Below are 56,857 nucleotides of genomic sequence, written 5' to 3' on the forward strand. Positions count from 1 at the left end.
TTCGTCATAAAGGCATCGTCAACGTTGTCGCCCTCGACAATGCCGTCCTCACCCTGATCGGCCACCTTCAGCTGCGCCTTAAACCGTCGCGCGTCGCCGGACAGCGCGATCGGTTTCAGGTGCTTATAGGCTTCCAGCAGATAATACACGGCGTCACCGTTGTTCAGCAGGCTGTCAATGTCTCCGCACGGCACAATCACCGCATCGACGGTCAGCGATGGCGCCCCGGCAAAGGTCGCCGCCACCGGCAGCACGGAGCCGTCATCGGCGGTCACTTCCCCCATGCGGGAATAAAGCAGTTTCGCATGCACGCCCTGGGTCTTCAGCGCCTGCATAATCCCCAGCACGTCGCTGGCGCGGGTTTTGTCGTTCAGCAGGATGGCGACCACGCGGCCTTTAATCGAGCCACCCGGCACGGCATACAGGCTCAGCGACGGATCTTTCTTCACGCCGTTAACCTCTTTAGGCGGGGCAAGGTTGCGCTGCTCGTCGGTCAGCGTAATGCCCAGGTTATCCGCAACGCTCTGGGCGAGCTGAATATCAATGCGCGCCAGCTGATCGACGACCCGCTCGCGGATGTAGGTACGCACCACTTTGCTCAGCTCAAAGCTGAAGCCGCCGATAATGTGCTGCTGCTCAATCGGCGTCTGGCTGTTCCAGAACAGGCGAGGGTGGGCGTAATATTCGCCGAACGACGGGCTGCGCTCGCGAATTTTGTTGCCGTCGATACGCTCCTGGTACGATTCGAATCCACCGCGTTTCGGCGCCGGAGGCGTTTCACGCGGCCAGTTATCGTTGATGGAGTTCGGCTCATAGTTCGCCGGATTGGTATCAATATCCTGACGGTGCATCCCGTCGCGCTGGAAATTGTGGTACGGGCAGGTTGGGCGGTTAATCGGAATTTCGTGGAAGTTCGGCCCGCCCAGACGGCTGATCTGCGTATCGGTATACGAGAACAAACGTCCCTGCAGGAGCGGATCGTTGGTGAAGTCCAGCCCCGGCACGATATGCCCCGGGTGGAACGCGGCCTGTTCGTTTTCGGCAAAGAAGTTATCCGGGTTGCGGTTGAGCACCATTTTACCCACCAGCTGAACCGGCACCAGCTCTTCCGGGATCAGCTTCGTCGGGTCAAGCAGGTCGAAATCGAACTTAAATTCGTCCTCTTCCGGAATGAGCTGCAGGCCCAGCTCGTACTCCGGGAAGTCGCCCACTTCGATGGACTCCCACAGCTCGCGGCGATGGAAGTCCGGATCGCGACCGGTCAGCTTCTGCGCCTCATCCCACACCAGGGAGGCTTTACCCGCCACCGGCTTCCAGTGGAAACGGACGAACGTGGCTTTACCCTCGGCGTTGATCAGACGGAAGGTGTGGATGCCAAAGCCTTCCATGGTGCGATAGCTGCGCGGAATGCCGCGGTCTGACATCGCCCACATCACGTTGTGTAAGGTTTCAGGCTGCAGGGAGACATAGTCCCAGAAGGTGTCGTGCGCGCTTTGTCCCTGCGGTATGGCCCAGTGGGGCTCCGGTTTTACCGCATGGACAAAGTCAGGAAATTTATGCGCGTCCTGAATGAAGAACACCGGGGTGTTATTGCCCACCAGATCGAAAATACCCTCTTCGGTATAAAACTTGGTGGCAAAGCCGCGGATATCCCGGACGGTATCTGCCGAACCCGCGCCGCCCTGTACGGTGGAGAAGCGCACAAATACCGGAGTGATTTTGTCCGGATCGGAGAGGAAATCCGCTTTGGTGATCGCTTTCAGGCTCTTATAGGGCTGGAAGTAGCCGTGCGCAGCGGAACCGCGCGCGTGGACGATGCGTTCCGGAATTCGCTCATGGTCGAAATGGGTGATTTTTTCCCGCAGGATAAAATCTTCCAGCAGGGTTGGCCCGCGCGCGCCTGCGCGAAGGGAGTTCTGATCGTCAGCAATGCGCACGCCCTGATTGGTGGTCAGCGCAAAACCTTCGCCGCCTTTGCGGTGCGGCTCAAGCGATTTCAGCTTCTCGTTTCCCGTCTCCGGCGATTTCATGCTTCCCGGTGCGGTAGGCTGTTCGCCCGGTGCAGAGGGGCCAGGGGAGGGGCGGTGAGAGCCGTCAGCAGGGGCGAGAGAGTCCATACCCGGTTGAGATTCCTCAGTGCCATGAATCGGTGATTGATGTGTTTTATCTTTGTTCGACATTGCACGCTTCTCCTTTATCCATTGCTAAAAACCCTATTAAGGATAGAACAATGTCGCGAGATGGCTCGCGAACTAAGAGTTTTCACATGCCGTCATTGACGAAAGGAGCCTTCTCGCCCACTCGGGGCGCGACGGAAGGCTGCAGGATCGGCTATCATAGAATTTTCCTGCTTCAAGAATTTGCTTTAGTGAACCAGTCGCTTATGAAACCTCTTCGTCAACAAAACCGCCAGGTTATTAGCTATGTGCCCCGCGTTGAGCCCGCGCCGCCTGACCATGCCCTGAAAGTGGAGGGTTTTCGCGATGTCTGGCAGCTGCGGGGAAAATACGTGGCCTTCGTGCTGATCGGCGAACACTTCCGCCGCTCGCCCACGTTTACCGTGCCGGAGTCAGCGCAACGGTGGGCGATGCAGATCCGCCAGGATGAAGAGGTTGAGGAATAACAGCCATAAAAAAACCGCCATCAGGCGGTTTTTTTATTTCTACCGTGATTAACGGTGCGCCAGCTCGGCGTCGTCTTCACTTTCCAGAATCGCTTTGTCGGTCTGCTTCAGCCACTGGCTGGTCAGCGTACCGGCGGTCATGGAGCCGCTCACGTTCAGCGCGGTACGGCCCATGTCGATCAGCGGTTCAACGGAGATCAGCAGCGCGACCAGCGTCACGGGCAGACCCAGCGCAGGCAGCACAATCAGCGCGGCGAAGGTTGCGCCACCGCCAACGCCCGCAACGCCTGCGGAGCTGACGGTAACAATCCCGACCAGCGTGGCGATCCAGACCGGATCCAGCGGGTTAATCCCAACGGTAGGGGCAACCATCACCGCCAGCATCGCCGGGTACAGACCCGCACAGCCGTTCTGACCAATGGTGGCACCAAAGGAGGCAGAGAAGCTGGCGATGGATTCAGGCACGCCCAGACGACGGGTTTGCGCTTCAACGTTCAGCGGAATAGACGCGGCGCTGGAACGGCTGGTGAAGGCAAAGGTCAGTACCGGCCAGACTTTACGGAAGTATTTCAGCGGGCTGACGCCGTTTACGCCCAGCAGGATGCCGTGCACCACGAACATAATGCCCAGACCCAGATAAGAGGCGACAACGAAGCTGCCCAGCTTGATGATGTCCTGCAGGTTAGAGCCGGCAACCACTTTGGTCATCAGCGCCAGCACGCCGTAAGGCGTCAGCTGCATCACCAGACGCACCAGCTTCATCACCCAGCTTTGCAGGGTATCAATCGCGGTCAGCACGCGTTCGCCTTTAGGCGCGTCGTCTTTCAGAAGCTTCAGCGCCGCTACGCCCAGGAACGCGGCGAAAATAACCACGCTGATGATCGAGGTTGGGCTCGCACCGGTCAGGTCAGCAAACGGGTTCTTCGGAATGAAGGAGAGCACCATCTGCGGCACGGTCAGGTCAGCCACTTTACCAACGTAGTTGGTTTGAATCGCGGTAAGACGCGCCGTTTCAGCGGTACCCTGAACCAGACCTTCTGCGGTCAGGCCAAACAGGTTGGTGACCAGCACACCCACCAGCGCGGCAATCAGCGTGGTGAACAGCAGCGTACCAATGGTCAGGAAGCTGATTTTTCCCAGCTGGGTCGCGTTATGCAGGCGGGCAACGGCGCTCAGAATAGAGGCGAATACCAGCGGCATAACGATCATCTGCAGCAGCTGAACATAGCCGTTACCGACGATGTTGAACCACTGAATAGAGTCTTTCAGAACTGGATTATCGGAGCCATAAATTGCCTGTAATGCCAGACCAAATACGACACCCATGGCCAGACCAACCAGCACTTTTTTCGCCAGGCTCCACTGTTTGTGGCGCGCCTGCGCGAGAAGCAATAGCAATACAACGAACACAACGACGTTCGCGATGAGTGGAAAATTCATCCCCGTTCTCCTGATTTATTATTGGGTCGGTTTTTACCGATCCTGTTGGCGGAAGGTTAGCAGAAGTGTGATGTAGCGCTTATATCCAAATGGAATGGGTTATGACAAATGGGATGATTTTGTCGGTTTACTGTTCAATCTGGTGATGAATAAAGCGATTGAACTGAAATTGCAGCGAATTAATCATCTGGGATGACCAGCGAACTGCACTGTTTTCGGGCAAGGTTTGCGGCATCCAGACGGCATAAGCAAAAAGCGCCATGCACAATACGCGCTCAAGCTGGTTCCCTTTCTGCGGTGCGAGGATCGGAAAACGGAAACGCCAGCGGCAGGGCCAAAGCAGCGGCACGCCCGCAGGCGTCAGCATATCGGCGAGAATATGGCTTAAATAGCCCAGCACCATCCCCTGGATGGCATCGGCGGGGACTATCCAGCTTTCGGGCACCTTCAAATAGAAAAGCGTCAGCAGGCCAAACACGGCCAGCAGGCTGTGCGTGAACCCCCGGTGGCCGAACGCGCGGGCGATGGGTTTCGACACCCACTTAAGGCGTTGTCCGAGGAAAGATTTGGGGTGGTCAATGTCGGGCAGCAGACAGGTCAATACGGCGGAAGGGACAATATGCCACCAGTCCCCCTGTGCCAGCACGGGAGTGAGTTCAGCGTTTTTGGCAAATACTGCGCACGCAATAGAAAAAAGCAGGTGGCCTTCCGCCGTCATGATAAAACCCACAAAACTGTCAATTCATACAGTATAGGGTTTTTATACAGTAGGCGGAAGAGGTGACGGTGTAACTGTTTGTCACAAACCGGAGAAGGGCGTTAACCGCCCTGCAGGTGATGCGCCGTGAGTTCTGCCAGCGAGTTAAGCTTCACGTCGGCGAGGGCAAACCGGAGGTCGTGACGGCCTTCTTCAGCGGGCACCACAATGGAGCGCATCCGTGCAGCCTTCGACGCCACCATACCGTTAACGGAATCTTCCAGCGCAACGCAGTTGAGGGGATCCAGGCCCAGCTTTGCGGCGCAGTCCAGATAGACCTGCGGGTGCGGCTTGCTGTAAGGCAATTTTTCAGCGGACGCCAGCGCGTCGAAACTGTCGCGCAGTTCAAACATCGTGAGCACTTTTTCCAGCATATGCAGCGGTGAAGCCGAGGCCAGTCCGACCTTTAGCCCCTGGGCTTTACACAGCGCGACGGCCTCACGTACGCCGGGCAGCAGCGGCCTGTTCTCTTCCACCAGAGAAATGGCGCGGCTAATAATGCGTGCGGTCACCTCATCGCGACCGGGACCCACCCACGGCTGTTGGGCAAACCACAGGTCAACCACCATATCGATGCGCAGGCCCAGCGTATCGGGAAGTTCATTACGGCGGCTGATATCCACGCCCAGGCTGGCCATAACGTCCAGTTCGGCGCGATCCCACAGCGGTTCGGAATCGATCAGTAATCCATCCATGTCAAAAATTGCGGCAAGAATTTGGCGCGGTGTCGACATCACAACGTCTCCTTATCCAGGGTGTTCGACAGACGATACGTGCTAAGCACACTCTGCAATTTAGCATATTGCTTTTAAAGAGCGGGCGAAATTGATGACCAGCAGGTAGACTTAGGCACAAATAACGCGTCTTTATGAAGAGGAACTGATGACGTATCAACAAGCTGGACGCATTGCGGTCTTAAAACGTATTGCTGGCTGGGTGATTTTTATTCCTGCCGTCATTTCTACGCTGATTTCTGTACTCAAATTTATGTACGACCACAGCGAAAAACAGCCGGGTATCAATGCGGTAATGCTTGATTTCGCTCATGTCATGATTGAGATGATGCGTTTTAATACGCCATTTTTGAATGTCTTCTGGTTTAACTCACCAACCCCGGATTTTCATCAACAGCTGAATATCGGCTTTTGGGTGATATACGCCCTGATCTTTGTCGCCCTGGCACTGCAGGCTTCTGGCGCGAGAATGAGTCGCCAGACGCGCTTTTTACGCGAAGGCGTTGAGGATCAGTTGATTCTGGAGCAGGCCAAAGGCCCGGAAGGAATGAGTCGGGAACAGATTGAATCCCGCATCGTTGTGCCGCGTCACACCATTTTCCTGCAAATTTTCCCGCTCTATATCCTTCCCGTGATTATCATTGTGGCGGGATACTTCTTCTTCTCACTGCTCGGTTTTCTGTAATCGATAAGGGTGGCGGCAAGGCCACCCGTTATCTTCTCAGGCGGCAAGCATACGCTCGAGTGCCCGCTGCGCGTTAACAAGGTGTTCTCCGCCAAAAAGAATGGCCCGGTTCATCAGCGTATAAAGCTGATACACCGGCTGGCGGTCGAGGAAACCGGGCGGGAGGGGGGAAACAGACTGGTATCCGTCGTATATTTGCGGCGGCTGCTCAGGATGAAGCGGCAGCATGGCAAGATCGCACTCTCTGTCACCCCAGTAGCAGGCCGGGTCAAAGATGTACGGGCCGTTGGGACCCAGCGCGCAGTTATTGGACCACAAATCGCCGTGAAGCAGCGACGCCTGAGGCTGGTGGGATGCCAGACGCTGTTGAACGTGCTCGACGATGGCGTCGATATTGCCAAATTCCAGCCCTTTCTCGGCGGCTAGCTCTAGCTGCCAGCCAATGCGCTGCTCGGCAAAAAATGTCGACCAGCGACGCTGCCAGGCATTGGGCTGTGGCGTGGTGGAGAGATCGTTGTCAAAGTCGAGACCAAACTGCGGCTGGTCGCTCCATTGATGCAGGCGCGCCAACTGTTGGCCAAGGATGAACGCATTATGGGCATCCAGCGGGCGGGCGGGGAGATATTCCATCACCAGGAAGCTGTAGTCGCGGTCGCTCCCCACGGCCAGAACCTGCGGGACCGTGACCGTTTTACTGCGGGACAACAGTTCCAGCTGGTCGGCTTCGGCGGTAAATATTGGAAGCAGCTCTCGTTCATCGCATTTAACGAAGAGATCGCGCCCTGCGTAGCGTAAATGCCACGCGGCGTGGATCTCACCGCCTGGCAGTTCGTTACGCAGTTCAATTTCACCTTCACCCAGTTGCTCACGTAAAAGATGACTGATAGCCTGCCACATGTTGTCTCTCCCATGTTGTCTGCCAGATCATAAAGTTAGCGCATAACTGCGGTAAAAAAATACGAACTAACGCACACCTGAGCGGTTTAAATTCATACAGCGCACTTATTGTTCTTTTTTCCGCCATCTTTCCCAGGTATCCACGTCAATTTCGGCAGGCTTGTCGGTCACGCTCTCCACCAGACTGGCGGCCAGCGCATGAACCTCTTCCTGACTCAGGGCGCCGATCAGACCAAATGTCAGGGTGCCTAAATCATGAATGTTGCCCTCGTCATCCGTCAGCGTGAGGAGAAAATTAGCGCGGGTGAAAGCATTGTTGAGCTCATTCAGCTCGGTCAGCGATGCTTCATGAAGGTTGATGGTCACGACGTAGCGTGTGATGTCACCACTGCTCATAATTCACCTCATTGTTATCATGGAAGTTTTCTTAGCATAGTCGATAGTTTGCGTTTGGCGACTCAGAGACGACATTCCCCTCCGTTAAAGACGAAGGGGAAGAGGGGTTAATTTCGGGACAGGTAATCGACGATTTTTTGCGTATCGGCGAGCGAACAGAGACGCGTGCCCTGGTTGATGGTTGCGGCACTACCCGCCGCCACGCCGTAGCGTGTCATCTCGAGCAGAGACGCGCCCTGCGCCAGTTTTAGCGTCATCGCACCCACCATGCTATCGCCCGCGCCAACCGTGCTCTGGCTCTTCATCGGCGGTGGGACAACCTGAACGGACGACGATTCATCGACTGCCAGCGCCCCCTGAGGGCCAAGGGAGACGACTACGCGCCGCGCTTTGCCGCTTCGCACCAGCTCCTGCGCTGCGGTGCGCACATCATCAGGCTGCGTCAGTTCGCGGTTGACCAGCGCGCTTAACTCTTTCTGGTTGGGTTTGACCAGCTCAAGATTGCCCGGCACCAGGGCCGCCTGCAGGGCCTCGCCGCTGCTGTCGACTATGCAGCGGATACCGCGCTGCTGCGAGGCCTGAATCAGCGCCGTCAATTTTTCCGTGCTTACGCCGGGCGGCAGGCTGCCGCTTACCACCAGCAGCGCGCCGCTTTCTATCGTCAGCACTTTTTCTTCAAGCTGACGAAACTCGTCATCGCTGAGTTTCGCGCCCGGCATGACAAAACGGTACTGCTCGCCGCTGGATTCTACGTGGACATGCAGGTTTTGCCGCGTCCAGTCTTTGGCCTCAACGGTTTCAACGGCCACCTGTTCATCGGCCAGCAGGGAGACCAGGTGTTCACCGGTGGCACCGCCTGAGGGAAAAATGGCCGTGGCTTTGCCGCCGAGGTGTGTAATGGCGCGCGCCACGTTGATCCCGCCGCCGCCGGGCTCAAAGACCGGGGCGCTGCAGCGCAATTTACCTTCCGGGTAAATCTGCGGCGTCAGGGTGGCGGAATCCAGGGTAGGGGAGAGCGTCAGAGTATAAATAGAAACCATCATTACCTCCTTTTAGCATGGGTTCTTATTAGCCTGGCACCATTTGTCAGGAAGGCAATGTAAATAACAGTATGATTTTAAATATGAATACTGACGAAAAGTGAGGCGGGGGATATATAAAATAAAACGCTTTTTGAGATCGTTCTTATTCAAAAAATGAAATAAGAAAACATTGCTATGTTATTTGCGGCTTTTTATAATTTGTTACCTTTCTCTGGACGCCTTGTCATTGATCCTCAAGAAAGATTCCGGGACCGTGTGGTCTCTTTTTTTGTTGTACGGACTCCTTAATAAAATGAAGCTTTTAAAGACAGTGCCCGCTGCACTGATGCTGGCGGGTGGCGTGTTTGCGGCTATGAACGCGACCGCTGATGATACCGTTTTTACTGTCATGGACGATCCTTCCACCGCGAAAAAACCGTTTGAAGGTAACCTGAACGCCGGATACCTGGCACAATCCGGTAACACGAAAAGCTCTTCTCTGACGGCGGACAGTACGCTCACCTGGTACGGTAATACCACCGCCTGGTCTCTATGGGGTAATGCCAGCAACACTTCCGCTAACGACGAACGTTCTTCCGAGAAGTATGCGGTAGGCGGACGTAGCCGTTACAACATGACCGACTATGACTACCTGTTTGGTCAGGCAAGCTGGTTAACCGACCGTTACAACGGTTATCGCCAGCGCGATGTATTCACCGCCGGTTATGGTCGCCAGTTCCTGAACGGTCCGGTACACAGCTTCCGTTTTGAATTCGGTCCGGGTGTGCGTTACGACGAGTACACCAATGGCGATACCAAAACCCAACCGCTCGGTTACGCTTCCGGTACCTATGCCTGGCAGATGACTGACAACACCAAATTTACCCAGGGTGTTTCTGTATTTGGTGCCGACGATACGACGCTGAACTCTGAGACGGCGCTGAACGTGGCTATCAACGAACACTTTGGCCTGAAAGTCGCCTACAACGTGACCTGGAACTCTTCACCACCAGAATCTGCGCCGGATCATACCGACCGCAGAACCACGGTTTCACTGGGTTATAGAATGTAATAAAAGCGGGCCGATGATGATGTCGGCCCGTTTATTGTCTGCGGTCTTTTGACGTCCCTTCTGATGACTTGTCTTCGCCCCTAGCCCCAAATCATTGCCGCCCAACGGAGTAGCAGCATTGCGCCGCAGATGGCAATCAGCACCAGCACCATTTTCCAGTGTTTTACGGCAAATCGTTTAGTTGGCATAACCTAATCCTTGTTGGTTGATATCCCCAGTCTACCAAACAGGGCCGAAATATGCCCCTTCTCAGGAACGATTGGGTTATGCCAGCGTAGGGTTCGGCTCAGAACCAGTGGAATCGTTCGGCGAGAATCAACAATAAACCTGTGGCGGAAAGGATGTTCAATATCACAACCGTTCTACTGGATACGTTCATGGTATGCACCTTTGGGTTTATAGACCTGTTCAAGAGTAGCCCAGCATCTTTGAAATGCGAGCGCAGGGGAGAAGCAACCTGCAAATTCGTACGAAAGCGCCAGCCCATCAATCTGGCCGCAGAGGGTGCAATCTCCTTGCCGTTAGTGTTAACATTACGTCGCTTGCCGTAAATCCACATTAATCTGAATTCGGCTGGTGAATGATGACGAACCAATTTGACGATTGTTGGTCAGATGGTGTCGTAATCTATTGTCAAATCACGATTATTTTCTTTGTATATGCTCTTATGTGTGGGGCATCACTGCAAATAAGGATATAAAATGCCTGTAATTACTCTTCCTGATGGCAGTCAACGCCATTTTGACCGTGCTGTTAGCCCAATGGATGTTGCCCTGGACATTGGTCCTGGTCTCGCGAAAGCGACTATCGCTGGCCGCGTTAACGGTGAGCTGGTGGATGCTTCCGATCTGATCGAAAACGATGCGACGCTTGCAATCATCACCGCGAAAGACGAAGAAGGTCTGGAGATCATTCGTCACTCCTGCGCGCACCTGTTAGGCCATGCCATCAAACAGCTGTGGCCAAACACCAAAATGGCGATCGGTCCGGTTATCGACAATGGTTTCTACTACGACGTTGACCTTGACCACACCCTGACTCAGGAAGATATCGACGCGCTCGAAAAACGCATGCACGAGCTCGCCGAAACGAACTATGACGTCATCAAGAAGAAAGTCAGCTGGCACGAAGCGCGTGAAACCTTCGTGAAGCGCGGCGAGAGCTACAAGGTCTCTATTCTTGACGAAAACATTTCGCATGATGACAAGCCTGGCTTGTACCATCACGAAGAATACGTCGACATGTGCCGTGGACCGCACGTGCCGAACATGCGCTTCTGTCATCACTTTAAGCTGATGAAGATCGCAGGCGCCTACTGGCGTGGCGACAGCAACAACAAGATGTTGCAGCGTATCTATGGTACCGCGTGGGCCGATAAAAAAGCCCTGAACGCGTACCTGCTGCGCCTGGAAGAGGCGGCGAAGCGTGACCACCGTAAAATCGGTAAGCAGCTTGACCTGTACCACATGCAGGAAGAAGCGCCGGGCATGGTGTTCTGGCATAACGACGGCTGGACTATCTTCCGTGAACTGGAAACTTTCGTACGCTCCAAGCTGAAAGAGTACCAGTATCAGGAAGTGAAAGGCCCGTTCATGATGGACCGTGTGCTGTGGGAAAAAACCGGCCACTGGGACAACTACAAAGATGCGATGTTCACCACCTCGTCTGAGAACCGTGAATACTGCATCAAGCCAATGAACTGCCCAGGCCACGTTCAGATCTTCAACCAGGGTCTGAAATCCTACCGCGACCTGCCGCTGCGTATGGCGGAGTTCGGTAGCTGCCACCGTAACGAACCATCAGGTGCGCTGCACGGTCTGATGCGTGTTCGTGGCTTTACTCAGGATGATGCGCATATCTTCTGTACTGAAGATCAGGTCCGTGACGAAGTTAACGCCTGTATTCGTATGGTCTACGATATGTACAGCACCTTTGGCTTCGAGAAGATCGTGGTCAAACTCTCAACGCGTCCGGAAAAACGTATCGGTAGCGATGAGACATGGGATCGCGCAGAAGCGGATCTCGCCGTGGCGCTGGAAGAGAACGGTATTCCGTTCGAATACCAGCTGGGCGAGGGCGCATTCTACGGTCCGAAAATTGAATTTACCCTGTATGACTGCCTCGATCGCGCATGGCAGTGCGGTACTGTACAGCTGGACTTCTCCCTGCCGCAGCGTTTAAGCGCCTCTTATGTTGGCGAAGACAACGAGCGTCAGGTACCGGTAATGATTCACCGTGCAATTCTCGGTTCTCTGGAGCGCTTCATCGGCATCCTGACCGAAGAGTTCGCTGGCTTCTTCCCAACCTGGCTTGCGCCAGTGCAGGTCGTGGTGATGAACATTACCGATTCTCAGGCGGATTACGTTAAAGAATTGACGCAGAAACTACAAAATGCGGGCATTCGCGTAAAAGCAGACTTGAGAAATGAGAAGATTGGCTTTAAAATCCGCGAGCACACTTTACGTCGTGTCCCGTATATGTTGGTCTGTGGTGATAAAGAGGTGGAAGCAGGCAAAGTTGCCGTTCGCACCCGCCGTGGTAAAGACCTGGGCAGCCTGGACGTAAGTGAAGTGATTGAGAAGCTGCAACAAGAGATTCGCAGCCGCAGTCTTCAACAACTGGAGGAATAAGGTATTAAAGGCGGAAAACGAGTTCAAACGGCACGTCCGAATCGTATCAATGGCGAGATTCGCGCCCAGGAAGTTCGCTTAACAGATCTTGAAGGTGAACCACTGGGGATTGTGAGTCTGAGAGAAGCGATCGAAAAAGCTGAAGAAGCTGGAGTAGATTTAGTTGAAATCAGCCCTAACGCCGAACCGCCAGTTTGTCGTATCATGGACTACGGCAAGTTCCTTTATGAAAAGAGTAAGTCTTCTAAGGAACAGAAGAAGAAGCAAAAAGTTATCCAGGTTAAGGAAATCAAATTCCGTCCTGGTACCGACGATGGCGATTATCAGGTAAAACTCCGCAGCCTGATTCGCTTTCTGGAAGATGGCGATAAGGCCAAGATCACACTGCGTTTCCGCGGTCGTGAGATGGCCCACCAACAGATTGGTATGGAAGTGCTTAACCGCGTCCGTGACGATCTGAGTGAACTGGCAGTAGTCGAATCCTTCCCTACGAAGATCGAAGGCCGCCAGATGATAATGGTGCTCGCTCCTAAGAAGAAACAGTAAGGCCTTCAAGCAGCAAAATCTGTGGAGCCTTCGGGTTTCATAGGTTTTGTTCGCCTATGTTTCGTTTATTTAACAATGCGAAGTGGAAGTTATTAAGATGCCAAAAATTAAGACCGTACGCGGTGCTGCTAAGCGCTTCAAAAAAACCGGTGGTGGTGGATTTAAGCGTAAGCACGCAAACCTGCGTCATATTCTGACCAAAAAATCTACTAAGCGTAAACGTCACCTGCGTCCAAAAGGCCTCGTTTCTAAAGGCGATCTGGGTCTGGTTATCGCGTGCCTGCCGTACGCATAAGCCGTTAACGTTTAATTTTTTACTAAGAATATAGATACAGGAGAGCACATATGGCTCGCGTAAAACGTGGTGTAATTGCACGTGCACGTCACAAGAAAATTTTGAAACAAGCTAAAGGCTACTACGGTGCGCGTTCACGCGTATACCGCGTTGCCTTCCAGGCTGTTATCAAAGCAGGTCAGTACGCTTACCGTGACCGTCGTCAGCGTAAGCGTCAGTTCCGTCAACTGTGGATTGCGCGTATCAACGCAGCAGCACGTCAGAACGGTATTTCTTACAGCAAATTCATCAACGGCCTGAAAAAAGCCTCTGTTGAAATCGACCGTAAGATCCTGGCTGACATCGCAGTATTCGACAAAGTAGCGTTCACCGCTCTGGTCGAAAAAGCGAAAGCAGCACTGGCATAAGCCAGTTGAGAGAGGGGGCTTTGCTCCCTCTTTTCATTTAACACCATCAGAAGATTGACATTTATCCGTCCAGGCTTTTCAATAAGGTCTCAACGGTTTTTACCAGACAAGGTAACGCAAGCATGAATGCTGCTATTTTCCGCTTCTTCTTTTACTTTAGCACCTGATTTCAGGAGGCTAGCGCGTGAAAGATGAAACGAAAAACAGCGCCAGATAAGCCTCCCGATGGAGGCTTTTTTTGTGCCTGAATTTGAGAGAATAACTCCACCAAATCGGTGTCTGCACCGACATAATGAGGAAAATCATGTCACATCTCGCAGAGCTGGTTGCCAGTGCAACAGCCGCCATTAATCAGGCCTCAGATGTTGCCGCGTTAGACAATGTCCGCGTCGAATATCTTGGGAAGAAAGGGCACCTGACCCTTCAGATGACAACCCTGCGTGAGCTGCCGCCAGAAGAACGCCCGGCAGCGGGTGCGGTGATTAACGAAGCTAAAGAGCAGGTTCAGCAGGCGCTGAACGCGCGCAAAGCCGAGCTGGAAAGCGCGGTGCTGAATGCGCGTCTGGCCGCAGAGACGATCGACGTTTCTCTGCCGGGTCGCCGCATCGAAAACGGTGGTCTGCACCCGGTTACTCGCACCATCGATCGCATTGAAAGTTTCTTCGGTGAGCTCGGCTTTACCGTGGCGACTGGCCCGGAAATCGAAGATGATTACCATAACTTCGACGCACTGAACATTCCTGGCCATCATCCGGCACGCGCTGACCACGACACTTTCTGGTTCGACGCTACGCGTCTGCTGCGTACTCAGACCTCCGGCGTTCAGATCCGTACCATGAAGGATCAGGCGCCGCCAATCCGCATTATCGCGCCGGGCCGCGTCTATCGTAACGACTACGATCAGACCCACACTCCAATGTTCCACCAGATGGAAGGTCTGATTGTTGATAAAAACATCAGCTTCACCAACCTGAAGGGCACGCTGCACGATTTCCTGAACAACTTCTTTGAGGAAGATCTGCAGGTTCGTTTCCGCCCGTCCTACTTCCCGTTCACCGAACCGTCTGCGGAAGTTGACGTGATGGGTAAAAACGGCAAATGGCTGGAAGTGCTGGGCTGCGGCATGGTGCATCCAAACGTGCTGCGCAACGTGGGTATCGATCCGGAAGTTTACTCCGGCTTTGCTTTCGGCATGGGCATGGAGCGTCTGACTATGCTGCGCTACGGCGTGACCGACTTACGTGCATTCTTCGAAAACGATCTGCGTTTCCTCAAACAGTTTAAATAAGGGCAGGACAGAACAATGAAATTCAGTGAACTGTGGTTACGCGAGTGGGTGAACACCACGCTGGACAGCGACGCGCTTTCTAACCAGATCACCATGGCAGGTCTGGAAGTCGACGGCGTTGAGCCGGTTTCCGGTGCCTTCAACGGCGTGGTTGTCGGCGAAGTGGTCGAGTGCGGCCAGCACCCCAACGCTGACAAACTGCGCGTAACAAAAGTAAACGTGGGCGGTGACCGTCTGCTGGATATCGTCTGCGGTGCGCCAAACTGCCGTCAGGGCCTGAAGGTGGCCGTGGCGACCGTCGGTGCGGTGCTGCCGGGTGATTTCAAAATTAAAGCGGCTAAGCTGCGCGGTGAGCCGTCTGAAGGCATGCTGTGCTCCTTCTCCGAGCTGGGTATTTCCGACGATCATAACGGCATTATTGAGCTGCCGCTGGATGCGCCAGTCGGCACCGATATCCGTGAATACCTGAAGCTTGACGACAACACCATTGAAATCAGCGTCACGCCAAACCGCGCCGACTGCTTAGGTATCATCGGCGTGGCGCGCGACGTGGCCGTGCTGAACCAGACTGAGCTGAACGCGCCGGAAATCGCGCCGGTTGAAGCGACTATCAGTGACGTGCTGCCTATTCAGGTTGACGCTGCGGATGCTTGCCCGCGCTACCTCGGTCGCGTGGTGAAAGGCATCAACGTGAAAGCGCCAACTCCGCTGTGGATGAAAGAGAAGCTGCGCCGCTGCGGTATCCGCTCTATCGACGCCGTGGTTGACGTGACCAACTACGTTCTGCTGGAGCTGGGCCAACCAATGCACGCGTTCGATAAAGATCGTATCGACGGCGGCATCGTTGTGCGCATGGCGAAAGAGGGCGAAACCCTGGTTCTGCTGGACGGCAGCGAAGCGAAACTGAACGCCGACACCCTGGTGATTGCTGACCACGGCAAAGCGCTGGCAATGGGCGGTATCTTCGGTGGCGAGCACTCAGGCGTCAACGACGAGACGCAAAACGTCCTGCTGGAATGCGCGTTCTTCAGCCCGCTCTCCATCACCGGTCGCGCACGCCGTCACGGCCTGCATACCGATGCCTCTCACCGCTACGAGCGCGGCGTTGACCCGGCGCTGCAGTACAAAGCGATGGAACGTGCGACCCGCCTGCTGATCGACATCTGCGGCGGTGAAGCGGGCCCGGTTATCGACGTCACCAACGAAGCGACCCTGCCGAAGCGCGCAACCATCACCCTGCGCCGCAGCAAGCTGGATCGCCTGATTGGCCACCACGTTGCCGATGCGCAGGTAACCGACATCCTGAAACGTCTGGGCTGTGAAGTAACCGAAGGCCAGGACGAGTGGAAAGCCGTTGCGCCATCATGGCGTTTCGACATGGAAATTGAAGAAGATCTGGTGGAAGAAGTGGCCCGCGTTTACGGCTACAACAACATCCCTGACGAGCCTGTCCAGGCAGGTCTGGTGATGGGCACCCACCGCGAAGCCGACCTGTCCCTGAAGCGTGTGAAAACCATGCTGAACGACAAAGGCTACCAGGAAGTGATCACCTACAGCTTCGTTGATCCAAAGCTGCAGCAGCTGATCCACCCGGGTCAGGAGGCGCTGATCCTGCCAAGCCCAATTTCCAGCGAAATGTCCGCGATGCGTCTGTCTCTGTGGACGGGCCTGCTGGGTACTGTCGTTTATAACCAGAATCGCCAGCAAAACCGCGTGCGAATTTTCGAAAGCGGTTTGCGCTTTGTACCGGATAATCAGGCAAATTTAGGCATCCGTCAGGATCTCATGCTGGCTGGCGCCATCAGCGGCAACCGCTATGAAGAGCACTGGGACCTGGCAAAAGGCACGGTTGATTTCTACGATATGAAGGGCGATCTGGAAGCGATTCTGGATCTGACCGGTAAATTATCTGAAATTGAATTCCGCGCAGAAGCTATCCCGGCTCTGCATCCGGGCCAGAGCGCAGCGATCTATTTAGACGGCAAACGCGTTGGTTTTATTGGGGTTGTTCACCCTGAGCTGGAGCGTAAGCTGGACCTGAACGGCCGTACCATCGTGTTCGAGCTGGAATGGAACCCGGTGGCTGACCGCGTTATTCCTCAGGCTCAGGACGTCTCCCGCTTCCCGGCAAACCGCCGTGATATCGCGGTTGTGGTCGCGGAAAATGTGCCTGCAGCAGATATTTTGGCCGAATGTAAGAAAGTTGGCGTAAATCAGGTAGTTGGCGTAAACTTATTTGACGTGTACCGCGGCAAGGGCGTAGCAGAAGGTTTCAAGAGCCTCGCTATTAGCCTTATCCTTCAGGATACCAGCCGTACACTCGAAGAAGAGGAGATTGCCGCTACCGTCGCCAAATGTGTAGAGGCATTAAAAGAGCGATTCCAGGCATCATTGAGGGATTGAACCTATGGCGCTTACAAAAGCTGAAATGTCAGAATATCTGTTTGATAAGCTTGGGCTTAGCAAACGGGATGCCAAAGAGCTGGTAGAGCTGTTTTTCGAAGAGATCCGTCGTGCTCTGGAAAATGGTGAGCAGGTAAAACTCTCCGGTTTTGGCAATTTTGATTTGCGAGACAAAAACCAACGTCCGGGCCGCAACCCGAAGACGGGGGAAGATATTCCCATTACAGCCCGCCGCGTGGTGACCTTCAGACCCGGCCAGAAGTTGAAAAGCCGTGTCGAAAACGCAACGCCCAAAGCAGAGTAATATGAACTAACTAAAAAGGCCGCCCACGCGGCCTTTTTTCTTTGCGCTCTCCGGCAAACCCGCCGTAAAATCAATTACATCTCTCGCTACTAAAACCGTACACATGCTTGATTATGCCCATCGCCAGCACCGTTCCGATAAGCGTCACCTGCTTTTGCTGGTGCTGTTGCTCATTGTCGCCGCGGGCGTGAGCCTCTGCGCGGGCGACAGATGGATCGGGCCTGAAAGCTGGTGGGGGCCGGACGGGCAGCTCTTCGTCTGGCAAATTCGCCTGCCGCGCACCGTCGCGGTGGTTCTGGTCGGCGCCGCGCTGGCGCTGTGCGGTACCATAATGCAGGCGTTGTTTGATAACCCTCTGGCGGAGCCCGGGCTGCTCGGCGTGTCGAACGGCGCAGGCGTAGGCCTGATTGCGGCGGTGATGCTGGGTGGGGGAGAACTCTCCGGATGGAGTATTAGCCTGAGCGCTATCCTCGGCGCGCTGCTAATCACCGCGATCCTTCTTCGTTTCGCCAGACGGCACTTATCGACCAGCCGTCTGCTGCTTGCCGGCGTGGCGCTGGGGATCATCTGCAGCGCGCTGATGACCTGGGCGGTCTACTTCTCAACATCCTTTGACTTGCGTCAGCTGATGTACTGGATGATGGGCGGTTTTGGCGGCGTTGACTGGCACCAGGGCTGGCTGATGGCGCTGCTGGTGCCGGTCATCGTCTGGGCGGCCCTGCAGGCGCAGCCGCTGAATATGCTCGCGCTGGGTGAAACCTCTGCCCGCCAGCTCGGCATGCCGATTGGGTTCTGGCGTAATGTGCTGGTAATAGCCATTGGCTGGCTGGTCGGCGTCAGCGTAGCTCTGGCGGGCGCGATCGGCTTCATCGGGCTGGTGATTCCGCACATGCTGCGCCTGTGTGGCCTCACGGACCATCGGACCCTGCTTCCGGCCTCGGCGGTTGCCGGGGCCGTCACGCTGCTGGTGGCCGATGTCATCGCCCGGCTTGCCCTGACGGCCGCAGAGCTGCCGATTGGCGTGGTGACCGCCACGCTGGGCGCGCCGGTGTTTATCTGGCTACTATTAAAAGCTGGACGTTAAATCAACAAGCCGTAAGACAACCTGAGGGAATGCTATGCAGTCAGACATCCTGAATACTGAAGTGACCACCATTGATGGCGATAACACCACGCTGGAAGGCTACAAAGGCAACGTGCTGCTTATCGTCAACGTGGCATCCAAATGTGGCCTGACGCCGCAGTACGAACAGCTGGAGAACATTCAGAAGGCCTGGGAGAAAGACGGTTTCACCGTGCTGGGCTTCCCGTGCAACCAGTTCCTGGGCCAGGAGCCGGGCAGCGAAGAGGAGATTAAAACCTTCTGCAGCACCACCTATGGCGTGACGTTCCCGATGTTCAGCAAAATCGATGTCAACGGTGAAGACCGCCATCCTCTGTATGCGAAGCTGATCGCTGCCGCGCCGAAGGCCGTTGCGCCAGAAGGAAGCGGTTTTTATGAACGCATGGCCAGCAAAGGCCGCGCGCCGCTTTACCCGGACGATATCCTGTGGAATTTTGAAAAATTCCTGATTGGCCGCGACGGCCAGGTCGTTCAGCGTTTTTCGCCGGATATGACCCCTGAAGATCCGATCGTCATGGAATCGATCAAGCTGGCGCTGGCGAAATAATGTCGTTGCTGATGCAGCTCACGGACGTTGCCGAGCGGGGACGTCTGGAGCCGATAACCGATATCGTCAATGCGGGCGAAATCCTGCATCTTGTCGGGCCAAACGGTGCGGGGAAGAGCACGCTGCTGGCGCGGATGGCAGGCATGACCGGCGGAGAAGGGCAGATAACGCTGCTGGAGCATACGCTCGCGGACTGGACGCCGGTCTCGCTGGCGCATCGGCGCAGCTATCTCGTACAGCAGCAGATGCCGCCCTTTGCGATGCCGGTCTGGCACTATCTGATGCTGCATTTGCACGACAAACAACAGACGGCACTGCTGACGGACGTTGCATCGGCCCTGGGACTGGAAGATAAACTGTCCCGGCATGCCAGCCAGCTTTCCGGCGGAGAGTGGCAGCGGGTGCGCCTGGCGGCGGTCATTCTTCAGATCCACCCGGCAGGTAATCCTCACGGGCGAATGCTGCTCCTCGATGAACCCATGAGCGGTCTGGACGTGGCGCAGCAGGCGGCACTGGATACGCTGTTAAGCACCCTGAGCCGAAAAGGTATCGCCGTGGTGATGAGCAGTCATGACCTCAACCACACCCTGCGTCATGCCCACCGGGTGTGGCTGCTGTCGCAGGGAAAGATGATCGCCAGCGGCGCGCGGGATCGGGTTCTTACGCCGCCCCATCTTGCCCGCGCGTACAACATGTCGTTCCGCAGGCTGGATATTGAGGGACATAAGATGCTGATTTCTACCGGGCAGACGTAACCGTTTCTTGCCTCTTAGCACAATTGCACGCTAAATTACGAAAAGAACAAAAAAAGCAGAGGATTCGTCTGAAAATGCGATTCTGGTTTCTCCTGATGGCCGCACTTTTTCTTGCGGGATGCAGTAGCCATCGTGCGCCGCCGCCTAACCCACGGCTTTCAGATTCGATCACCGTCATTGCCAGCCTTAACGATCAGCTGAGCAACTGGCGCGGTACGCCTTATCGCTACGGCGGAATGAGCCGCGGCGGCGTAGATTGTTCCGGCTTCGTTCTGATGACGTTCCGCGACAAGTTTGATTTACAGCTTCCGCGTGAAACGCGCAAGCAGGCCGAAATTGGCACTGAAATTGATAAAGACGATCTTCTGCCCGGGGACCTGGTTTTCTTCAAAACCGGCTCGGGTGAAAGCGGTCTGCACGTGGGGATATATGATACAGACAATCAGTTCATTCACGCCTCGACAAGCCGCGGGGTGATGCGCTCTTCTCTTGATAATGTTTACTGGCGTAAAAATTTCTGGCAGGCACGACGTATATAGTCTTTGTCAGACACTTCTCTTATGACGGCATGGTATCTAATAAATCATGCCGTTTTTTCTCAAATAAGATGCTTAAAGTTAAATTTATCTAAAATTAGCGAATCCTGCATGTGTCTGTTTTATCTAAAACTGGCTATTATTCGGCAACCAGGATAAAATTATTTTAGATTCAGGGATAAATCTGAAAATAAAAACGGAACTAATGAAATTAATCTTATTAAAATCAAGACAGTGGAATTGTGTCGGCAATTGCTCCAGGATGTCCTCTCTCATCTTTAATGCGGAGCGAGTGCAATGATTATTACGCTAGATAATGCTTACCAGTCTGAACTGCTGCTTCTGCCTGCTCGTAATAGCGCAGGGGAGCTTAAAGGTTTAGAGGTTCTGGTTAACTTTACTGGCGTCGGCAGCGATGTGCGGATCCCCACTGAGCTCGTTATCCCTCGGCTTTCAGCAGCTGAAGAGTTAGTGCTGTTTAACGAAAAATTGCAATTGCTTGATACCTGTAAACTGTTTTTTATTCAGCATCAGTTAATTGCATGGATCAATATTACACCTGCAATAGTTGAATTTTTATTAAGTAATGGAAACGCTGTTTCAATCCTTGAGCGTTACCCGTTTCTTGAGTTTACTGTTAATGAGAATTATCCAGGTTTAAATAACGGAAAGGACGATCTGCAGCTGGCGAGAATGGCAATCCATTTCCCGTTGGTCCTGGCAAACTTTGGCGCAGGCGCCGCATCGCTCAAAGCGGTCTACGATGGATTATTTAAACGGGTTATTCTCGACAAAGGCTTCATTCAGCAGCGTGCCCCGGAGCTCTCTTTCGAGCCTTTTATGCGCGCCATCCTCTGGCAAATCACGCCGCACTGCCAGTCAGTGATCGTCTCGGGCATTGACGACCACGGCCTGTTGCAACGCGTTTTGTCCTTCAATTTTGGCGCCATGCAGGGCGCACTCTGGCCAGCCGTCTCTGCGGAGCACGTTACATCGCTGGTTCAGCAGCGATAACCCTTGCTTTCGCCCGTGTTTAAGTCCGGGTAAACCCTCTACACTAAAAGCAGGAGGACCTATGACCCTGTCTTTTACTGCTCACTGGCATGACGAGTTGCCTGGCTTTTACACCGCACTCAAACCAACACCGTTACAAAATTCACGCCTTATCTGGCATAACGATTTGCTGGCAGAAGAGCTGGCCATTCCGCCTAAGCTGTTTCAGCCTTCAGAAGGCGCAGGCGTCTGGGGCGGGGAAACGCTTATCGCCGGGATGCAACCTCTGGCTCAGGTCTATAGCGGACATCAGTTTGGCGTCTGGGCGGGACAGCTTGGCGACGGCAGGGGGATCCTGCTCGGCGAACAACGGCTTCCCAACGGGGAGACGGTTGACTGGCACCTGAAAGGGGCGGGTCTTACTCCCTATTCGCGAATGGGCGACGGGCGCGCGGTGCTGCGTTCAACGATTCGCGAGTGCCTGGCGTCCGAAGCGATGCACGCCCTGGGGATTCCCACTACGCGCGCGCTGTCGATTGTCACCAGCGATACGACGGTAGCGCGCGAAACGGTGGAAAAAGGGGCAATGCTGATGCGTATTGCGCAAAGCCATTTGCGCTTTGGTCATTTCGAGCACTTTTACTATCGCCGCGAGCCGGACAAGGTTCGCCAGCTGGCTGACTTTGCCATTCGTCACCACTGGGCGCATTTGCAGGACGAGGCGGATAAATACGTTCTCTGGTTCAGGGATGTGGTTGCGCGTACCGCAAGCCTGATTGCCCGCTGGCAAACGGTGGGCTTTGCGCATGGCGTCATGAATACGGACAACATGTCGATCCTCGGGCTGACCTTTGATTACGGTCCGTTTGGTTTCCTGGACGATTATCAGCCTGGCTATATCTGCAACCACTCCGACTATCAGGGACGTTACAGCTTTGATAATCAGCCAGCGGTTGGCCTGTGGAACCTGCAGCGGCTTGCGCAAACCCTGTCGCCGTTCATCGACGTAGATGCCCTCAATGATGCGCTCGACAGCTATCAGGATATATTGCTGCGAGAATACGGCACGCTGATGCGCAACAAGCTGGGGCTGATGACGCAGGAGAGGGGCGATAACGACATTCTCAACGGTCTGTTTGCCCTGATGGCGCGCGAGGGCAGCGATTATACCCGTACCTTCCGGATGCTGGGCCAGACGGAGCAGCACAGTGCGGCCTCACCGCTGCGCGACGAGTTTATTGACAGACAGGCGTTTGACGACTGGTTTGCCACTTACCGCGCGCGGCTGCAGCAGGAGCGGGTGGATGACGCTACCCGCCTGACGCAGATGAACGCGACAAATCCCGCGATGGTGTTGCGCAACTGGCTGGCGCAGCGGGCGATTGAGCAGGCAGAGCAGGGGGAATACGACGAGCTACACCGCCTGCATCTGGCGTTGCGCACGCCGTTTGCCGAGCGGGATGATGACTACGTCAGCCGCCCGCCTGACTGGGGCAAGCGGCTGGAGGTCAGCTGTTCAAGCTAGCGATTTTGCCGGGTGGCGGCGTCGCCTTACCCGGCAAAAATTACTGCGCAACCCAGCCGCCATCCATATTCCACGCGGCGCCGCGAACGTTCACGGCGCCCTCGCTGCACAAAAACAGCGCCAGTTCACCCAGCTGCTCCGGGGTAACAAACTCGCCCGAAGGCTGTTTCTCCGCGAGAAGCCGATCGCGAGCCTGCTCCGGCGGGACGCCTTCAGCGATGCGCTGGTCGATTTGCTGTTGCACCAGCGGCGTCAGTACCCAGCCGGGGCAGATGGTATTGGCGGTAATACCGGTGCGGGCGGTTTCCAGCGCCAGCGATTTCGTAAAGCCCACTACGCCATGCTTGGCGGCAACGTAGGCTGACTTCTCTTTTGAGGCCACCAGCCCGTGAACGGAGGCGATATTAATGATGCGCCCCCAGTTTTTCTCGCGCATGGCGGGCAGCGCCAGCCGGCTGGTGTGAAATACCGAGGAGAGATTAATGGCGATAATGTCGTTCCATTTCTCCACCGGAAACGCGTCAACCGGGGCGACATGCTGTATCCCGGCGTTGTTGACAAGAATGTCCACGCCGCCAAACTGCGATTCGGCGTAGCGCATCATGGCTTCAATTTGCAGCACGTCACGCAGGTCCGCATCGTGATAGCCCGGCTTTTTGCCCAGCTGCGCAATCTCTTCTCTTGCTGATTCGCTGTCGCCGAAACCGTTGAGGATCAGCTGCGCCCCGGCCTTCGCCAGTACGCGGGCGATCCCAAGTCCAATGCCGCTGGTCGAGCCCGTCACCAGCGCGGTCTTACCGTTCAGATTCATCTTTCTCTCCTTACACAATGCCGGTCAGATAGAACACGGCAATGACAAAAAGCACTGCCAGACTTTTAATGAGGGTGATAGCAAAAATGCCGCCGTAGGCCTGACGATGGCTCAGGCCGGTAATCGCCAGCAGGGTAATCACCGCGCCGTTATGGGGAAGGGTATCCATCCCCCCGCTCGCCATCGAGGCCACGCGGTGCAGCACCTCAAGCGGGATATTGGCTGCGTGGGCGGCGGCGACAAACGAGTCTGACATGGCGGCGAGGGCAATACTCATCCCGCCGGACGCCGAGCCGGTGATCCCCGCAAGCACCGTCACGCTGATGGCCTCATTCAGCAGCGGATTCGGGATGGCCGCCAGCGCTTTGGATAACACCAGGAACCCGGGCAGGGCGGCGATCACCGCGCCGAAACCGTATTCCGAGGCGGTATTCATCGCCGCCAGAATGGCACCGCTCACCGCGGTCCGGCTGCCTTCAGCCAGACGCCCCCGAATATTGCGAAAGCCAAAAATCAGCACCAGCACGATACCGGAGATCAGCGCCGCTTCCACGGCCCAGATGGCGGTGATCTTGCCCACCTCGGTCACAATCGGTTTCGCCAGGCCTGGCAGAGTAAGCTCGTGGGTCGTGCCGTACCAGCCGGGGATCCAGCGGGTAAACAGCAGGTTCAGTATGCCCACCACCAGCAGCGGGGAGATAGCAATCAGCGGGTGCGGGAGGTTAATGTTATCCGGCGTTTCGGGTTCATTTTTCAGATCCGTGCCGTAGCCTTCGTTGTTATTGAACGCCTTACGACGCTGGCGCTCCAGCCAGAGCAGGCCAAAGACGATAATAAACAGAGAGCCAATAAGCCCAAGCCACGGCGCGGCCCAGGCGTTCGTGCCAAAGAAGCTGGTGGGGATGATATTCTGGATCTGCGGCGTGCCGGGCAGGGCGTCCATGGTAAACGAAAATGCCCCCAGCGCCACGGTGGCCGGGATCAGCCGCTTAGGGATGCCGCTCTGGCGGAACAGTTCCGCGGCAAACGGATACACTGCAAACGCCACCACGAACAGCGACACGCCGCCGTAGGTTAACAGCGCACACACCAGGACAATCACCGGAATGGCGTGGCGACGGCCGAGGATCTGAATCGCGGCCGCGACGATGGATCGTGAGAAACCGGAAAGCTCAATCAGCTTGCCGAAAACGGCCCCCAGCAGGAACACCGGGAAGTAGAGCTTGACGAAGCCCACCATTTTTTCCATAAACAGGCCGGTAAACGTCGGGCCGACGGCACCCGGATCGGTCAGCAGCACGGCGCCGAGCGCCGCAATCGGCGCAAACAAAATAACGCTGTATCCGCGATAGGCCGCCAGCATCAGCAGCGCCAGCGCCGCCAGGGCAATTAACACGCTCATTACGACTCCTCACTTTAGTTATTATTCGGGTACCAACGAGATGCTTACCGCTCGACGGTCAGAGCAATGCCTTGCCCGCCGCCCACGCACAGGGTGACGAGCCCTTTTTTGACGTCACGGCGCTGCATTTCGTACAGCAGCGTCACGAGGATGCGGCAGCCGGAGGCGCCAATCGGATGACCCAGGGCGATAGCGCCGCCGTTAACGTTCACCCTGCGCTCATCCCAGCCGAGCTGCTTGCCCACCGCCAGCGCCTGGGCGGCAAAGGCTTCATTGGCTTCAATGAGGTCCACGTCATCGAGCGTCCAGCCCGCCCGCGCCAGCGCCGTCCGGCAGGCACTGACCGGTCCGATGCCCATTACCGACGGGTCAACGCCCGTCACGGCGTAGCTCACGATGCGACCGAGGATCGGCAAACCGCTCTCCCGCGCCTTTTCGCCGCTTATCAGCAGCACCGCAGCGGCACCGTCGTTGAGCGTTGACGCATTTCCAGCCGTCACCGTGCCTTCCGCCTGCAAAAAGGCGGGGCGCAGCTGCGCCAGCTGCTCAGCGGTAGTGCCAGGCCGGGGCTGTTCGTCACGGCTGACGATAAGCGGCGTTTTTTTGCCCTGTTTTACCGTCACCGGCGCAATCTCGGCGTCAAACCGACCCGCTTCGATGGCAAAGGCCGCTTTTTGCTGCGACCGGGCGGCGAAGGCGTCCTGCTGCTCGCGGGAAATGGCATTCTCCCGGGCGACGTTTTCAGCGGTGATCCCCATGTGGTAATCGTTGAACGCGTCCCACAGCCCGTCGGTAATCATGCTGTCCTGCAGGCCCGTATGGCCAAAACGCAGCCCTGAACGCGCGCCGTCCAGCAGATAGGGGGCGTTGCTCATGCTCTCCTGACCGCCAGCGATAGCCACGTCCGCGTCGCCGCAGCGGATCGCCTGCGCGGCGAGCTGCACCGCTTTTAGGCCCGCGCCGCACACCAGGTTGACCGTTGTCGCCGGCGTGCTGACGGGTAATCCGGCGGCGATGGCCGTCTGACGCGCCGGGTTTTGCCCGCATCCCGCCGTCAGCACCTGTCCGAAAATCAGTTCATCTACCTGTTCTTCGCGAAGATCGCTGTTCTCCAGCAGGTGCCGCACCGCGACGGCCCCCAGCTCAACCGCTGAAAGGGACGATAGCGAGCCGCGAAAACTGCCAATGGGGGTTCGCGTTGCCCCGACAATTATGACTTCTTTCATCGTGAGTCCTCAGTTGAAGCGCATCTCGCGAACGTTGTCCGCCACAATCATTTTCCCGGCTGTCTTAGCCGCAATTTCGTCGATGCTGACGCCGGGGGCGTATTCCCGCAGGATGAACGCGCCGTCCTCGATCTCCAGCAACGCGAGGTCGGTCAAGACCCGACGGATACAGCCCGCGCCCGTGAGCGGCAGCGTGCAGCGCGGCAGCAGCTTTGACTCACCGCTTTTCGAGGCGTGGGTCATCACCACAATGATGTTCTGCGCCCCGGCGACGAGATCCATCGCGCCGCCCATGCCCTTGACCATCTTTCCGGGGATCATCCACGAGGCGATATTGCCCTCGACGTCCACTTCAAACGCGCCCAGTACGGTCAGATCCACATGACCGCCGCGGATCATGGCAAACGACTGGGCCGAGTCGAAAATGGCCGCGCCGGTGCGCGCGGTCACGGTCTGTTTACCGGCGTTGATCATGTCGGCGTCAAGGCTCTGCTCGTCAGGAAAAGCCCCCATCCCCAGCAGCCCGTTTTCCGACTGGAGCATCACGTCCATTCCGTCCGGAATGTAGTTCGCCACCAGGGTAGGGATGCCGATCCCCAGGTTGACGTAATACCCGTCGCGCAGCTCGCGGGCGACGCGCATGGCCATCTGTTCACGGGTTAACATCGTCAGACTCCTTCCGCGCGCAGGGTGCGCTGTTCAATGCGTTTTTCAAACTGGCCGACAATCAGCCTGTCGACGTAAATTCCCGGGGTATGAATGGCCGACGGGGGCAGCTCGCCCGGGGGAACTATCTCTTCCACCTCGACGACCGTTATCCGGCCCGCCGTTGCCATCAGCGGATTAAAATTTTGCGCGGTATGCCGATAGACAACGTTGCCGTACCAGTCCGCTTTCCAGCCCTTAATGAGCGCGAAATCGCCGGTAATGGCCTCTTCAAGGATGTAGTGCTTCCCCGCAAACTGGCGCACGTCTTTGCCGGTAGCCACGGGCGTGCCGTAGCCGGTGGCCGTGTAAAATGCCGGAATGCCCGCGCCGCCCGCGCGCACCTTTTCCGCCAGCGTGCCCTGAGGCGTGAGTTCAATCTCCAGTTCGCCGCTCAGCACCTGCTGTTCGAACAGGGCGTTCTCGCCGACGTAAGAGGCCACCACTTTGCGAACCTGCCGCGTTTCGAGCAGTATCCCGAGACCGAAACCGTCCACGCCGCAGTTGTTTGATACCACCGTCAGATCTTTCACCTGACGGCGTCTGACCTCTGCAATCAGGTTCTCCGGAATCCCGCACAGGCCGAAGCCGCCCGCCAGCAAGGTCATTCCGTCCGTCAGCCCATCCAGCGCCCGCGCATAGCTGCCGACGCGCTTATCCAGTCCCGCCATAGTCATCCCTCCCGTTATCCGTGCCGGTATCATTAGGGGCGGCGACTCATTTGTTAATTTTGAATTTGTGACCCACTCATTTGGTTTTTTTATTAATTTCCTGTTAACTAAATTTTTTCAATTAGTTAACAGGATGAAAAATGAGAATGAGTGTCAAACAGTTACGCGCGTTTTTAGCGGTAGCTCACACTCTCAATTTCGCGCACGCCAGCGAACGGCTGAATCTTTCCCAGCCGGCCCTGAGCCTGACGATTAAAGCGCTGGAGGATGCGCTCGGCGGACCGCTGCTGCAGCGGAGCACGCGCAAGGTCGCGCTGACGCAGGAGGGAGAGACGTTTTTGCCGATGGCGCGCCAGCTGCTTGCCGACTGGGATAACGTCGAAGAGGCGATGCACCAGTGCTTTACCCTGCAGCGCGGTAAAATTTCGGTTGCGGCCATGCCGTCGTTTGCCGCGAATGTCCTGCCCGAGGTGCTAAAAGCGTTTCGCGATCGCCATGCCGGGATCAACGTCACCGTGCATGATGTCATTAACGAGCAGGTGATAGAGATGGTGCGGGAAGGGCGGGTCGAGATGGGCATCGCCTTTGAGCCCGCGCCAACGCACAACCTGCTGTTTACCCCGCTGGGCCTCGACAGGTTTGTGGCCATTGTGCCAAAAGATTCCTCGCTGGCAGGCAAGAAGCGCCTGTCATGGGAAGAGCTGCTGACGCTGGATTTCATCACCCTGCAGCGCCCTTCGGCGGTACGTCTGATGATGGAGGAGGAGCTGGCGCGAAGCGGCAGAAAGCTGGACGTGGCGCTGGAGAGTCATCAGCTGGTGACGGTCGGGCGAATGGTCGCGAGCGGGCTGGGCGGCAGCGCCGTCCCGGCGCTCTGCGAGGCGCAGATGACGGCGCTGGGCGCGGTCTGTATTCCGCTGGATAACCCGCCGATAGAAAAGTGCATTGGAGCGATCCATCCAGGACACACGCAGCTCTCTAAAGCGGCGCATGCCCTGCTGGAAACGCTGAAAGATTTTTACCAGCCCAATCAGGGGGCGAGAAACACCTGCGGCGCGGCGTGAGCCGGATGCCTGCCGACGATAACCTGCGCGCCGTACCAGCGCGCGAGCGCGTCGGCCTGCAAAACGGTTTCCGGTGCTCCCTGGGCCACGATTCTGCCGTCATGCAGCAGCAGGATGCGGTCCGCCCACAGCGCCGCCAGATTAAGGTCGTGCAGCACCGCGCACACGTGCAGATGACCCCGACTAGTCAGGGATTTCAGCAGGCGCAGCAGATGCTGCTGGTGATAGAGATCCAGCGCAGACGTCGGTTCATCAAGGAACAGCCAGCCGCGCGGCGCGCCGTCGCACCAGAGCTGAGCCAGCGCGCGGGCGAGCTGGATGCGCTGCTGCTCGCCGCCGGAGAGTGCGGCAAACTGCCTGCCCGCCAGCGGTAAACAGCCGGTGACGGCCATGACCTCCTCAATAACCGTCGCTTCAGGCGTGCGGGTCCAGGGCGCTCGCCCCATACCGACGACCGCCTCAACCGGCCAGTCAAATCCGAGCTGCGTGTTCTGGCGCATTACCGCCCGGTAGCGGGAAAGCCTGTTCGGCTGCCAGGCCGCAAGCGGTGTGCCCGCCAGGCTGCACCGTCCGCCCGCAGGTTTAAGGTAGCCGGTCAGCAGCCGCAACAGCGTTGATTTCCCGGCGCCGTTGGGGCCAATCAGCGCCACCAGCTCGCCCTGAGATAAGGTCAGCGACACGTCGTCAATCAGCGTGCGTTGTCCGGCGCGAAAAACAAGGTTTTCAGCACAATAGCGTTCAGCCATGCGCACCTCCGCGACGAAAGATAAGCCACAGAAACCACGGCGCGCCGAGAAGGCTGGTCAGTAAGCCGACCGGCATTTCCGCCGGTGCGACCAGGCTGCGCGCCAGCGTATCGGCAACCAGCAGAAGCAACGCGCCGGCCAGCACCGAGCCGGGGAGCACGGCCCGGTGGTCGGCTCCCAGCCACATGCGCACCAGGTGCGGCACCACCAGGCCGACAAAGCCGATCACGCCGCTGACCGCAACGGCGGCGGCCACCAGCAGGGCGCTGCACAACAGCAGGATCCGCTGCACGGCGGCAACCTCCACGCCGAGGTAATGTGCCTCTTCGTCGCCCAGCTGCAGCAGGTTGAGGGCGCCTGCCAGACGCCAGATCGCGAGCACGGTGGGAACCATCAGCGACGCGACGGCCAGCAGCGTTGACCACTGCGCCTGGCCGAGGCTGCCCATTCCCCAGAGCGAAAGCTGGCGAAGCTGGGAATCATTGCTGAGCCATGACAGCACCCCGACGGCCGCGCCGCACAGGGCGTTGATAGCAATTCCCACCAGCAGCAGGCGCGACAGGGAAGCGTCACGCTGACGGCTGAGCAGGAAAATCACGAAGGTGGCGGCCAGCGCGCCGAGAAACGCCGCCAGCATCGGGGCATACAGCATCACCAGTGCAGGCAGCGAAAGTGGAAGAACCACCCACAGCGCAACGGCGAGCGCTGCGCCGCTGCTGATGCCGAGCAGTCCCGGGTCTGCCAGCGGATTTCGAAACAGCCCCTGCATCACGCAACCCGCCAGCGCCAGTGAACCGCCGATCGCCAGCGCCAGCAGCACGCGAGGCAGGCGGATTGTCAGCCAGATTTGACGCAGCGCCTCGTCGGTCCCGTTCCACATCAGGCTGATCGGCAGGTGTAATGCCCCAACCCCGGTCGCTGCGAGCGTCATGATGGTCAGGATCGCGGTCAGCATCCATAACGATAAGGCGATCCGCCGGGACATCAGGGCAGCAGCTCCGCTTTGGCACGCAGCTGCTGGATGGCTTCCGGCGTTCGCACGCTGAAGCCCAGCAGCGCCATATCGTCAATCGCCAGCACCTGCTTGTTCCGTCCCGCCGGGGTTTGCGCCAGGCCGGGCAGCGTCCACAGATTCGCTTCACCGCCCAGGGCGTTGAGACCGTCCTGAGAAATCACCACCAGATCGGGTTGGCTGGCTATCGTGCCTTCCTGAGACAGCGGCTGATAGCGGGTAAACCCCTGCATCGCGTTCTGCAGCCCCGCCGCACGAATGGCAGCATCCGCGCCGGTCTGTTGTCCGGCGGCCATGGCGGTCATCCCGCCGTGGTTGAGAATAAACAGTACCCGCTTATTGAGCGGCGACGCGGGAAGCGCCGACAGTGCCTGGCGCAGCGTGCTGCGCAGGACCTCCCCCTCGACCTCGCGGTGCGTCGCTTCAGCGACGATCCGCACCTTTTCGTCAATGACGTTCAGGTCGTTACTGGCAGGAACAGCGATCACCCTGACGTGGCTTTGCTCAACCTGCTTTAGCGCCAGAGACGGCTGCGCCTGAGCGCTGGCCAGCACCAGCGTGGGGCGCATGGATAAGATCCCTTCCGCATTGAGCTGGCGCAGATAGCCCACGTCAGGCAGCGAATTCGCCGCCTGCGGCCACTGGCTGGTGCTGTCGCGGGCCACCAGCGAGGGCGCCGCGCCGAGAGCGTAGACAATCTCGGTGACGTCGCCGCCGAGGGTAACGATTTTCTCCTGCGGCGCCGCAGACGCCAGCAGGGGCAGGGCGCTAAGCAGGGCAAGCCACCGTTTCATGCGGCCAGCCCTTTCGCCGTTAAAGCGTCAATCTGGCTGCGCCACTGGCTCTGCTCCGGTTCGCCTTCCGTACGCTGGCCGTACAGCTGGGCGATTTGCGTTCCATCGGCGGCAAACAGCTCCAGGCTGGTGACATGCCCGTCAGCCGTCGGCTTGCGCGTGACCCACGTTTCCGCAATGGATCCTTCAAGCAGATGCAGGGTAAAGGTTGGATTAAAGACGTTCAGCCAGCCTTTCATTGGCACCAGCTTTTCCACCGCGCCGGTGAAGATCTGCACGCAGCCGCGGTTGCCCACGAAGACCATGATTTCGTTACCGTCCCGGCGCGCCGTTCCCAGGAGCTGCGCCAGCGCGCTGTTTTCTACCCGGCAGGCCAGATCGTCACCCACCAGGCGAAACGCCTGCTGGCGGCTGAGGTTATGGCGCTTGAGCAGGCTGAAGAACTGATGAACGTCGGTCATGGCGCGCCACTCGTTATCCACGAGAGCAGCATTTGCGTTTTCTGCATGAGCCGGAGCATCGGCTATCCTCAACGCCAGCGGCGGGTTGTCGGCAAAGATAAAGCGGGTCAGCACGTCGCCCCAGGCGGAAACGTCGGTGTTGTCCGTGGCGTAGACCTTCAGCAGGGCATCGCCCTGGTGATCGAAGAACTGAATGCTCTGCCGCTCGCCGCGTGCGGTGGCTTCACTGATGTGAAACACGCTCGACCACTGGTTGAGGAACAGGCGCAGATCCAGCGCGCGCGGGTTCAGCACCAGCCCGGCGTGGCCGTTCAGGTGCTGGTTGGTAAATCTCCCGACCTGCTCGTGTACGGCGTATTCGTTGCGGCAGATACATTTGGTTTCGCCCACCGCCTCCAGCGCGCCCAGGATCTCGCGGATTTCACCGCGCAGTCGCCAGGCGTCGTGACCTACGCGGGCAAAGGTCAGCTCTGCTTCACTGATGTTCATTAACCCCGCGACGTCGCGCGCGTACATACCCGGATTGGCTTCTTTTAGCTCAAGCCAGCGCGTGTAGTGATTCATTGTCTCTTCCTTCTGAATAGTTGCCCCGAAGGGAATTACCACTGATAGCTTACGAAAATCTTACCGTTACGACCGTCCTGCGGAATGCCCTGAGGTGACCAGTACGCTTTGTCAAAGGCGTTGCCCAGCACCAGCGTGGTGGTCACGCCTTTGAGCCGCTCCTGGCCTTTGTAGCTCACGTAGAAATCGTTGACCGCATAGCCCGGCTGCTTGCTGTAGCTGCTGCTGATATGCGTTGAGCGATCGACAAAAGTACCGATCCAGCCGACGGAGAACCCGCTTTGCGCCACCGGGATATCCAGCTTGCTGGTGACGGTGTCCGGGTTAATGCTGGAGATGTACTCGCCCGTATCGGTGTCTTTCCCGCGCGTGCGGTTGTAGGCCAGATCGAGGCTGAAGAGATCGGCCGAGTATTTTGCCATCATATCCCAACCCCAGATTTTGGCGTTCGGAACGTTGTACGACATGGTGGTCGCGGCGGCAAAATCGACGGTGGTGGAGATATAGTCTTTGGCTTTGGTGTCGAAATAGCTGGCTTTAAACTCCAGCGCATCGTTGGCAAGCAACAGATCGTCAAAGCGCAGGCCAAAACCAAACTCCTGCGTTTCGTTGGTTTCCGGGCGCAGGTTCGGGTTTGGCACCCAGTAGTTGGTATAGAAGCGGCCAATGGAGAAGTGTTTGGCGTCGTTATACATTTCGCCCATGGTCGGCGCGCGGAAGGCCTGCGCGTAAGAGCCAAACAGCATCAGCCAGTCGGTTGGGCTGATGGTTAACCCGGCGCGGGATGACCACTTGTCTGCATCCACATCTTTGTAGCCGTCGCTGCTGCCGCGGTAGCTGTCATAGCGCGTGCCGCCCAGCAGGGTAACAGGCAGATCGCGCAGGGTGATCTCATCCTGCAGCCAGCCGGAGCTGAAGTCGATTTTCGCGTCCGGGAAGCCGGTGGTTGCCCCGCCCGGATGCTGCTCCTGACGATAGTATTCCCCACCGTAGGTCAGAAGGTGTGCTGCAAAGGTGTCTCTGAACAGACGGGTGCGGTTTTCCACCTTACCGCCTTTGGTGGTCTGCTTGCGGAACTCACCGCTACCGTCGACGTTCTGGGCATTAATGCGCGCTTCGGACCAGTAGACCTTCGCGTCGGCGTCCAGCCAGTCGTACCCTTCCGGTGAAATGTGGTAGCCAACCTGCGCATCGCGCTGGATGGTGGAGCGGTCGGTCATCGGGTTACTGCTGTCCGCCCCGGTGGTTTGCGGGTTTTTCGGCTCCTGAGCGGCGTTGTTGTAGTAGCGCAGGGAGCCGCTCAGGGTCTGGGCGGGGTCGATTTTCCAGCTGCCTTTCGCCAGCATGTTGTTGATGGATTCGTCGTTAGGCGCGGTTGCACCGTCGCTCTGGCGGACATCACCGCGATCCCGGCTGGACCAGGAGACCAGACCGTCAAGCGTATCGGTGCGGCCGTAGGCGCTGGCCCCCATCCCGAGGCTATGATCGCCCGTTGCGCCCGTTCCAAACACGCGGTAGCCGCTGTTTTTACCCGGTTCGAGCAGATCGTTGGCATCGGCGGTGTCATAAGAGATCACGCCGCCCAGCGCGCCGCTGCCGTACAGCAGGGCCGACGGGCCGCGGACCACCTCGATACGTTTGATTAGCGCGGGATCGAGAAAGGTGCTGTTCAGGTGACCGGTGTCGGTGCCCTGACGCACGCCGTCAACCAGCACCAGCACGCCGCGACGGTCATAGCCGCGCAGGTTGACGTCCTGCCCGTTAGTGCGCCCAGTGCCGTCCAGCGTCAGACCGGGGACGTTACGCAGCAGGTCGGCCGCCGAGCTTGCGGTTTGTTTCTCCGGCGCGCTGGCGTCAATTACGCTTACCATCATGGGCGCTTCAAAGGTGCTGCGGGCGTTGCCCGTGGCGGTGACGGTAATGTCGTCTGTGGCGGCGAACGCGACGCCCGGTAGGGTACTGGCAATCGCCAGCGCCAGAAGTGACGGACGTAAAGATGCGGAAGGCAGGTGTGGCATAGCAACTCTCCATAAGAAGTGAAAAGCGCTGGCTGCCTGGGGATAACCTGGGTGGCTGGCGTATTTTTAGGTGTTGTTTATTTTGTGAGGATCAGTTTTCCGGCATGGGTCTGGCGCAGAAGATAGCGCTGTCCGTCATGCTCGATAATGACCCGTCCCTCATCGCCGAGGAGGGTTTTGCTGTCAATGCGACGCTCGGCGGGGGCTGGCGCTGTGTGTGTTTTTGCTGGCGTTGCCGCGCTGTTATCCGTACGTGACATAATGTTTATAAATAACAATCAATGTAACAATGATAATCATTATCAATAAAGTACAAATTGACGGCAAGCATTTTTGTGAAAAAAGGGTGAGGGGATCAAATTTGGGGGTGAGGTGCGGTCTGATGCCCTCACTCCGACCCTCTCCCACAGGGAGAGGGAGAAGGGCACAATCGTAGGTCGGGTAAGCGCAGCGCCACCCGACAATAACATCAGAAGCGAGAATCTACCGCAGCTGCCAGCTTTTCCAGCAGCAGTTCGCTGTCTTCCCAGCTCAGGCACGGGTCGGTGATCGACTGGCCGTAAACCATCTGCTGTCCGGCAACGATTTTCTGCGTGCCTTCTTTGATAAAGCTCTCAGCCATAATCCCTGCAACGGCGGTCGAGCCGCTGCGGATCTGCTGACAGATCTCATCGCAGACGTCCAGCTGGCGGCGATGCTGCTTCTGGCAGTTGCCGTGGCTGAAATCCACCACCAGATGTTCCGGCAGGTCGAATTCGGCCAGCGTTTCACAGGCCGCCGCAATATCCTGGGCATGGTAATTGGGTTTCTTCCCGCCGCGCATGATGATATGCCCGTAAGGGTTACCGCTGGTCTGGTAGATGGTCATATGACCGCTCTTGTCCGGCGACAGGAACATGTGGCTGGCACGGGCTGCTCGGATGGCATCAACCGCGATACGGGTGTTGCCATCGGTCCCGTTTTTGAAGCCGACCGGGCAGGAGAGGGCAGAGGCCATCTCACGGTGGATCTGGCTTTCGGTGGTGCGCGCGCCAATCGCGCCCCAGCTGATCAGATCGGCGATAAACTGCCCGGTCACCATATCGAGAAACTCGGTCGCCGTCGGAACGCCCAGCTCGTTGACCTGTAAAAGCAGCTTCCGCGCCAGCTCGATACCGTGGTTAACGCGATAGCTGCCGTTGAGGTCAGGGTCGGAAATCAGGCCTTTCCAGCCCACCACGGTGCGCGGTTTTTCAAAGTAGGTGCGCATCACGATCTCAAGGCGATGCTGGTACTTATCCCGCAGTCCCTGGAGTCGTTTTGCATAATCCATCGCGGCATCCAGATCGTGGATGGAGCAAGGCCCAATCACCACCAGAAGACGTTTGTCTTCACCGTTCAGGATTTTTTCAATGCGGCGGCGGGAGGCCGTCACATGTTCCGCGACGGCGGCGGAAACGGGATGCCGCTGTGCCAGTTCAGCCGGCGTGACCAGGCTGTCAATGCGCGCAGTGCGGAGTTCATCGGTTTTATTCATGGAATGTCTCAGAAAATTTTTGCTTCATCGGCAGACTACCGGGAAGTGATGGGCATCACCTTAAACCAATCCCTGCTGATTTCAAGTTCGGGGCGACACCGCCCCGTGGTTGCAGGTGATGATACCTGAACCTGAGCTAATGTACTAGCATATTAGTACATGCGGCGATTAAGCCCCATGATGTCGAGAATTTTGGTGGCAATTTCTTCAACCGAATAGTTGGTGCTGTTCAGCCACGGGATCTGATTTTTGCGGTACAGCGCTTCCACTTCGGAGACCTCCATCCGGCACTGGCGCATGGAGGCGTAGCGGCTGTTCTCGCGACGCTCCTCGCGGATGGCCGCAAGGCGTTCAGGGTTGATCGTCAGGCCGAACAGCTTGTGCTGCAGCGGCTTAAGGGCGGCGGGCAGCACCAGGTTATCCATATCGTCGGCGATAAACGGGTAGTTTGCGGCGCGAATGCCAAACTGCATCGCCAGATAAAGGCTGGTCGGGGTTTTGCCGCAGCGCGACACGCCAAGCAGGATCACCTGCGCCTGGTCGAGATTTCGCAGCGAAATACCGTCGTCGTGGGCCAGGGTGTAGTCGATAGCGGCGATACGCGCGTCGTACTTGGTCAGGTTGCCGGGGTTCAGCCCGTGGGTACGGTGGGCAATGGGGGTCGGGTCGAGCTTCAGCTCGCTCTGCAGCGGAGCCACCAGCGCCTGCACGATATCCTGACAGAAGCCTTCACTTTGCAGAATGATGGAGCGAATCTCCGGGATCACGATAGAGTAGAACACCAGCGGGCGGACGCCGGTCTGCTGGTAGATGGCGTCTATCTGGTCCTTCACCGCTTTAGCGCGGCTCTCGTTTTCAACAAACGGCAGCGTGATGCTGTTAATCGAAACGGGAAACTGCGACATCACCGCGTGGCCCAGGACCTCGGCGGTGATCGCCGTACCATCAGAAATATAAAAAACGTGGCGATCGACAGCACTATCCATTTTACTCACCCTGAATATCAGACCTAATTGTCTGAAAGCATAAATTAAAAAAGTAAATTACACAGCAAAGAACTTATCCTAATTATGAATGAAACGCTGTTTTTGATTTTCCTGAAAAGTGGATTTCATTTTTCAAATAGCGACTTTATTTTTGGGGTTTCTGGCTGAATATAGAGGAATCATCGGGTTAATCGTTGATGGGAAAGTATCCGAAAAGTTGAAATTTTAAATTGCTTACACGATTCACCGTTTTTTTAGCGGAAATAAATATGCCAGTATAAATACGTAGTCAGGTGTTACTTACTCCGATCAAATATCACAAAAGGATTGTTTCGATGTCCAACAATGGCTCGTCACCGCTGGTGCTTTGGTATAACCAACTCGGCATGAATGATGTAGACAGAGTTGGGGGCAAAAATGCCTCCCTGGGTGAAATGATTACAAATCTGTCGGGTATGGGTGTCTCCGTACCGAACGGGTTTGCCACCACCGCCGATGCCTTTAACCTGTTTTTAGACCAGAGCGGTGTTAACCAGCGCATTTACGACCTGCTGGATAAAACGGATATTGATGACGTTACCGAGCTTGCCAAAGCCGGGGCGCAGATCCGCCAGTGGATCATCGACACACCTTTCCAGCCGGAACTGGAAAAAGCCATTCACGACGCGTACAACCAGCTCTCAGCTGACGATGCGCAGGCCTCCTTTGCCGTACGTTCCTCTGCGACCGCAGAAGATATGCCGGACGCCTCGTTTGCCGGGCAGCAGGAAACCTTCCTGAACGTCCAGGGTTACGATGCGGTGCTGGTGGCGGTGAAGCACGTGTTTGCTTCCCTGTTCAACGATCGCGCCATCTCCTATCGCGTGCACCAGGGCTACGACCATCGCGGCGTGGCGCTCTCCGCTGGCGTGCAGCGCATGGTGCGCTCGGACGTGGGCTCATCCGGCGTGATGTTCTCCATTGATACCGAATCCGGCTTCGACCAGGTGGTGTTTATCACCTCCGCGTGGGGTCTGGGTGAGATGGTGGTGCAGGGCGCGGTAAACCCTGACGAATTTTACGTCCACAAGCCAACGCTGGCCGCTGGCCGTCCGGCGGTGGTGCGCCGCACCATGGGCTCGAAAAAAATCCGCATGATCTATGCCCCGACCCAGGAGCATGGCAAGCAGGTTAAAATTGAAGATGTACCGCAGGAGCAGCGCGACCGCTTCTCCCTGACCGACGCCGAAGTGCAGGAACTGGCGAAGCAGGCGGTGCAGATCGAAAAACACTACGGCCGTCCGATGGACATCGAATGGGCAAAAGACGGTAACACCGGCAAGCTGTTTATCGTGCAGGCGCGTCCGGAAACCGTTCGCTCACGCGGTCAGGTGATGGAGCGTTATACGCTGCACGCGCAGGGTAAAATCGTGGCGGAAGGCCGCGCCATCGGTCACCGCATCGGTGCCGGTCCGGTCAAAGTGATCCACGACATCAGCGAGATGAACCGTATTGAGCCAGGCGACGTGCTGGTGACCGACATGACCGACCCGGACTGGGAACCGATCATGAAGAAAGCGGCGGCTATCGTCACCAACCGCGGCGGTCGTACCTGCCACGCGGCGATCATTGCCCGCGAGCTGGGCATTCCCGCGGTTGTCGGCTGCGGTGACGCCACCGAACGCATGAAGGACGGGCAGAACGTGACCGTCTCCTGTGCCGAAGGCGATACCGGCTACGTCTACGCCGATATCCTCGACTTCAGCGTGAAGAGCTCCAGTGTGGATACCATGCCGGACCTGCCGCTGAAGATCATGATGAACGTCGGCAACCCGGACCGCGCGTTTGACTTCGCCTGCCTGCCGAACGAAGGCGTTGGCCTGGCGCGTCTGGAATTTATCATCAACCGTATGATCGGCGTTCACCCGCGCGCGCTGCTGGAGTTTGACGACCAGGATCCGAAGCTGCAGAACGAAATCCGCGAGATGATGAAAGGCTACGACTCACCAAAAGAGTTCTACGTCGGCCGTCTGACCGAAGGGATCGCGACGCTGGGCGCCGCCTTCTATCCGAAACGCGTGATCGTGCGTCTGTCTGACTTTAAGTCTAACGAATACGCCAACCTGGTAGGCGGCGAGCGCTACGAGCCGGAAGAAGAGAACCCTATGCTGGGCTTCCGCGGGGCCGGACGCTACGTGTCCGACAGCTTCCGCGACTGCTTCGCGCTGGAGTGTGAGGCGGTGAAACGCGTGCGCAACGACATGGGGCTGACCAACGTCGAAATCATGATCCCGTTCGTGCGTACCGTGGATCAGGCGAAAGCGGTGGTGGACGAGCTGGCGCGTCAGGGTCTGAAGCGCGGCGAGAACGGGCTGAAGATCATCATGATGTGCGAAATCCCGTCCAACGCCCTGCTGGCCGAGCAGTTCCTGGAGCACTTCGACGGCTTCTCTATCGGCTCGAACGACATGACGCAGCTGACGCTGGGTCTGGACCGCGACTCCGGCGTGGTCTCCGAGCTGTTCGACGAGCGCAACGAGGCGGTGAAAGCGCTGCTCTCCATGTCCATCCGCGCGGCGAAGAAGCAGGGTAAATACGTCGGGATCTGCGGTCAGGGCCCATCCGACCATGAAGACTTTGCCGCATGGCTGATGGAAGAGGGGATCGATAGCCTGTCCCTGAACCCGGACACCGTGGTGCAAACCTGGCTGAGCCTGGCGGAACTGAACAAGTAACGCAACGCTGACCCGAAAAGGCGAGGATATTATTCCTCGCCTTTTTTATTTCATTTCTTATTTGCTCCCCATCACAAATAAAGTAAAAAACCAAATATCATAATTTGTCTGTCAATTTAGACAATTGTTAGCGCGCAAACCGTTGCTAATACTTGAGCCTTACTGCGCATTTCCCTTAAGAAGATGCGCAACTGGTTGAAATACGTTTTAACCTGATAAAAAGGCAAATAACAATGACTCTCTCCTCTGTATTGCGTACCAAAGATAAAATAGGTTATGGCTTAGGCGATATGGCCAGCGCGCTGGTCTGGCAAACGGCTACCTTATTTCTCGCTTATTTTTATACAGACGTATTTGGGCTGCCCGCCGCGATTATGGGCACCATGTTTTTAGTGGTGCGCGTGGTCGATGCGTTTGTCGACCCGTGCATTGGCGCACTGGTTGACCGCACCCGGACGCGTCACGGACGTTTCCGTCCCTGGCTGCTGTGGTTTGCCATCCCGTTTGGCGTGAGCTGCCTCATTACCTTCTATGTGCCGGACGTTGGGCCGACGGCGAAAATCGTTTACGCCTGCGTGACCTACGCGATTTTAAGCCTGATTTACTCCGCGATTAACGTGCCTTACTGCGCTATGCCCGGCGCGCTGACGCTGGACCCGCGCGAGCGTCATTCTCTGCAGTCGTGGCGCTTTGGCCTGTCGTTTATCGGCGGGCTGATCGTGACGGTTATTGCCCTGCCGCTGGTCTCACTGTTAGGCCAGGGCAACGTGCAGAAAGGCTATTTCTATGCCATGAGCCTGATGGGTCTGCTGGGAATTGTGCTGTTCTTCTGCTGTTTCCTGATGACCCGCGAGCGTTATTCTCCGCGCAATGATGCCTCCGGCTCCATGCTCACCGATTTAAAACTGCTGGCCGGGAACAGCCAGTGGCGTATTGTGTTCCTGTTTAATATTTTGCTGTTAACGGCGGTGGTGACGCGCGGTTCCGCCACCATGTATTACGTGAACTATGTGCTGCTGCGCCCGGATCTGGTTTTTGCCTTTATTGTTTCCGGCATGGTGGCCTCCTTAAGCGGCGCATTATTATCTGAACGGCTGCTGGGGAAATTTGACCGCGTGCGCGCCTACCAGTGGACGATTATCTCCTTCGTTATCTTCGGCGCGCTGATTTTCTTCCTGCCTCCTTCACAGGTGTGGCTAATCTTTGGCCTTAACATCGTCTTTAGCTTTATTCAAAACCTCACCACGCCGCTCCAGTGGACCATGTTCTCCGATGTGGTCGACTACGAAGAGCACCGCAGCGGCCGTCGTCTGGACGGGCTGGTCTTCTCCACCGCGCTGTTTGCCATCAAGTTTGGCCTGGCGCTGGGCGGGGCGGTCGTCGGCTGGGTGCTTGGCATGGTGGATTACGCCCCGGGCCAGGCAACCCAGGCGCCAGGCGTTCTCTCGACCATTAACGCGCTGTTCACCCTTATCCCTTGCGCGCTGTTCCTCTGCATGGTCGCGCTGCTTGCCATCTACAAACTCAACAGCCGGCTGGTGGATTCCATCGCCCTGGAGCTGGCCAGCAAGCGTGAAGTCAGACCCGAAGCGGGGCAGCTCAGCCCGGCAACCCCTTCCGCACTACAGGAGTAAAACATGACAGCTATCTATAAGGACGCTGGACGTCCCGTGCACGAGCGCGTCGCCGATTTACTGGCGCGTATGACCCCTGAAGAGAAGTTCGCCCAGATGCACGCGTACTGGCTGATCCTCGATGAAAACGGTAACCATCGCGAGCGCAGCGATCTGAGTGACGAATTCGCCGGCGTGAGCGAGCAGGCTGCGCTCAGCGAGCGGCTCAAGCTGGGCGTCGGGCAGATCACGCGGCCGCTGGGCACCCACATCGTTGACGCGAAGACCGGCGTGCGCGCCGCGAACCGCCTGCAGCGCATGATGATGGAAGAGACGCGGCTCGGCATTCCGGCGCTATTCCACGAGGAGTGTCTGGTGGGGCTGCTGTGCAAAGACGCCACCCTGTTCCCGTCGTCATTGAACTACGGTTCGACCTGGGATCCGGAGCTGGTGCAGCGGGCGGCAGAGCAGATTGGCAAAGAGGCGCGCTCCGTCGGCTGCCAGCAGGGGCTGGCGCCGGTGCTGGACGTGTCACGCGACGTGCGCTGGGGGCGAACGGAAGAGACCTTCGGGGAAGATCCCTGGCTGGTGGGCGTAATGGCGACCGCCTACGTGAAGGGCTTACAGGGCGATAAGCGCGATCTGCTGGCGACGCTCAAGCATTACGTGGGGCATTCGTTCAGCGAAGGAGCGCGCAACCATGCGCCGGTCCACCTGGGGTTCAGCGAGCTGAACGACACCTTCCTGCTGCCGTTCGAAATGGCGGTCAAGCTGGCAAACGCCGGTTCGGTTATGCCCGCGTACCACGATATTGATAACCAGCCGGGACACAGCGACAGCTTCCTGCTGACCACCGTCCTGCGAGAGCAGTGGGGATTCGACGGGATTATCGTTGCGGACTACGGCGGCGTCAGCCTGCTGCACCAGCACCACGGGATTTCCCACGACGCGGCCGAATCTGCTGCGCTGGCGTTCAACGCCGGGCTGGACGTTGAGCTGCCGAAAGACGACTGCGCGCGGCATCTGGCGGAAGCGGTAGAGCGCGGGCTGATCTCTATGGCGAAGGTCGATGAGATTGTGGCGCGCGTGCTGACGGAAAAATTCCGTCTGGGGCTGTTTGAAAAGCCGTACGCGGATGAAAACGGTATTGAACTGCAAAACGATATGACCCGCCAGGTGGCGCGGGAGGTGGCGACAAAATCGGTCACGCTGCTGGAAAACAACGGCATTTTACCGCTCGGCGGCAAACCCCGCGTGGCGGTAGTGGGGCCGACGGCAGACGATCCGCTGGCATTACTCAGCGGCTACAGCTTCCCGGTGCATTTGATCATCAGCGATATGGTGGAAGAGACCTCGCAGGTCACGACCCCGCGCGCGGCGCTGGAGCAGTATCTCGGTGCATCGAACGTCCGCTATGCCAAAGGGTGCCACATCATCGAAAAACGGATAGCGGGCGCGCCGGTCTTCCCTGGCGACAGCGGCGGCAAACCGATGCAGCAGTCGCCGGTATCGCAAAGTACCGCCCCGATCCCCGAGGCCGTGAACGCCGCGCAGGAGAGTGACGTGGTGGTGGCCTGCGTGGGCGATCTCGCCGGGCTGTTCCAGAGCGGTACCGTGGGGGAAGGTTCCGATACCGATTCCCTGAACCTGCCGGGCGTGCAGCAACAGCTGCTGGAAGCGCTGGTCGCCACCGGTAAACCGGTGATTGTGGTGATGACCGGGGGGCGTCCATACAACCTGCAGGGTCTGGAAGATAAGGTCGCGGCGCTGATGATGGCCTGGGCGCCGGGGCAGGAAGGGGGCTGGGCGATTGCGGACGTGTTAACCGGGCGTGCGGAGCCGCAGGGTCGTCTGGTGGTGAGCGTACCGAAAAGCGCCGGTGCGATGCCGTATTACTACAATCACAAGCTCAAAAGCGGCGGCACGCCGTTTGCGTTCCATTTCGGCTCACGTTACCCGTTTGGATTCGGCCTCGGCTGGACGACGTTTAGCTGGGGCGCTGTCCGCGTCGCCGAAAGCAGCATACCGGTCGACGGTGAGGTGAGGCTGAGCGTGGATATCACCAATACCGGAGAGCGCAGCGGCAGCGAGGTGGTGCAGGTTTACGTCAGGGATAAGGTCGCCACGCAGGTGCGGCCGCTTCAGGAGCTGAAGGCCTTCCAGCGCGTCACGCTCTCGCCGGGAGAAACCGCCACGCTCACCTTTACGCTGCCGGTTGAGATGTTCAACTTCACCCGTCGCGACGGAAAACGCATCGTCGAGCCGGGCGAGTTTGAGCTGCAGGTTGGCGCATCGTCGGCGGATATCCGCGAGGCGGTGACGGTCAATGCGACAGGGGAAACGCGGGTGCTGCCGGCTGAGTGGCGGATGCTCAGTACCTGTGAGGTTCAACGCGCGTAGTCTGGATAAAAAAAAGCCCATCGTGGGAGATGGGCAAAGACTACACACAGCAATTCGTTGTTTCACTCAGGGGATTTCCATGCTTATAAATCAAGGTGTTGATTTATAACCGTGTGCTAATAGTAGGCATTGTGTTATTTAGCGTCGATCGGATTCGTCTCAATAGTTAAAGAGACGTAAAGAATTCTTGAGGTTATTAGCAGACTTACTGCTGAAAAGGCGGGTCTGACCAGTGAGCAACGAATAAATACTTTAGCAGTGTTTAAGTATCATGCGAGAGAGTGTAGGCCGGGTGAGCGTTAACGCCACCCGGCAGCATACCTTAATGCGTGTTCTTCTCTTCCAGCTCTTCCAGTTCGCTCAAAATCACGTCCGGGTCAGTTCCCGGCGGCGGAATTTCATGCACCCAGGCAGAGAACAGACGCCAGGTGACGGCGAGCAGCACCGGGCCAATAAACAGGCCAATCATGCCAAAGGCAATCAATCCGCCAATGACCCCGGAGAGGATCAGGATCAGCGGCAGGTCTGCGCCCATGCGAATAAGGATCGGACGAATTACGTTATCCATGGTGCCGACCACGCAGCTCCAGACCAGCAGCACCGTTCCCCACGTGGTATCGCCCGTCCAGTAGAGCCAGATAATGCTGGGGACCAGCACCAGCAACGGTCCCAGCTGTGCAAGACAGGTCATCAGCATGACCACGGTGAACACGGTGGCGTACGGTACGCCGGAAATCGCCAGACCGATCCCGCCCAGCACTGCCTGCACCAGCGCGGTGACCACCACACCCAGCGCAACCGCGCGCACGGCCTGCGCGGCCAGCAGCACCGCCGCGTCACCGCGTTTGCCCGCCAGGCGGGTGGCAAAGTGACGAACGCCTAAAGCCACCTGCTCGCCGCGCCAGTAGAGCAGGGCGCTGAAGAGCAGCATCAGGGTACAGTGCATCATAAAGCGGCCGATATGCGCCGCCTGACCGACAAACCAGGTGGTGGTGGTGCCAATGTACGGGCGGACTTTTGCCATCAGCGCGCTGCCGCCCATCTCCAGCAGACTATGCCAGCCGCTGTAGAGTTTGGAGCCCACCACCGGAATGCTGTTCAGCCAGGCGAGATCCGGCAGCGTCAGGTCGCCGCTGCTAATGGCGCGAATAACCGGGCCACTGGAATCCACCAGGCTATTTACCAGCAGGGCAATCGGAATAATAAACAGCAGGAACAGCAGGAGCGTCATGACCAGCACGGCGAGCCCGCGACGGCCGAACAGCAGCTTCTGCAAGCGCAGCAGCAAAGGCCACGTGGCCACGACAACGGTCGCTGCCCACGCAAAGCCGAGAATAAAGGGTTGAACAATCCACAGACACGCAATAATCATGAGGGCCAGAAACAGCACCGACAGCAAAATTTGCGCAACATCCCTGGGCTGGCGAAGATTGACCATAAATGAAACTTTCCTTAAAAGAACGCCAGTACGACTGGCGGGAACGGAAAACCGCGTCTCTTTAATCATTAATGATCTCAGCGGTTTTTAACAGGCGAATTCTGCCTGTAATTCAGCAGAGATTATAAGAAAAAAATGTGATAAAACTTTTAAGATACACGCAAACGATTTCATACAACTCTAATTAGGGTCGACAGTCATGATCCCACAGATTTCTCAGGCACCTGGCGTCGTTCAGCTGGTGCTTAATTTTTTGCAGGCACTGGAGCAACAGGGTTTTACAGGTGATACCGCCACGAACTATGCCGACAGGCTGACGATGGCGACCGATAACAGTATCTACCAGCTTCTTCCCGATGCCGTGGTTTTCCCCCGTTCAACGGCCGACGTCGCGCTTATTGCCCGGCTGGCCACGCAGGAGCGGTTTGCCTCGCTGGTCTTCACGCCGCGTGGCGGCGGCACCGGAACCAACGGTCAGGCGCTGAACCAGGGCATCATTGTTGATATGTCGCGCTATATGAACCGCATCATTGAAATCAACTCGGAAGAGGGGTGGGTGCGGGTCGAAGCGGGCGTCATCAAAGATCAGCTTAATCAGTATCTCAAGCCGTACGGCTACTTTTTTGCCCCTGAGCTTTCCACCAGCAACCGTGCGACCCTTGGCGGGATGATTAACACGGATGCCTCCGGGCAGGGCTCGCTGGTCTACGGTAAAACTTCCGATCACGTGCTGGGCGTGCGTGCGGTGCTGCTGGGCGGCGATATTCTCGATACCCAGCCGATGCCGGTTGAACTGGCGGAAACGCTGGGCAAAGACAACACCGCCAGCGGGCGCATCTATCGTACCGTGCTGGAACGTTGCCGCGACAACCGCCAGCTTATTCTCGATAAATTCCCCAAACTGAACCGCTTCCTGACCGGGTACGATCTGCGTCACGTCTTCAACGATGACCTGACCCAGTTTGATTTAACCCGCGTGCTGACCGGCTCCGAAGGAACGCTGGCGTTTATTACCGAAGCGCGGCTGGATATCACCCGGTTGCCGAAAGTGCGCCGTCTGGTGAACGTCAAATATGACTCCTTCGACTCCGCGCTGCGCAATGCGCCGTTTATGGTGCAAGCGCAGGCGCTGTCGGTGGAAACCGTCGACTCTAAGGTGCTCAATCTGGCCCGGGAAGATATTGTCTGGCACTCCGTAAGCGACCTCATTACCGACGTGCCGGACAAAGAGATGCTCGGTCTCAACATCGTGGAATTTGCCGGCGATGATGCGGAGCTGATTGAGCGCCAGGTCACCACGCTCTGCCAGCGGCTGGACGAGCTGATTGCGCAGGGCGAAGGCGGCGTGATCGGCTGGCAGCTCTGTAACGATCTGGCCGGGATTGAGCGTATCTATGCGATGCGTAAAAAAGCCGTGGGCCTGCTCGGCAATGCGAAAGGGGCGGCGAAGCCTATTCCCTTTGCCGAAGATACCTGCGTGCCGCCCGAGCATCTGGCGGATTATATCGTTGAGTTTCGCGCCCTGCTGGACAGCCACGGCCTGAGCTATGGCATGTTCGGCCACGTCGACGCCGGGGTACTGCACGTGCGTCCGGCGCTGGACATGTGCGACCCGCAGCAGGAGATCCTGATGAAGCAGATCTCCGACGACGTGGTGGCCTTAACCGCCAAATATGGCGGTCTGCTGTGGGGAGAGCACGGGAAAGGGTTCCGCGCGGAATACAGCCCGGCATTCTTCGGCGAACAGCTCTACGCGGAATTGCGTAAGGTGAAAGCGGCGTTCGACCCGCATAACCGCCTCAACCCGGGTAAAATCTGCCCGCCTGAGGGTGTTGATGCCCCGATGCTGCAGGTGGATGCCGTCAAGCGCGGCACCTACGACAGGCAGATCCCGATTGCGGTGCGCTCGTCCTGGCGCGGCGCGATGGAGTGCAACGGCAACGGCCTGTGCTTTAACTTTGATGTGAAAAGCCCGATGTGCCCGTCGATGAAAATCACCAGCAACCGTATTCACTCGCCGAAAGGGCGGGCGACGCTGGTGCGCGAGTGGCTGCGTCTGCTGGCCGACCGCGGGGTGGATCCGCTCAAGCTGGAGCAGGAGCTGCCGGAAAAACGGGCCAGCCTGCGCTCGCTGATTGAGCGCACCCGCAACAGCTGGCATGCCAACAAGGGCGAGTATGATTTCTCCCACGAGGTGAAAGAGGCGATGTCCGGCTGTCTGGCCTGTAAAGCCTGCTCCACCCAGTGCCCGATTAAAATCGACGTGCCGGAATTCCGCTCGCGTTTCCTGCAGCTTTACCACACCCGATACCTCCGCCCGGTACGCGACCATCTGGTGGCGACGGTGGAAAGCTACGCGCCGCTGATGGCGCGTGCGCCAAAGACCTTCAACTTCTTTATCAACCAGCCGCTGGTGCGCAAGCTCTCCGAAAAACACATCGGTATGGTCGATCTGCCGCTGCTGTCGGTGCCGTCTCTGCAGCGCCAGCTCGTCGGTCACCGTTCGGCGAACATGACCCTGGAACAGCTGGAGGCGCTCGCTCCGGAGCAAAAAGCCAGTATGGTGCTGGTGGTGCAGGATCCGTTCACCAGCTACTACGATGCGCAGGTCGTGGCCGATTTCGTCCGTCTGGCGGAGAAGGTGGGTTACCAGCCGGTGGTGCTGCCGTTCTCTCCCAACGGCAAGGCGCAGCACATTAAAGGTTTCCTGAACCGATTTGCGAAGACCGCGCAGAAAACGTCTGACTTCTTAAACCGCGTGGCGCAACTCGGGATACCGATGGTTGGCGTCGATCCGGCGCTGGTGCTTTGCTATCGCGATGAATACAAGCAGACGCTGGGCGATAAGCGCGGTGATTTCAACGTCATGCTGGTGCACGAGTGGCTTCCGGTGGCGCTGGTAGATAAAGCCGTTCAGGACGTCAGCGGTGAACCGTGGTATCTGTTCGGCCACTGCACGGAAGTGACCGCGCTGCCGGGTGCCCCCGCGCAGTGGGCGTCCGTTTTTGCCCGCTTCGGGGCGAAGCTGGAGAGCGTCAACGTAGGCTGCTGCGGGATGGCCGGAACCTACGGACACGAAGTGAAAAACCACGCCAACTCGCTCGGCATCTATGAGCTGTCCTGGCATCAGGCGATGCAGCGTTTGCCGCGAAACCGCTGTCTGGCGACGGGCTACTCCTGTCGCAGCCAGGTAAAACGGGTAGAAGGTAACGGTGTGCGTCACCCATTGCAGGCTTTACTGGAGATAATTGGATGATCTGGAAACGTGCCGTGACGCTGCAGGCGCTGAACGCCATGGGCGAGGGGAATATGGTGGGGCTGCTGGATATCCAGTTCATCCGCATTGGCGACGATGAGATTGAGGCCACCATGCCCGTCGATAGTCGCACCCACCAGCCGTTTGGTTTATTGCACGGCGGGGCCTCCGTCGTGCTGGCCGAAACGCTGGGCTCGGTGGCGGGGTATCTCTGTACCGAAGGGGAGCAGAAGGTTGTCGGACTTGAGGTGAATGCTAACCACATTCGCTCGGTGCGCAGCGGGCGCGTGCGCGGTGTTTGCCGCGCGCTGCACGCCGGAAGCCGCCATCAGGTGTGGCAGATAGATATTCTCGATGAGCAGGATCGCCTGTGCTGCTCGTCGCGGCTGACCACGGCGGTTGTGTAAAGTTTTCAGATGTTTTGCCTTTGGTCAAAAACTAGCCAGTCCGTTGTGATATACTGGTCAGGTTTTGTACATAAGCGAGGACATCATGGATACTGAAATAACCCCAACACAGCTGGCAATTGAATATTTACGTCGCGATAAGAGCAACCTGTCTCCGGCGCAGTACCTGAAAAAGCTGAAACAGCTTGAGCTGGAATTTACAGATTTGCTGGCGCTCTCTTCGAATGAACTGAAAGAAGAGATCTACTTTGCCTGGCGGTTGGGCGTTCACGTCCATTGAGTACATGAGAATAAAAGGGCCGCGAGTGCGGCCTTTTTTGTGTCTGAAATTCAGTATCGGGTGGCGGTGACGCCACCCGATATTTTCCTCAGACATTGACGGCGTTGATCAGCCGCGACTTCATGGACTGATACGCCGACGCCGCAAAATCCTCCGCCCAGCGCTGGTCCTCAATCGCCTCCAGCTGCACCGCGCAGTACTTCGTTTCCGGCGTTTTGGAGATGGGATCGAGATTATCCTGGGTCAGCTCGTTGCAGGCGCCAATCCACCACTGATAGGTCATGTAGACCGCCCCGGCGTTGATACGCTCGCTAATGCTGGCGCGGGTAATCACTTTGCCGCGACGCGAGCGCACCCAGACCAGCTGGCCCTCCGCGATGCCCAGCCTTTGCGCATCGGCTGGGTTCATTTGCACCCGGCCCGGCTCATCGGCCAGGCTTTGCAGCGCGGCGCAGTTCCCGGTCATCGAGCGGCAGGAGTAGTGCCCCACTTCACGCACCGTGCACAGCACCAGCGGGAAATCCGCGTCCGGGGTTTCCGCCGGCGCGCGCCACGGGGCGGCAAAGAGCTGCCCTTTACCGGTTGGGGTGTCGAACTGATTGTCTTTGTACAGGTACGGCGTTCCCGGATGATCCAGCGTCGGGCACGGCCACTGCACGTGGCCCATCTCGCCCATTTTTTCATACGTCACGCCATAGAAGAGAGGGCACAGCTCGCGCATCTCGTCCCAGATCTGCTGGTTGGAGTCATAATGCATCGGGTAGCCCATCTCGGTGGCGAGCAGGCTGATAATCTCCCAGTCGCGCTTCACGTTGCCGCTAGCCTCAATGGCTTTGCCAAAACGCTGGAATCCGCGATCGGCACAGGTAAAGACGCCGCCGTGTTCACCCCAGGAGGTGGCAGGAAGCAGGACGTCCGCCACTTCTGCCGTTTTGGTCATAAAGATGTCCTGAACCACCACAAAGTCGAGCGCCTCAAAACCGCTGCGAACGAGACCGAGATCGGCTTCGGTCTGAAGCGGATCTTCCCCCATGATGTAGTAGGCCTTGACCTTGCCTTCCAGCGCCAGATGGGGCACCTCGGTAATGCGCGTTCCGACCCGATCGTCCATTTTATTGACGTCGATTCCCCATGCATCGGCAAACTTCTGCCTGACCGCCGGATCGGTCACATCTTGATAGCCGGGGAACATATTCGGCAGAACGCCCATATCGCAGGCGCCCTGAACGTTGTTTTGCCCGCGCACGGGACCGACGCCGACGGCAGGGCGGCCGAGGTTGCCGGTCAGCAGCGCCAGGCTGGAAAGCCCTTTGACCACATCCACGGCCTGACCAAACTGGGTCACGCCCATCCCCCACATCACGGTGGCGGAAGGGGCCGCCGCGAAGGTACGCATCGCCTGGCGAACGTCGCGGGCGGGAATGCCGGTAAGATGCTCAACCTTCTCCGGCGCATAGTCTTTCACCGTCTGGCGATAGGCCTCAAGCCCCTCGGTAAAGCGCGCCACGTAGCTTTTGTCGTAGAGCTCCTCTTCCAGCAGCACGTAGCCAAAGGCGTTTACCAGCGCCATGTTACTGCCGTTTTTCAGCTGCAGATGCTGGTCGGCGATGCGCGCCGTTTCAATGCGCCGCGGATCGCAGACGATAATTTTTGCGCCGTTTTCCCGCGCTTTCAGCACGCGTCGGGCGACGATAGGGTGGGAGTCCGCGCAGTTATAGCCAAACACCAGCAGGCATTTTGAGTTTTCAATATCGTTGATTGAGTTGCTCATCGCCCCGTTGCCGAGCGTTTCCTGTAAACCGGCCACGGAAGGGCCGTGACAGACGCGCGCGCAGCAGTCCACGTTGTTGGTGTTCAGCACCGCGCGGGCAAATTTTTGCATCACATAGTTTGTTTCATTGCCGGTTCCGCGAGAGGATCCGGTGGTCATGATCGACCGCGGCCCGTGCTGCGCTTTAATGCTGCTGAGTTTGTGCGCGGTGTAGCGGATAGCCTCTTCCCAGGTAACGGGAGTGAATGCCTCGCCTTTGCGGTAGCGGATCATCGGCTGGGTCAGGCGCGGGGTGAGCAGACGGGTATCGTTGAGGAAGTCCCAGCCGTAAAAGCCTTTCAGACACAGGGTGCCCTGGTTTGTGACGCCTTCTGCGGCTTCGGCACGGATGATGCGGTTATTTTCAACGACAAGGTTTAATTTACAGCCTGCACCGCAGTAGGGGCAGACGCTGGCGATCTTTTTCATCAATAACAGACCTGTTAAGAAATGAAGCAAAGTTGACTGGAAAACCCAGTCCCGTAAGCAGAGGTAAGCAGGAACCGTGCCAGGTTGGCTTTGCTGGTTTTACAGGGTGTTAAGCGGGGAAGGCGCGTGTCATCGTCAGGCTGTTCGTCAGTTTTGACGATGACACGAAAGCAGGATGAGGAGCCGTGAAATTACAGGTCGTCCATGGTGTGGCCCACGACAATTTCCAGCGTCTTGCGAATCACATCCGCCTGGACAACGTCACGGGTCGCTTCCAGCGTCTGAATGAGCCAGAGGATGATCGCTTTGTTGGACAGATGGCCTTCGGAGGCCAGAACACAGCGTACTGCAGTAGAAAAAATAGCGGACTCTTCAGCAAAACGATCGCCTGCATGACGGAAATATTCCGCCAGCGCACTGTCTAAAAAAGCAGAGTGGTATTCGGGTTGAAGCTGAATATTTTGTCTCATTTGTTCTCACCGTAGCTGTTAAATTGCAGTCAATGTATTTTTTTGGGGTCGGACGGTTTTCCACTTCCAAATAACGGCACTACATTGTCTCTGTTATCGTTGAGAGGTCCCTCTCTGTTCGTTCGTCCTTGCGCGGTTCTGCGACGTGTAAAGGCGATGCTGTTTGAGCCGATCTCGGCAATCACCACCGCAAGTGTCTCCCGCCGCCGGGGATCCTTTTCATGTTCTTTCATTACCCGCAGACGCTGCAGCAATCCTTCGGTTGTCACTGGCCCCCGCTCTTTCAGAAGAGAGAGAACGGCTTCACCGATAAGCGTGTCGATCAGTCGGTCTGCGTCACTGCTATTCATCACGTTACCGTTCGAAGAGCAGACCAAGCAGCATGTGGTAGTGCTCTTCCTCTTCCGGACCATCGGCCCTTTCGAGGCGGCTGAGCAGTTTGGTACAGAGCGATTTGCGATTCAGGTTTCGCCCGTCGCTGAGGATTTCGACAACCACCTGGCCCAGCGTCTCCTGCTGAGTAGGAAGCGCCGCCTTTTCGAAGTACTGTGCGATCGCTGCTGCGGAATCTGTGGCGTAACCTTTCTGCTGCATGTTTCGCTCCTGTAAAATTTTGTAATCACTAACGTTACAATTAAGGTATACACAATTCTTAAATCTGTACACTTAAAATGTACAGATTTTTAATGTTTTTAGGATATATTTTATAAATTGCTTTATTTTCAGATGGTTAATTAGTTGGTGTGAACCGGTAATGTTACAGGATATATTGTACAAAAAGGTCTGACACTGGTAAGTTGTACAGCGCAGAAAAATGTTTCATTAACTGCCGTAAATGATTGAGATGTAAATTATTTGTCAGGCAATGAATGTGCTATAAATGATACTTATCCACCTTTTTGTGGCCAAAACCCTAACCCCAGGAATCGCATGCTCACAACCATCATTTACCGCAGCCATATCTGCGAGGACGTTCCAGTGAAAGCGCTGGAAGCCATGGTCGCTGCAGCAAATAGTAAAAACCGGCAATCCAATGTCACGGGGATCCTGCTGTTTAACGGCACACATTTTTTTCAGCTGCTTGAAGGGCCAGTAGAACACGTCTCTGCTATCTATGAGCAGATCTGCAACGACCCGCGCCACCATAACGTGGTGGAGCTGATGCGCGATCACGGACCTGTCCGGCGTTTTGGCAACGTGGGCATGGAGCTTTTTGATTTGCGCCACTTCGACAGGGAAGAAGTGCTGCAGCAGGTGCTCAACAGGGGGACCACACGCTATCAGCTGACGTATAACGACCGCCCGCTGCAGTTTTTCCGCACCTTTGTCGAGGCCACGGAAAAAGCGAACTATTTTGAACTGCCGCCTGCGGATTCCTGGGAGTTCGTTCGCGAAGAAACGCGCCTGTCCGCGCAGCCCGAAGTGGTCGCGAAAGGGGCGGATTGCAGCTTTGCGTTCCAGCCGATAGTCGATCCGTTTATGCAGCAGGTCGTCTCCTGGGAGGCGCTTCTCCGCACGCCTGACGGCGGCGCACCGGGAGATTACTTTGCCAATCTGCCGCGTGACGAGGTGTACGCCTCTGATTTACACAGCAAGCAGGTGGCGCTCTCCATGGCCAGCGCGCTGGGGCTACAGGACCAGACGTTATCCCTCAACCTGCGGCCCATGACGCTGGTCAACATTCCCAACGCCGTGGATTTCCTGCTCACCGCGATTGAAGCCAATGGGTTTGTACCCGAGCAAATTGTGGTGGAGTTCACCGAGAGCGAAGCCATTTCCCGTTTTGATGAATTCACGGATTCGGTCAGGCAGTTAAAAAGCGCGGGTATCAGCGTGACGATCGATCACTTTGGCGCCGGTTTTGCCGGGCTGCAGCTGCTGGCGCAGTTCCAGCCGGACAGAATTAAGATTAATCGCGATCTGGTCGCGAACGTGCATAAAAGTGGCCCCCGACAGGCCATAATTCAGGCGATTATTAAATGCTGCTCCTCGCTTGAGATCCAGTTCTGCGCGGTAGGAGTAGAGAAGGCTGAAGAGTGGATGTGGCTGGAATCCGCCGGGATTTCCCAGTTTCAGGGACATCTTTTTGCCAGCCCGCGACACGGCGGTATTCCCGCGATTGCGTGGCCGGAGAAAAAGTTCGACTTCTGATAAAGCTGTACACATTACGGCAGAGTTAACTGTACGAATGGTAAATTTTATACAACAATGTATTAACAGGTGAAGGGAGGAGTAGCCCATTCACCTGAGCAAAATGCGGTCTTAGTTATACAAATGGTGTGTACAATCTGATAAGGTTGGTGCAGTTAGGTATGGAAGTTCTGAGCGTGAGGGAGTTAATGGCCTATTACAGTATCGGCGAAGTGGCCGAACGATGCGGTATCAACCCCGTTACGCTGCGTGCCTGGCAGCGCCGTTATGGATTGTTGAAGCCGCAGCGCAGCGAAGGGGGTCATCGTCAGTTTGACGATGAAGATATCCTCCGCATAGAAGAGATCAAGCGCCTGATGAAAAGCGGCGTCTCGGTCGGAAAAGTCAAAGCCTTGCTGGAAAACAAAGAAGTATTGACTCAGGGCAACTGGGTCTCGTTCCAGGAAGAAATGATGACCGTTCTGCGTTACGCCAGCCCGGCAAAGCTGCGCGCCAAAATGGGCGAATTCCGCCGCGATCACGCGATAGATGCGCTGATTGACAATATTATTTCTCCCGTTCGTCAGCGCATGAATCAGGATCAAAACACCGTGCGCCACATGGCGAGCCTGTTTGACGGCGTCCTGATCGAATTCGCGATTGCAAGCCTGGCGGAATCCCGCAAAAAAGCTGGTAAAGACGCGCTTCTGATTGGCTGGGAATGCGATGACCGCACCCACCTGTGGCTGGAAGCCGCGCGCCTATCGCAGAAGGGCTGGCACATTGACGTCCTGGCGGAACCTATTGATTCGCCGCGTCCTGAACTGTTCCCTGGGCAAAAAATCTTCGTCTGGACGGGGAAATCCCCAACGCCTCGCCAGCAGGAACAGCTCGACCACTGGCGTGAACAGGGGTTTGCTGTCTCATTTCATCACTGATTAACAGAGGCCTTGAGGGCCTTTTTTTGTTTTTGTCATTTTCTGTGCAAAAGCTATCTCAAAAATAGGCATTTCCGATGCATATTTTACTTTTCTCTTCCCTGTCATAAATGCCGCGACGAAATGCATTATTAATCAATGCATTGAACAAATACATCCATCCTGACTGCATCCTCTCACAGGGTCTATGCTTAATAAAAGTAGGCAAAAAGGGCGGTTTAGCCGAATGCCCCTGCTGACAGAGGGTTGAAGTGATAATCGTTATCACTAACATGGTGTTATGCCCTGATGGCTTATCAGATGAGGTGGACCTATGGAACTGCATTCAGAAACCTTTAATCCTGCCGATTTTGCCTGGCGCGGCTTAACGCTCACGCCAGCGGCGGCGGCACATATTCACGAGCTGGTAGCGAAAAAGCCCGAGATCCTTGGCGTGCGTTTAGGCGTCAAACAGACCGGCTGCGCGGGTTTCGGCTACGTGCTCGATACCGTCACCGAACCCGAGAAAGATGACCTGGTGTTCGAGACTGACGGCGCGAAGCTGTACGTCGCGCTGCAGGCCATGCCGTTTATTGACGGCACCGAAGTGGACTACGTCCGCGAAGGCTTAAACCAGTTATTCAAATTTCATAACCCGAAAGCCCAGAACGAATGCGGCTGCGGCGAAAGCTTTGGGGTATAGGCGGTACTATGTCTCGTAATACTGAAGCAACGAGTGATGTAAATACCTGGGGCGGTGGGCACCTCAACTATAAAGAGGGGTTCTTCACCCAGCTGCAGACCGATGAGCTGGCGAAAGGCATCAACGAAGATGTCGTGCGGGCGATCTCGGCGAAACGCAACGAGCCCGAGTGGATGCTGGAGTTCCGCCTGAGCGCCTTCCGCGCCTGGCTGGAGATGGAAGAACCGCACTGGCTGAAAGCGCACTACGACAAGCTGAACTATCAGGATTACAGCTACTATTCTGCGCCCTCCTGCGGCAGCTGTGACGATACCTGCGCCTCGCAGCCCGGCGCGGTGCAGCAAACCGGTGCGGAGAACAGTTTCCTCAGCAAAGAGGTGGAAGAAGCCTTTAACCAGCTTGGCGTGCCCGTGCGTGAGGGGAAAGAGGTGGCGGTGGACGCCATTTTCGACTCCGTCTCGGTGGCGACCACCTACCGCGAGAAGCTGGCAGAGCAGGGGATCATTTTCTGCTCCTTCGGCGAAGCGATTCACGATCATCCGGAACTGGTGAAAAAATACATTGGGACCGTGGTGCCTTCTAACGACAACTTCTTTGCGGCGCTCAACGCGGCGGTAGCCTCTGACGGCACCTTTATCTATGTGCCGAAAGGCGTGCGCTGCCCGATGGAGCTGTCCACCTATTTCCGCATCAATGCCGAAAAAACCGGCCAGTTCGAACGCACGATTCTGGTTGCGGATGAAGGCAGCTACGTCAGCTATATCGAAGGGTGCTCCGCCCCGGTCCGCGACAGCTACCAGCTGCACGCGGCGGTGGTGGAGGTCATCATCCACAAAGACGCCGAGGTGAAATACTCCACGGTGCAAAACTGGTTCCCGGGCGACGGCAATACCGGCGGTATCCTGAACTTCGTCACCAAGCGCGCGCTGTGCGAAGGCGAAAACAGCAAGATGTCGTGGACCCAGTCTGAAACCGGCTCTGCCATCACCTGGAAATACCCGAGCTGCATTCTGCGCGGGGATAACTCCATCGGTGAGTTTTACTCGGTGGCGCTGACCAGCGGCCATCAGCAGGCCGATACCGGCACCAAGATGATCCACATTGGTAAAAACACCAAATCAACCATCATCTCGAAAGGGATCTCTGCCGGGCATAGCCAGAACAGCTATCGCGGGCTGGTGAAAATCATGCCGACGGCCACCAATGCGAGAAACTTTACCCAGTGTGACTCGATGCTGATTGGCGCTGACTGCGGGGCGCATACCTTCCCGTACGTCGAGTGCCGTAACAACACGGCCCAGCTTGAGCACGAGGCGACGACGTCGCGGATTGGGGA

The 56,857-nt window shown here is 57.0% G+C and carries 55 protein-coding genes, 1 other RNA gene and 1 other annotated feature (2 of these 57 running past the window's edge); of the genes, 28 read left to right on the forward strand and 28 right to left on the reverse strand.

The genetic code is table 11. From position 1 onward, the window contains the following. On the reverse strand, positions 1-2,180 hold the 5' portion of the coding sequence (katE, locus tag NI40_RS09215) for a catalase HPII (RefSeq protein WP_039262065.1). The gene continues 70 nt to the left of window position 1, outside the view; only the first 2,180 of its 2,250 coding nucleotides appear in the window; it begins with the start codon at positions 2,178-2,180; its stop codon lies beyond the left edge, outside the window. A gap of 86 nt (positions 2,181-2,266) precedes the next feature. Between katE and cedA the strand changes: the two genes are divergently transcribed. Beyond that, entirely contained in the window at positions 2,267-2,623 is a 357-nt protein-coding gene (cedA, locus tag NI40_RS09220; RefSeq protein WP_075203981.1) for a cell division activator CedA, read from the forward strand. Between the two features lie 48 nt (positions 2,624-2,671). On the opposite strand, the gene tcyP is transcribed toward cedA, so the two are convergent. From tcyP to hxpB, 3 genes are all read right to left on the reverse strand, one after another. Further along, positions 2,672-4,063, reverse strand: coding sequence for a cystine/sulfocysteine:cation symporter (tcyP, locus tag NI40_RS09225; protein ID WP_008500667.1), 1,392 nt, complete (start codon positions 4,061-4,063; stop codon positions 2,672-2,674). A gap of 127 nt (positions 4,064-4,190) precedes the next feature. After that, positions 4,191-4,781: a metal-dependent hydrolase gene (locus NI40_RS09230; protein ID WP_014883483.1), complete on the reverse strand. Its 591-nt coding sequence runs from the start codon at positions 4,779-4,781 to the stop codon at positions 4,191-4,193. 101 nt (positions 4,782-4,882) lie between these two features. After that, on the reverse strand, positions 4,883-5,554 hold the full coding sequence (gene hxpB / locus NI40_RS09235) for a hexitol phosphatase HxpB (protein WP_039262067.1): 672 nt from the start codon (positions 5,552-5,554) through the stop codon (positions 4,883-4,885). A gap of 148 nt (positions 5,555-5,702) precedes the next feature. On the opposite strand from hxpB, the gene NI40_RS09240 reads away from it, so the two are divergent. Then, entirely contained in the window at positions 5,703-6,239 is a 537-nt protein-coding gene (locus tag NI40_RS09240; RefSeq protein ID WP_023311291.1) for a YniB family protein, read from the forward strand. 36 nt (positions 6,240-6,275) lie between these two features. On the opposite strand, the gene NI40_RS09245 is transcribed toward NI40_RS09240, so the two are convergent. The 3 genes from NI40_RS09245 to pfkB all read right to left on the reverse strand — a co-directional run bounded on the left by NI40_RS09245 (position 6,276) and on the right by pfkB (position 8,572). Beyond that, on the reverse strand, positions 6,276-7,136 hold the full coding sequence (locus tag NI40_RS09245) for a fructosamine kinase family protein (RefSeq protein ID WP_029740438.1): 861 nt from the start codon (positions 7,134-7,136) through the stop codon (positions 6,276-6,278). 105 nt (positions 7,137-7,241) lie between these two features. Beyond that, positions 7,242-7,532, reverse strand: coding sequence for a type V toxin-antitoxin system endoribonuclease antitoxin GhoS (ghoS, locus tag NI40_RS09250; protein ID WP_039262070.1), 291 nt, complete (start codon positions 7,530-7,532; stop codon positions 7,242-7,244). Between the two features lie 107 nt (positions 7,533-7,639). Beyond that, entirely contained in the window at positions 7,640-8,572 is a 933-nt protein-coding gene (pfkB, locus tag NI40_RS09255) for a 6-phosphofructokinase II (protein WP_039262072.1), read from the reverse strand. A gap of 295 nt (positions 8,573-8,867) precedes the next feature. On the opposite strand from pfkB, the gene NI40_RS09260 reads away from it, so the two are divergent. Further along, the gene (locus NI40_RS09260) at positions 8,868-9,626 is read left to right on the forward strand and encodes a DUF481 domain-containing protein (RefSeq protein WP_033145273.1); all 759 of its coding nucleotides are present in this window, start codon (positions 8,868-8,870) and stop codon (positions 9,624-9,626) included. A gap of 80 nt (positions 9,627-9,706) precedes the next feature. Here the strand turns inward: NI40_RS09260 and yniD are convergent, their stop codons facing one another. After that, the gene (gene yniD / locus NI40_RS23885; RefSeq protein WP_008500658.1) at positions 9,707-9,814 is read right to left on the reverse strand and encodes a small membrane protein YniD; all 108 of its coding nucleotides are present in this window, start codon (positions 9,812-9,814) and stop codon (positions 9,707-9,709) included. A 98-nt stretch (positions 9,815-9,912) separates the two neighbouring features. After that, positions 9,913-10,185, reverse strand: a complete 273-nt coding sequence (yncL, locus tag NI40_RS24440; RefSeq protein WP_080338151.1) for a stress response membrane protein YncL — start codon at positions 10,183-10,185, stop codon at positions 9,913-9,915. Between the two features lie 142 nt (positions 10,186-10,327). On the opposite strand from yncL, the gene thrS reads away from it, so the two are divergent. The 14 genes from thrS (at position 10,328) to selO (ending at position 22,978) form a co-directional block, all read left to right on the forward strand. After that, entirely contained in the window at positions 10,328-12,256 is a 1,929-nt protein-coding gene (thrS, locus tag NI40_RS09265) for a threonine--tRNA ligase (protein WP_008500657.1), read from the forward strand. A 3-nt stretch (positions 12,257-12,259) separates the two neighbouring features. Next, positions 12,260-12,802 carry a translation initiation factor IF-3 gene (gene infC / locus NI40_RS09270; RefSeq protein ID WP_014069901.1) on the forward strand — a complete coding sequence of 181 codons (543 nt, stop codon included), beginning with the start codon at positions 12,260-12,262 and terminating at the stop codon, positions 12,800-12,802. A gap of 97 nt (positions 12,803-12,899) precedes the next feature. Further along, a complete protein-coding gene (gene rpmI / locus NI40_RS09275; protein WP_003030583.1) occupies positions 12,900-13,097 on the forward strand; it encodes a 50S ribosomal protein L35 in 198 nt (65 codons plus the stop codon). A 50-nt stretch (positions 13,098-13,147) separates the two neighbouring features. Next, positions 13,148-13,504: a 50S ribosomal protein L20 gene (gene rplT / locus NI40_RS09280; RefSeq protein WP_000124850.1), complete on the forward strand. Its 357-nt coding sequence runs from the start codon at positions 13,148-13,150 to the stop codon at positions 13,502-13,504. Positions 13,505-13,621: 117 nt separating this feature from the next. Further along, positions 13,622-13,746: a sequence feature (Phe leader region), on the forward strand. After that, positions 13,627-13,671, forward strand: a complete 45-nt coding sequence (gene pheM / locus NI40_RS24090; RefSeq protein ID WP_001386830.1) for a pheST operon leader peptide PheM — start codon at positions 13,627-13,629, stop codon at positions 13,669-13,671. (Overlaps the previous feature by 45 nt.) 62 nt (positions 13,747-13,808) lie before the next feature. Next, on the forward strand, positions 13,809-14,792 hold the full coding sequence (gene pheS, locus NI40_RS09285) for a phenylalanine--tRNA ligase subunit alpha (RefSeq protein WP_021241084.1): 984 nt from the start codon (positions 13,809-13,811) through the stop codon (positions 14,790-14,792). 15 nt (positions 14,793-14,807) lie between these two features. Further along, positions 14,808-17,195, forward strand: coding sequence for a phenylalanine--tRNA ligase subunit beta (pheT, locus tag NI40_RS09290; RefSeq protein ID WP_039262080.1), 2,388 nt, complete (start codon positions 14,808-14,810; stop codon positions 17,193-17,195). A gap of 4 nt (positions 17,196-17,199) precedes the next feature. After that, positions 17,200-17,499, forward strand: coding sequence for an integration host factor subunit alpha (gene ihfA / locus NI40_RS09295; protein WP_003857805.1), 300 nt, complete (start codon positions 17,200-17,202; stop codon positions 17,497-17,499). 103 nt (positions 17,500-17,602) lie between these two features. Further along, positions 17,603-18,583 carry a vitamin B12 ABC transporter permease BtuC gene (gene btuC / locus NI40_RS09300; protein ID WP_039262081.1) on the forward strand — a complete coding sequence of 327 codons (981 nt, stop codon included), beginning with the start codon at positions 17,603-17,605 and terminating at the stop codon, positions 18,581-18,583. A 34-nt stretch (positions 18,584-18,617) separates the two neighbouring features. Beyond that, a complete protein-coding gene (locus tag NI40_RS09305) occupies positions 18,618-19,169 on the forward strand; it encodes a glutathione peroxidase (RefSeq protein ID WP_023311298.1) in 552 nt (183 codons plus the stop codon). Continuing rightward, positions 19,169-19,924, forward strand: a complete 756-nt coding sequence (gene btuD, locus NI40_RS09310; RefSeq protein WP_039262082.1) for a vitamin B12 ABC transporter ATP-binding protein BtuD — start codon at positions 19,169-19,171, stop codon at positions 19,922-19,924. Before NI40_RS09305 ends, btuD begins: the two co-directional genes overlap by 1 nt. Positions 19,925-19,998: 74 nt before the next feature. Beyond that, positions 19,999-20,463, forward strand: a complete 465-nt coding sequence (locus NI40_RS09315) for an NlpC/P60 family protein (protein WP_008500650.1) — start codon at positions 19,999-20,001, stop codon at positions 20,461-20,463. 294 nt (positions 20,464-20,757) lie between these two features. After that, positions 20,758-21,474, forward strand: a complete 717-nt coding sequence (locus NI40_RS09320) for an EAL domain-containing protein (RefSeq protein WP_032657851.1) — start codon at positions 20,758-20,760, stop codon at positions 21,472-21,474. 61 nt (positions 21,475-21,535) lie between these two features. Then, the gene (gene selO, locus NI40_RS09325) at positions 21,536-22,978 is read left to right on the forward strand and encodes a protein adenylyltransferase SelO (RefSeq protein WP_039262083.1); all 1,443 of its coding nucleotides are present in this window, start codon (positions 21,536-21,538) and stop codon (positions 22,976-22,978) included. Between the two features lie 40 nt (positions 22,979-23,018). On the opposite strand, the gene NI40_RS09330 is transcribed toward selO, so the two are convergent. Genes NI40_RS09330 through NI40_RS09350 form a run of 5 tightly spaced genes read right to left on the reverse strand, consistent with a single transcriptional unit; the run spans position 23,019 to position 27,793 of the window. Next, the gene (locus tag NI40_RS09330; RefSeq protein WP_039262084.1) at positions 23,019-23,789 is read right to left on the reverse strand and encodes a 3-hydroxybutyrate dehydrogenase; all 771 of its coding nucleotides are present in this window, start codon (positions 23,787-23,789) and stop codon (positions 23,019-23,021) included. 10 nt (positions 23,790-23,799) lie between these two features. Then, positions 23,800-25,191, reverse strand: a complete 1,392-nt coding sequence (locus NI40_RS09335) for a GntP family permease (RefSeq protein WP_039262085.1) — start codon at positions 25,189-25,191, stop codon at positions 23,800-23,802. A 44-nt stretch (positions 25,192-25,235) separates the two neighbouring features. Then, complete coding sequence (locus tag NI40_RS09340; protein ID WP_039262086.1) at positions 25,236-26,417, reverse strand: acetyl-CoA C-acetyltransferase; 1,182 nt, start codon at positions 26,415-26,417, stop codon at positions 25,236-25,238. Positions 26,418-26,426: 9 nt separating this feature from the next. Next, positions 26,427-27,083: a CoA transferase subunit B gene (locus NI40_RS09345; RefSeq protein ID WP_039262087.1), complete on the reverse strand. Its 657-nt coding sequence runs from the start codon at positions 27,081-27,083 to the stop codon at positions 26,427-26,429. Between the two features lie 2 nt (positions 27,084-27,085). Then, positions 27,086-27,793: a CoA transferase subunit A gene (locus NI40_RS09350; protein ID WP_039262088.1), complete on the reverse strand. Its 708-nt coding sequence runs from the start codon at positions 27,791-27,793 to the stop codon at positions 27,086-27,088. A 140-nt stretch (positions 27,794-27,933) separates the two neighbouring features. Here NI40_RS09350 and NI40_RS09355 point away from each other — a divergent pair, with 140 nt between their 5' ends. Next, positions 27,934-28,857: a LysR family transcriptional regulator gene (locus tag NI40_RS09355; protein ID WP_033145286.1), complete on the forward strand. Its 924-nt coding sequence runs from the start codon at positions 27,934-27,936 to the stop codon at positions 28,855-28,857. Here NI40_RS09355 and NI40_RS09360 read toward each other — a convergent pair. The 8 genes from NI40_RS09360 to ppsR all read right to left on the reverse strand — a co-directional run bounded on the left by NI40_RS09360 (position 28,824) and on the right by ppsR (position 36,954). After that, positions 28,824-29,603, reverse strand: coding sequence for a heme ABC transporter ATP-binding protein (locus tag NI40_RS09360; protein WP_039262089.1), 780 nt, complete (start codon positions 29,601-29,603; stop codon positions 28,824-28,826). The two genes, NI40_RS09355 and NI40_RS09360, sit on opposite strands and share 34 nt — an antisense overlap. After that, positions 29,596-30,588 (reverse strand): FecCD family ABC transporter permease, encoded by a 993-nt coding sequence (locus NI40_RS09365; RefSeq protein WP_039262090.1) that lies wholly within the window; start codon positions 30,586-30,588, stop codon positions 29,596-29,598. The genes NI40_RS09360 and NI40_RS09365 overlap by 8 nt, the downstream gene beginning before the upstream one ends. Continuing rightward, on the reverse strand, positions 30,588-31,409 hold the full coding sequence (locus tag NI40_RS09370; protein ID WP_033145289.1) for a heme/hemin ABC transporter substrate-binding protein: 822 nt from the start codon (positions 31,407-31,409) through the stop codon (positions 30,588-30,590). Before NI40_RS09370 ends, NI40_RS09365 begins: the two co-directional genes overlap by 1 nt. Then, positions 31,406-32,434 carry a hematinate-forming heme oxygenase ChuS gene (gene chuS, locus NI40_RS09375; RefSeq protein ID WP_039262091.1) on the reverse strand — a complete coding sequence of 343 codons (1,029 nt, stop codon included), beginning with the start codon at positions 32,432-32,434 and terminating at the stop codon, positions 31,406-31,408. The genes NI40_RS09370 and chuS overlap by 4 nt, the downstream gene beginning before the upstream one ends. Before the next feature lie 35 nt (positions 32,435-32,469). Next, on the reverse strand, positions 32,470-34,452 hold the full coding sequence (locus tag NI40_RS09380) for a TonB-dependent hemoglobin/transferrin/lactoferrin family receptor (protein WP_039262092.1): 1,983 nt from the start codon (positions 34,450-34,452) through the stop codon (positions 32,470-32,472). A 77-nt stretch (positions 34,453-34,529) separates the two neighbouring features. Then, positions 34,530-34,712 (reverse strand): hemin uptake protein HemP, encoded by a 183-nt coding sequence (hemP, locus tag NI40_RS09385; RefSeq protein WP_032638304.1) that lies wholly within the window; start codon positions 34,710-34,712, stop codon positions 34,530-34,532. A gap of 209 nt (positions 34,713-34,921) precedes the next feature. Further along, positions 34,922-35,968, reverse strand: a complete 1,047-nt coding sequence (gene aroH / locus NI40_RS09390; protein WP_033145292.1) for a 3-deoxy-7-phosphoheptulonate synthase AroH — start codon at positions 35,966-35,968, stop codon at positions 34,922-34,924. Between the two features lie 152 nt (positions 35,969-36,120). Beyond that, complete coding sequence (gene ppsR, locus NI40_RS09395) at positions 36,121-36,954, reverse strand: posphoenolpyruvate synthetase regulatory kinase/phosphorylase PpsR (RefSeq protein WP_023311315.1); 834 nt, start codon at positions 36,952-36,954, stop codon at positions 36,121-36,123. Positions 36,955-37,289: 335 nt separating this feature from the next. On the opposite strand from ppsR, the gene ppsA reads away from it, so the two are divergent. The 3 genes from ppsA (at position 37,290) to NI40_RS09410 (ending at position 43,681) form a co-directional block, all read left to right on the forward strand. After that, complete coding sequence (gene ppsA / locus NI40_RS09400; protein WP_023311316.1) at positions 37,290-39,668, forward strand: phosphoenolpyruvate synthase; 2,379 nt, start codon at positions 37,290-37,292, stop codon at positions 39,666-39,668. A 233-nt stretch (positions 39,669-39,901) separates the two neighbouring features. Continuing rightward, the gene (locus tag NI40_RS09405) at positions 39,902-41,302 is read left to right on the forward strand and encodes an MFS transporter (protein WP_039262093.1); all 1,401 of its coding nucleotides are present in this window, start codon (positions 39,902-39,904) and stop codon (positions 41,300-41,302) included. 3 nt (positions 41,303-41,305) lie between these two features. Continuing rightward, positions 41,306-43,681, forward strand: a complete 2,376-nt coding sequence (locus tag NI40_RS09410; protein ID WP_039262094.1) for a glycoside hydrolase family 3 N-terminal domain-containing protein — start codon at positions 41,306-41,308, stop codon at positions 43,679-43,681. 5 nt (positions 43,682-43,686) lie between these two features. Here NI40_RS09410 and rprA read toward each other — a convergent pair. Together rprA and ydiK are read right to left on the reverse strand one after the other, a co-directional pair. Further along, positions 43,687-43,794, reverse strand: an RNA gene (rprA, locus tag NI40_RS22720) — antisense sRNA RprA. Positions 43,795-44,003: 209 nt separating this feature from the next. After that, entirely contained in the window at positions 44,004-45,119 is a 1,116-nt protein-coding gene (ydiK, locus tag NI40_RS09415) for an AI-2E family transporter YdiK (protein ID WP_023311319.1), read from the reverse strand. 199 nt (positions 45,120-45,318) lie between these two features. Here ydiK and ydiJ point away from each other — a divergent pair, with 199 nt between their 5' ends. From ydiJ to NI40_RS09430, 3 genes are all read left to right on the forward strand, one after another. Then, a complete protein-coding gene (gene ydiJ / locus NI40_RS09420) occupies positions 45,319-48,375 on the forward strand; it encodes a D-2-hydroxyglutarate dehydrogenase YdiJ (RefSeq protein WP_039262095.1) in 3,057 nt (1,018 codons plus the stop codon). Then, positions 48,372-48,782, forward strand: a complete 411-nt coding sequence (gene menI, locus NI40_RS09425) for a 1,4-dihydroxy-2-naphthoyl-CoA hydrolase (protein ID WP_023311321.1) — start codon at positions 48,372-48,374, stop codon at positions 48,780-48,782. The genes ydiJ and menI overlap by 4 nt, the downstream gene beginning before the upstream one ends. Positions 48,783-48,867: 85 nt before the next feature. Then, positions 48,868-49,062, forward strand: coding sequence for a YdiH family protein (locus NI40_RS09430; RefSeq protein WP_003857766.1), 195 nt, complete (start codon positions 48,868-48,870; stop codon positions 49,060-49,062). 88 nt (positions 49,063-49,150) lie between these two features. Here NI40_RS09430 and fdhF read toward each other — a convergent pair whose 3' ends face one another. From fdhF to ycgZ, 4 genes are all read right to left on the reverse strand, one after another. Further along, the gene (fdhF, locus tag NI40_RS09435) at positions 49,151-51,301 is read right to left on the reverse strand and encodes a formate dehydrogenase subunit alpha (protein ID WP_039262096.1); all 2,151 of its coding nucleotides are present in this window, start codon (positions 51,299-51,301) and stop codon (positions 49,151-49,153) included. Between the two features lie 191 nt (positions 51,302-51,492). Next, positions 51,493-51,771, reverse strand: coding sequence for a biofilm development regulator YmgB/AriR family protein (locus NI40_RS09440; protein ID WP_039262102.1), 279 nt, complete (start codon positions 51,769-51,771; stop codon positions 51,493-51,495). Between the two features lie 29 nt (positions 51,772-51,800). Further along, on the reverse strand, positions 51,801-52,121 hold the full coding sequence (locus tag NI40_RS09445; RefSeq protein WP_033145299.1) for a hypothetical protein: 321 nt from the start codon (positions 52,119-52,121) through the stop codon (positions 51,801-51,803). A gap of 4 nt (positions 52,122-52,125) precedes the next feature. Then, positions 52,126-52,365, reverse strand: coding sequence for a regulatory protein YcgZ (ycgZ, locus tag NI40_RS09450; protein WP_029739771.1), 240 nt, complete (start codon positions 52,363-52,365; stop codon positions 52,126-52,128). Between the two features lie 336 nt (positions 52,366-52,701). Between ycgZ and NI40_RS09455 the strand changes: the two genes are divergently transcribed. From NI40_RS09455 to sufB, 4 genes are all read left to right on the forward strand, one after another. Beyond that, on the forward strand, positions 52,702-53,922 hold the full coding sequence (locus tag NI40_RS09455; RefSeq protein ID WP_039262103.1) for a diguanylate phosphodiesterase: 1,221 nt from the start codon (positions 52,702-52,704) through the stop codon (positions 53,920-53,922). A gap of 188 nt (positions 53,923-54,110) precedes the next feature. Beyond that, the gene (locus tag NI40_RS09460; RefSeq protein ID WP_033145300.1) at positions 54,111-54,839 is read left to right on the forward strand and encodes a MerR family transcriptional regulator; all 729 of its coding nucleotides are present in this window, start codon (positions 54,111-54,113) and stop codon (positions 54,837-54,839) included. Between the two features lie 313 nt (positions 54,840-55,152). After that, positions 55,153-55,521 (forward strand): Fe-S cluster assembly scaffold SufA, encoded by a 369-nt coding sequence (gene sufA / locus NI40_RS09465; protein ID WP_008500631.1) that lies wholly within the window; start codon positions 55,153-55,155, stop codon positions 55,519-55,521. 8 nt (positions 55,522-55,529) lie between these two features. Beyond that, positions 55,530-56,857, forward strand: the 5' portion of a protein-coding gene (sufB, locus tag NI40_RS09470) for a Fe-S cluster assembly protein SufB (RefSeq protein WP_039262105.1). 163 nt of this gene lie beyond the right edge of the window; the window shows 1,328 of its 1,491 coding nt (coding positions 1-1,328); the start codon lies at positions 55,530-55,532; its stop codon lies off the right edge, out of view.

It is taken from the genome of Enterobacter sp. E20 (assembly GCF_000801755.2).
Classification (GTDB): Bacteria; Pseudomonadota; Gammaproteobacteria; order Enterobacterales; family Enterobacteriaceae; genus Enterobacter; species Enterobacter asburiae_B.

Coding starts and splice junctions, on each gene's coding strand:
- NI40_RS09330 (WP_039262084.1), bottom strand. CDS start 23,789: ATGAATCTGAACGGTAAGACCGCGCTGGTGACGGGCTCGACCAGCGGC.
- NI40_RS09335 (WP_039262085.1), bottom strand. CDS start 25,191: ATGAGCGTGTTAATTGCCCTGGCGGCGCTGGCGCTGCTGATGCTGGCG.
- hxpB (WP_039262067.1), bottom strand. CDS start 5,554: ATGTCGACACCGCGCCAAATTCTTGCCGCAATTTTTGACATGGATGGA.
- NI40_RS09230 (WP_014883483.1), bottom strand. CDS start 4,781: ATGACGGCGGAAGGCCACCTGCTTTTTTCTATTGCGTGCGCAGTATTT.
- NI40_RS09430 (WP_003857766.1), top strand. CDS start 48,868: ATGGATACTGAAATAACCCCAACACAGCTGGCAATTGAATATTTACGT.
- ghoS (WP_039262070.1), bottom strand. CDS start 7,532: ATGAGCAGTGGTGACATCACACGCTACGTCGTGACCATCAACCTTCAT.
- NI40_RS09350 (WP_039262088.1), bottom strand. CDS start 27,793: ATGGCGGGACTGGATAAGCGCGTCGGCAGCTATGCGCGGGCGCTGGAT.
- ydiK (WP_023311319.1), bottom strand. CDS start 45,119: ATGGTCAATCTTCGCCAGCCCAGGGATGTTGCGCAAATTTTGCTGTCG.
- NI40_RS09405 (WP_039262093.1), top strand. CDS start 39,902: ATGACTCTCTCCTCTGTATTGCGTACCAAAGATAAAATAGGTTATGGC.
- menI (WP_023311321.1), top strand. CDS start 48,372: ATGATCTGGAAACGTGCCGTGACGCTGCAGGCGCTGAACGCCATGGGC.
- NI40_RS09460 (WP_033145300.1), top strand. CDS start 54,111: ATGGCCTATTACAGTATCGGCGAAGTGGCCGAACGATGCGGTATCAAC.
- btuD (WP_039262082.1), top strand. CDS start 19,169: ATGTCGTTGCTGATGCAGCTCACGGACGTTGCCGAGCGGGGACGTCTG.
- NI40_RS09355 (WP_033145286.1), top strand. CDS start 27,934: ATGAGAATGAGTGTCAAACAGTTACGCGCGTTTTTAGCGGTAGCTCAC.
- cedA (WP_075203981.1), top strand. CDS start 2,267: ATGCCGTCATTGACGAAAGGAGCCTTCTCGCCCACTCGGGGCGCGACG.
- NI40_RS09305 (WP_023311298.1), top strand. CDS start 18,618: ATGCAGTCAGACATCCTGAATACTGAAGTGACCACCATTGATGGCGAT.
- hemP (WP_032638304.1), bottom strand. CDS start 34,712: ATGTCACGTACGGATAACAGCGCGGCAACGCCAGCAAAAACACACACA.
- NI40_RS09455 (WP_039262103.1), top strand. CDS start 52,702: ATGCTCACAACCATCATTTACCGCAGCCATATCTGCGAGGACGTTCCA.
- selO (WP_039262083.1), top strand. CDS start 21,536: ATGACCCTGTCTTTTACTGCTCACTGGCATGACGAGTTGCCTGGCTTT.
- btuC (WP_039262081.1), top strand. CDS start 17,603: ATGCTTGATTATGCCCATCGCCAGCACCGTTCCGATAAGCGTCACCTG.
- ppsR (WP_023311315.1), bottom strand. CDS start 36,954: ATGGATAGTGCTGTCGATCGCCACGTTTTTTATATTTCTGATGGTACG.
- ycgZ (WP_029739771.1), bottom strand. CDS start 52,365: ATGCAGCAGAAAGGTTACGCCACAGATTCCGCAGCAGCGATCGCACAG.
- tcyP (WP_008500667.1), bottom strand. CDS start 4,063: ATGAATTTTCCACTCATCGCGAACGTCGTTGTGTTCGTTGTATTGCTA.
- pheT (WP_039262080.1), top strand. CDS start 14,808: ATGAAATTCAGTGAACTGTGGTTACGCGAGTGGGTGAACACCACGCTG.
- ydiJ (WP_039262095.1), top strand. CDS start 45,319: ATGATCCCACAGATTTCTCAGGCACCTGGCGTCGTTCAGCTGGTGCTT.
- NI40_RS09360 (WP_039262089.1), bottom strand. CDS start 29,603: ATGGCTGAACGCTATTGTGCTGAAAACCTTGTTTTTCGCGCCGGACAA.
- pfkB (WP_039262072.1), bottom strand. CDS start 8,572: ATGGTTTCTATTTATACTCTGACGCTCTCCCCTACCCTGGATTCCGCC.
- thrS (WP_008500657.1), top strand. CDS start 10,328: ATGCCTGTAATTACTCTTCCTGATGGCAGTCAACGCCATTTTGACCGT.
- yniD (WP_008500658.1), bottom strand. CDS start 9,814: ATGCCAACTAAACGATTTGCCGTAAAACACTGGAAAATGGTGCTGGTG.
- NI40_RS09260 (WP_033145273.1), top strand. CDS start 8,868: ATGAAGCTTTTAAAGACAGTGCCCGCTGCACTGATGCTGGCGGGTGGC.
- pheS (WP_021241084.1), top strand. CDS start 13,809: ATGTCACATCTCGCAGAGCTGGTTGCCAGTGCAACAGCCGCCATTAAT.
- NI40_RS09345 (WP_039262087.1), bottom strand. CDS start 27,083: ATGTTAACCCGTGAACAGATGGCCATGCGCGTCGCCCGCGAGCTGCGC.
- fdhF (WP_039262096.1), bottom strand. CDS start 51,301: ATGAAAAAGATCGCCAGCGTCTGCCCCTACTGCGGTGCAGGCTGTAAA.
- NI40_RS09380 (WP_039262092.1), bottom strand. CDS start 34,452: ATGCCACACCTGCCTTCCGCATCTTTACGTCCGTCACTTCTGGCGCTG.
- NI40_RS09340 (WP_039262086.1), bottom strand. CDS start 26,417: ATGAAAGAAGTCATAATTGTCGGGGCAACGCGAACCCCCATTGGCAGT.
- sufA (WP_008500631.1), top strand. CDS start 55,153: ATGGAACTGCATTCAGAAACCTTTAATCCTGCCGATTTTGCCTGGCGC.
- NI40_RS09445 (WP_033145299.1), bottom strand. CDS start 52,121: ATGAATAGCAGTGACGCAGACCGACTGATCGACACGCTTATCGGTGAA.
- ppsA (WP_023311316.1), top strand. CDS start 37,290: ATGTCCAACAATGGCTCGTCACCGCTGGTGCTTTGGTATAACCAACTC.
- chuS (WP_039262091.1), bottom strand. CDS start 32,434: ATGAATCACTACACGCGCTGGCTTGAGCTAAAAGAAGCCAATCCGGGT.
- NI40_RS09370 (WP_033145289.1), bottom strand. CDS start 31,409: ATGAAACGGTGGCTTGCCCTGCTTAGCGCCCTGCCCCTGCTGGCGTCT.
- NI40_RS09245 (WP_029740438.1), bottom strand. CDS start 7,136: ATGTGGCAGGCTATCAGTCATCTTTTACGTGAGCAACTGGGTGAAGGT.
- aroH (WP_033145292.1), bottom strand. CDS start 35,968: ATGAATAAAACCGATGAACTCCGCACTGCGCGCATTGACAGCCTGGTC.
- NI40_RS09365 (WP_039262090.1), bottom strand. CDS start 30,588: ATGTCCCGGCGGATCGCCTTATCGTTATGGATGCTGACCGCGATCCTG.
- NI40_RS09240 (WP_023311291.1), top strand. CDS start 5,703: ATGACGTATCAACAAGCTGGACGCATTGCGGTCTTAAAACGTATTGCT.
- NI40_RS09410 (WP_039262094.1), top strand. CDS start 41,306: ATGACAGCTATCTATAAGGACGCTGGACGTCCCGTGCACGAGCGCGTC.
- NI40_RS09440 (WP_039262102.1), bottom strand. CDS start 51,771: ATGAGACAAAATATTCAGCTTCAACCCGAATACCACTCTGCTTTTTTA.
- NI40_RS09320 (WP_032657851.1), top strand. CDS start 20,758: ATGATTATTACGCTAGATAATGCTTACCAGTCTGAACTGCTGCTTCTG.
- NI40_RS09315 (WP_008500650.1), top strand. CDS start 19,999: ATGCGATTCTGGTTTCTCCTGATGGCCGCACTTTTTCTTGCGGGATGC.
- rplT (WP_000124850.1), top strand. CDS start 13,148: ATGGCTCGCGTAAAACGTGGTGTAATTGCACGTGCACGTCACAAGAAA.
- ihfA (WP_003857805.1), top strand. CDS start 17,200: ATGGCGCTTACAAAAGCTGAAATGTCAGAATATCTGTTTGATAAGCTT.
- rpmI (WP_003030583.1), top strand. CDS start 12,900: ATGCCAAAAATTAAGACCGTACGCGGTGCTGCTAAGCGCTTCAAAAAA.
- yncL (WP_080338151.1), bottom strand. CDS start 10,185: ATGTGGATTTACGGCAAGCGACGTAATGTTAACACTAACGGCAAGGAG.